Raw genomic sequence first — 49,631 nt, 5'->3', positions numbered from 1 at the left:
GGGGAGCGAGCGGCGAGGGAGCGGGGGAGGGCGGCGCGTAGACTGGGGCGGCCATGATCCAGACTCTCGACCTCCGCGGCCGTCGTCCCTCCTCCGCCGAGCTCCTCGCCCTCGTGCCCCGCAATCCGAGCACGTCCGCCTCCGTCGGGCCCGTCGTCGCCGAGCTGATCGCCGACGTCCGAGAACGCGGCGCGGAAGCGCTCCTCGACCACCCGGAGGACACCGGCGGCCGCAGGCTCGCACTCCGATCCGCCACCCTCTCGCCGCACCCTCCGAGGAAAACCGGCGATCCGCGTGTCAGCGGATCGTCGTAGCCGTACGCAGGACGCCCTTGAGAACCCGGCCACCCTCCCCAGCCGACCGCGCCGAGCCGGTCGGGGACCGGCTCGCCACAGACACCGCGAACCGGCGATCCGCGTGTCAGCGGATCGTCGTAGCCGGACGCACGACGCTCTCACCGACCCGGCCACCCTCCCCAGCCGACCGCGCCGAGCCGGTCGGGGACCGGCTCGGAATTCAATACAGACAGTTCGGCCCCAGCAGGCTCTTCAGCTCGCCGAAGAGGTCCGGGGTGATGCGCACGGGGAACGGGACCTCGAACACGCGGGCCGTGTCGCCCTTGATGAGCTTCAGCCGCACCTCGGTCTGGCCGGAGTGGCGGATGAGCACGTCGCTGAGCTGCGAGACCGTGTCGGTGGTCGCGCGCGACTCGGGCATCGAGACGGTGAGCGGTCCCGAGTCGCCGTCCTGGCTCATCTCGGGGGCGAACAGGCTGAACGCGTGCAGGTTCATCCCGTCGTCGCGCATGCTGACGCGGCCTCTGACGACGACGATGGAGTCGTTCGTGAGCGCCGGGGCGAACTCCTGGTACGCCTTCCCCATGAACATGCAGGTGATCTCGCCGCCGAAGTCCTCGACCTGGATCATCCCGTACTGGTTGCCGGAGGCCTTGGCCATGCGGTGCTGGACGCTCGTCACCAGGCCCGCGACGACCACGGTCTCGCCGTCGGCGATCGTCTCCGAGATCAGCAGGTCGGCGATCGTGGTGCTGTAGTGCTTGGCGAGCTCGGTCTCGAGTCCGGCGAGCGGATGGTCGGACACGTAGAGCCCGAGCATGTCGCGCTCGAAGGCGAGCTTGTCGCGCTTGGCCCATTCGGGCCGCTCGGGCACCTGGATCGCGGCCTGCGGCTCGTCCCAGAGGCTGTCGAAGTCGAAGCCGACCTGGCCGTTCGCCTCGTTGCGCTTCTCCCCTACCGCCGCCTCGACGGCGTCCTCGTGCACCTCGACCAGGGCGCGGCGGGTCGAGCCGAGCGAGTCGAAGGCGCCGGCCTTGATGAGCGACTCGATGGTGCGCTTGTTGGTCACCTGCAGCGGCACCTTGCGGAGGAAGTCGTGGAACGTCTCGAAGCGCCCCTTCTCCTCGCGGGCGGCCCGGATGCCCTCGACGACGTTCATGCCGACGTTGCGGACGGCGCCGAGGCCGAAGCGGATGTCGGTGCCGACGGCGGTGAAGAAGCCGATCGACTCGTTGACGTCCGGCGGGAGCACCTTGATCCCCATCCGCCGGCACTCGTTGAGGTAGGCGGCCATCTTGTCCTTGGAGTCGCCGACGCTGGTGAGCAGCGCGGCCATGTACTCCGCGGGGTAGTGCGCCTTGAGGTACGCCGTCCAGTAGGAGACGACGCCGTACGCCGCCGAGTGCGCCTTGTTGAAGGCGTAGTCGGAGAAGGGCAGCAGGATGTCCCAGAGGGTCTTGACGGCCTCCATCGAGTAGCCGTTGGCGATCATGCCGCCCGAGAAGCCCTCGAACTGCTTGTCCAGCTCGGACTTCTTCTTCTTGCCCATCGCGCGCCGCAGCAGGTCGGCCTGCGCGAGCGTGAAGCCCGCGAGCTTCTGCGCGATCGACATGACCTGCTCCTGGTACACGATCAGGCCGTAGGTCCCTCCGAGCACCTCCGAGAGCGGCTCCTCGAGCTCCGGATGGATCGGGGTGATCTCCTGCACGCCGTTCTTCCGCAGCGCGTAGTTGGTGTGGGAGTCGGCGCCCATCGGGCCCGGCCGGTAGAGCGCGAGGACTGCGGAGATGTCCTCGAAGTTGTCGGGCTTCATCAGCCGGAGAAGCCCGCGCATCGGGCCGCCGTCGAGCTGGAAGACGCCGAGCGTGTCGCCACGCGCGAGGAGGTCGTAGGCGGCCTGGTCGTCGAGCTCGAGGTCCTCGAGCACGAGGTCCTGTCCGCGGTTGGCGCGGATGTTGTCGAGGGCGTCGTCGATGATAGTGAGGTTCCGCAGCCCCAGGAAGTCCATCTTGATCAGCCCGAGCGACTCGCACGCGGGGTAGTCGAACTGCGTGACGATCTGGCCGTCCTGCTCCCGCTTCATGATCGGGATGATGTCGAGCAGCGGATCGCTGGACATGATGACGCCGGCCGCGTGCACGCCCCACTGGCGCTTGAGGTTCTCGAGTCCGAGCGCGGTGTCGAAGACCAGCTTGGCCTGCGGGTCCTCGGCGATGACGTTGCGCACGTCGAGCGCTTCCTTGTAGCGCGCGTGGGCGGGGTCGTTGATGCCGCTGAGCGGGATGTCCTTGCCCATGATCGCGGGCGGCATGGCCTTCGTCAGCTTCTCGCCCATCCCGAACGGGAAGCCGAGGACGCGCGAGGCGTCCTTGAGAGCCTGCTTCGCCTTGATGGTGCCGTAGGTGACGATCTGCGCGACGCGCTCGTCGCCGTACTTCTCGGTGACGTAGCGGATGACCTCGCCGCGGCGACGGTCGTCGAAGTCGACGTCGAAGTCGGGCATGGAGACGCGGTCGGGGTTGAGGAAGCGCTCGAAGATCAGGCCGTGCCGCAGCGGATCGAGGTCGGTGATCTTCATCGCGTAGGCCGCCATCGAGCCGGCACCGGAGCCGCGGCCGGGACCGACGCGGATCCCGTTGCGCTTGGACCAGTTGATGAAGTCGGCGACGACGAGGAAGTAGCCGGGGAAGCCCATCTGCAGGATGACGCGGGTCTCGTAGTCCGCCCGGTCGCGCACCTCCTGGGAGATGCCGTCCGGGTAGCGCTCGCGCAGTCCGGCCTCGACCTCCTTCACGAACCAGGTGTCCTCCGTCTCGCCCTCCGGCACCGGGAAGCGGGGCATGTAGTTCGCCGAGGTGTCGAACTGGACGTCGCAGCGCTCCGCGATGAGGAGCGTGTTGTCGCAGGCCTCGGGGTGGTCGCGGAAGACCTGGCGCATCTCGCGCGGCGACTTGAGGTAGAACTCGTCCGCGTCGAACTTGAAGCGCTTGGGGTCGTCGAGGGTGGTTCCGGACTGCACGCAGAGCAGCGCCGCGTGCGAGGTCGCGTCGTGCGCATGCGTGTAGTGCAGGTCGTTGGTGGCGACCAACGGGAGGTCGAGGTCCTTCGCGAGCCGGATGACGTCGCCGATCACCCGCCGCTCGATGTCGAGGCCGTGATCCATGATCTCGGCGAAGAAGTTCTCCTTGCCGAAGATGTCGCGGTAGTCGGCGGCCGCCTGGCGGGCCTCCTTGTACTGGCCGAGGCGCAGGCGCGTCTGGACCTCGCCGCTCGGGCAGCCCGTGGTGCCGATCAGGCCCTCGGAGTACTGCGAGAGGATCTCGCGGTCCATGCGCGGCTTGAAGTAGTAGCCCTCGATCGACGCGCGCGAGGAGAGGCGGAAGAGGTTGTGCATGCCCGTCGTGGTCGAGCTGAGCAGCGTCATGTGGGTGTACGCGCCGGAGCCGGACACGTCGTCCCCTCCGCCGTCGCCCCAGCGGATGCGGGTCTTGTCGGAGCGGTGCGTCCCCGGGGTGAGGTAGGCCTCGGTGCCGATGATCGGCTTGATCCCCGCCGCCGTCGCGGTGCGCCAGAAGTCGAAGGCGCCGAACACGTTCCCGTGGTCGGTCACGGCGATGGCCGGCATGCCCTCCTCGACCGCCGCGTCGATCAGCGGCTTCACCCGCGCTGCACCGTCGAGCATCGAGTACTCGCTGTGCACGTGGAGGTGGACGAAGGAATCGTTACTCGGCAAGGATGCGCCTCCGGCGGACTGCGGGCAGGGGAGGGATGGCCGGCGACCCGGGAGGGCCCGTGGACACGGCGGGAAGAAGTCTAACCGCGCCGGACGCGGGTCCGGCCGGGAGAGCGCGGATCACTCCCCGCGCAGCACCTCGAGGGCGTGCACCAGGTCGTCGGGGTACGACGCCTCGAACTGCACCCACTCCCCCGAGCCCGGGTGGGTGAAGCCGAGCCGGACCGCGTCGAGCCACTGGCGGGTGAGGCCGAGCCGCTTCGAGAGGGTCGGATCGGCGCCGTACATCGCGTCGCCGACGCACGGGTGGCGCTGGGCGGCCATGTGCACGCGGATCTGGTGGGTGCGGCCGGTCTCGAGGTGGATCTCGAGGAGGGAGGCGAACGGGAAGGCCTCGATCGTCTCGTAGTGGGTCACCGAGGGCTTGCCGTCGGCGCGGACCGCGAACTTCCAGTCCGAGGACGGGTGGCGGCCGAGCGGGGCGTCGATCGTCCCGGCGAGCGGGTCGGGGTGGCCCTGCACGACCGCGTGGTAGACCTTCTCGACCGTGCGGTCGTGGAACGCGCGCTTGAGGTGCGTGTAGGCGCGCTCGGACTTCGCGACGACCATGAGGCCGCTCGTGCCGGCGTCGAGCCGGTGCACGATGCCCGCGCGCTCGGCCGCACCGGAGGTCGACACGGTGAAGCCCGCGGCGGCGAGGGCGCCGAGCACCGTCGGTCCCTCCCAGCCCACGGCGGGGTGCGCGGCCACTCCGACGGGCTTGTCGATCACCACGATGTCGTCGTCGTCGTGCACGATGCCGAGGCCGGGGACCGCCATCGGCACGATCCGCGGCTCCTCGCGCGGACTCCACTCGACGCTCAGCCAGGTGCCTGCGTGCACGCGGTCGCTCTTGTCGAGGACCCGTCCGTCGGCGCTCACTCCGCCCGCCTCGGCGACCTCGGCCGCGAAGGTGCGCGAGAAGCCGAGCAGCTTCGCGACGGCCGCGTCCACGCGGAGGCCGTCGAGCCCGTCCGGGACCGGCAGCTCTCGGGACTGCGCCATCAGCGTCCGCCGGGGCGGTCGGCGTCGCGGGCCGCCTCCTCGACGGAGGAGGCCGCTGCGGGGGCGCCCGCTCCGGGGGCGGCGGGAGCGCCGTTCTCGGACACGACCTGGTCCTGCTCGTCGCGGCCCGCGCGCTCACGGGTGCCGTCGAGGCCTACGCCCCGCACGCTCAGGAGGACGAACAGCGCCATCGCCGTGCAGATCGCGATGTCGGCGACGTTGTAGATCGCCGGGAGCAGCCACGGCGTGAAGAGGAAGTCGACGACGTGTCCGAGCCCGAAGGAGGGCTCTCGGAACAGCCGGTCGAAGAGGTTGCCGAGGGTGCCGCCGAGCAGCAGGCCGAAGAAGACGCCCCACGCGGTGGAGCGGATCCGGCGCGAGAACCAGATCACGGCGACGACGACGCACGCCGCGATGATCGAGAAGATCCAGGTCGACCCGCTCGCGAGGGAGAAGGCGGCACCCGGGTTCTTCACGTAGTGCAGGATCAGGACGTCGCCGAGGACATGGACGTCCTCGCCCAGGGTCAGGTTCGTCGTGACCAGGAGCTTCGCGGTCTGATCGATCGCGAAGACCGCGAGCGCGACGAGGCCGAGGGTGACGAGCACCCTCGGCCTGACGTCCGCTGCGGCGGGACTACGCCCCAAAGCCCGACAGCGAGGACTCCGTCGACGCCGGCTGGGTGTCGAGGTCGCGGAGCTGGCCCTCGATGTAGCTCTTCAGCTTCTGGCGGTACTCGCGCTCGAAGGTGCGGAGCTCGTCGATGCGGTGCTCGACCGTCGCGCGCTCCTCCTCGAGCTTCGCGACCTGCTGGCGCTGCTTGGCCTCGGCCTCGGCGACGATGCGGGCGGCCGTGGCACGGCCCTCGGCGACGAGAGCGTCGCGCTTCTCGGCACCCTCGCGCACGTGCTCCTCGTGGAGGCGGCGGGCGAGCTGCAGGAGTCCGCTGGAGCTCTCGGCCTCGTCGACCGGAGCCGACTGCGAGGAGCTGACGGGAGCGACGACCGGTGCGGGAGCCGGGGTGGGCTCGGGCTCGGACTGCGGCTCCGGCTCGGGTGCCTCGTCGACCACCGGGGCGGGAGCAGGAGTGCTCTCGCGCGGGGCGTCGGGGACTCGGGCGTCCGACGGGCGGCTGTCGCCGGAGGAGAGGCGCTGACGAAGCTCCTCGTTCTCCTGGTTCAGGCGGCGGAGCTCCACGACGACCTCGTCGAGGAAGTCGTCGACCTCGTCCTGGTCGTATCCCTCACGGAACTTGGTCGGCTGGAACCGCTTGTTGACAACGTCTTCGGGAGTGAGCGCCATGGCTTTCCACCTTCGATTTCAAGTAGGTACACGTTTAACAACGCGCGACTAAAGCTAGCAACTTCAGGCGCACGGCGCAGTGCTGACACCGCGGGGAACGTCCGGACGTGCCAACGATACAGGGACGGTCAGGCGCGCTGGAGCCACGTGGCGATGTACATGCCCACGATGACGCAGAGCATGGTGAGGCTCCAGCCGAAATCGAGCGCGATCGGACCGATCGAGACCGGCTTGATCAGGCGTCGGAAGAAGCCGATCGGCGGGTCCGTGACGGTGTAGACGCCCTCCGCGGCGACGAGGCCGGCACCGCGGGGGCGCCAGTCGCGTCGGATCACGCGGACGAGGTCGAGCACGAACCGCGCCCACATCGCGAAGAAGTAGAGCAGCAGCACGAAGTACAGGACGCTCCCGAGGAGCGAGACGACGGAGGTCACCGGGGGCCAGGGCTCCCCGGGATCAGGACTTCGCGAAGAACGACGCGTCGGCGTCGCTCTCGGCGGAGGCGGAGTCGCCGGCGACGGTGATGTGCGACGGCGAGAGCAGGAAGACCTTGCTCGTCACGCGCTCGATGCGGCCGTAGAGGCCCTGCGAGAGTCCGCTCGCGAAGTCGATGAGGCGGCGGGCGTCCGCATCGCTCATCTGCGAGAGGTTGATGATCACGGGGATGCCGTCGCGGAAGTTCTCCGCGATGACCTGCGCGTCGCGGTACTGCTTCGGGTGGACGGTGAGGATCTCGTTCATCTCGGCGGGTGCCGTCGCCTTCGGGGTCTGGGGGGTGGGCTTGCGGAGCGGGGTGACCGTCGCGCGGGGCTGCTGCACCGGCTCGACGGGAGGGACGGGCTGCACCGGGGAGACCGGTGCGCGGTGGACCGTCGCCGGGGCCGCCTCGACGGGCTCTGCGCGCTCGTACTCGACCTCTTCGTCGGCGAGTCCGAGGTAGACCATCGTCTTCTTCAGCGGGTTGGCCATGGGGTGTCCTCCGTGTCGTGTGTGCTCCCACAGGTGGGTCACCACGAGGTTAGGTGCGGGCGGGGCGTTCTCCGGTGATTGCCGATCCGATTCGCAGGTGTGTCGCACCCTCCGCGATCGCCTCGGCGAAGTCGTTCGACATGCCCGCCGAGATCGCCGTGGCGGAGGGCTCGACGGCGCGCACGCGGTCGGAGATCGACCGGAGCCGGGCGAAAGCCGGACGGGGCTCCTCGTCCAGCGGAGCGACCGCCATCACGCCGCGCAGCGTGAGGCCGGGCGCCCCGGCGAGAGCCTCGGCGAGGGGCTCGACGTCGGCGGGCGACGCTCCCCCGCGGTCGGGATCCTCGGTGAGGTTGACCTGCAGGAACACGTCGAGCGGCTCCTCCCCCGCCTCCAGCAGCGGGACGAGCGCGAGCCGGTCGACGGAGTGGACCGCGTCGGCGTAGCGGCGCACCTGGCGCGCCTTCTTGCTCTGGAGCTGCCCGATGAAGTGCCAGCGCGCAGCGGTCCCCGCCAGCTCGGCCGACTTCTCCTGCGCCTCCTGGTGCCGGTTCTCGCCGAAGTCGACGACGCCCAGCTCAAGGAGGTCGCGGAGCAGCGACACGGGGTGGAACTTGGTCACCACGATGGTCGTGACCGAGGACGCCTCGCGACCGGCCGAGCGGGTCGCGTCGGCGACCCGCTCGGAGACCTCGGCCCAGCGCGCGGCCAGCTCCGGATCCGGCACGACTACTTGAGGAAGTCGGGGATGTCCAGGTCGCTGTCGTCGTCGTCGAAGGACGGGTCGGCGACAGGGGCCGGGGCGGCGACGGGGGTGCTCGACCAGATCGAGCCGGCCGCAGGCGCCGCGGCGGGAGCCGGGACGGGCTCAACGGCCGACTCGCTCGCCGAGCTCTGCTGCTGGCGCGGCTGGGCGATCGCGGCCTGAGCGGTCCCGCCCGGCTCTCCGCCGTCGAAGCCCGCGGCGATGACGGTGACGCGCACCTCGTCGCCGAGCGTGTCGTCGATCACGGCACCGAAGATGATGTTCGCCTCGGCGTGCACCGCCTCCTGGACGAGGCGCGCCGCGTCGTTGATCTCGAAGATGCCGAGGTTCGAGCCGCCCTGGATCGAGAGGAGCACGCCGTGCGCGCCGTCGATGCTGGCCTCGAGCAGCGGTGAGGCGACGGCCAGCTCGGCCGCCTTGATCGCGCGATCGGCGCCGCGCGACGAGCCGATGCCCATCAGCGCCGAGCCCGCGCCCTGCATGACCGACTTCACGTCGGCGAAGTCGAGGTTGATCAGGCCGGGCGTGGTGATCAGGTCGGTGATGCCCTGGACGCCGGCGAGGAGCACCTGGTCGGCGGTCGCGAAGGCCTCGAGCATCGAGATGCCGCGGTCGCTGATCTCGAGCAGGCGGTCGTTCGGAACGACGATGAGCGTGTCGACCTCGTTCTTCAGCGTCGCGACGCCGGCCTCGGCCTGCGTCTGCCGACGGCGTCCCTCGAACCCGAAGGGCTTGGTCACGACGCCGATGGTGAGGGCGCCGATCGACTTGGCGATCCGCGCCACGACGGGCGCGCCGCCGGTGCCGGTGCCGCCGCCCTCGCCCGCGGTGACGAAGACCATGTCGGCCCCCGCGAGGACCTCCTCGATCTCCTCGGCGTGGTCCTCGGCGGCGCGGCGGCCGACCTCGGGGTCGGCGCCGGCGCCGAGTCCGCGGGTCAGCTCGCGGCCCACGTCGAGCTTGACGTCGGCGTCGCTGAGCAGGAGCGCCTGGGCGTCCGTGTTGATCGCGATGAATTCGACACCGCGCAGGCCGAGCTCGATCATGCGGTTGACGGCGTTGACGCCGCCTCCGCCGATGCCGACGACCTTGATCACGGCGAGGTAGTTCTGGTTTGAAGTCACGTCTCCGGCCTCCGGGCTGAACCTTAAACCTGTAGTTGAGGCTTAAAGTTATGCTGAGTATGCATTTGGGGTTCGGCTCCGACGGTAGGCGGAGTCCGGTCGCGCTCCCAGCAGACACGCCCGCAACGCTCGAAAGAACGCGCGGATCCGCCGCCGGTCAAGGCCGGGGCGCCACGACGGCGGCCTGGGGCGAGGACACGTCGTAGGTGCCGACGACGGCGGGGTCGGTCGCGGCCATCAGCTTCTCGAGCACGACGGCCTTGAGCGCCGACTCGTCCGACCCGCCCCAGACGACTTCCGTGCCGTTCTGCAGGGTGAGCGAGACGTCGTCGCCGGTCGTGGCCGTGGCGGCCGTCACCTGCGGAGCGAGCGACGCGGGCAGGGAGCGCAGCACCCGCGCGGTCGCGCGGAAGCCGGCTCCCGAGGCGTCGCCGGACGCGGTGGTGAGGACCGGGTAGCCGGGCTGCGCCGAGTCCGCCGTCTCGATGACGACTCCGGCCGCGTCCACGAGCTCGAAGCGGCCCCCCGCCGCGATCACGCCGAGGGGCGTGCGCTCGACGATCGACACCACGAGGGTGCTCGGCGGCCGGGTCTGCACCGAGTAGCTCTGGATGAGCGGGGACGCGCCCAGCACGCGGCCGACCTCGTCCCGGTCCACCAGGGTGAGCGGGACGCCGAGCTGGTCGTCGAGCTCGCTCTGCAGGGCGGCGGCGTCGACGCGCTGGGTGCCCGAGATCTCGATCGTGCGCACGGCCATGAGCGGCGAGAAGGCCGCGACTCCGACGATCAGGGCGAGGGCGACGAGCGACCCGGCCACGACCAGGGCGATCAGGCGGCGCCGACGCGCGCGCTTCGTGAAGCGGCGGACCTCCCCCCGCTCGTAGCGCCTCCGCTCGCGGGCGGCCCGGGAGACGGCCCGGTTCTCGGCTCCGGGCAGGCGCAGGCCCGAGAGGGTGCGGCGGACCGCGCCCGCGCGCGACGGAGTGCGCTCGGCCGGCTCCGGGTCCACGCGGATCGCGGAGACGATCCGGATCGGCTCGGTGTCCGGCTCCGGCTCGCCGCCGCGCGTGGGGACGCTCCGACCGGGCGCCGGAGGGCGTCCGCCGTCGGGCCGCTTCACGGCCGCTCCCCCGCTTCGGGCGCGAGGACCGCGGTCATCGTGCGACCGGCGCGGCCTCGCTCGCGCCGAGCGACTCGAGCACCTGCGGGATGATCCGGTAGACGTCGCCGCAGCCGAGGGTGATGACGAAGTCGCCCTCGCGCGCGATGCCGGCCGTGAGGCGGGCCGCCTCCGCCCAGTCCGGGACGAACGAGACGTGCGACGGGTCGGCGAACTTCTCGCTGACCAGCGCTCCGGTCACTCCGGGCTCCGGATCCTCGCGCGCCCCGTAGACGTCGAGGACGATCGTCTCGTCGGCGTAGCGCTCGAGCGTCTCGGCGAACTCGCGGGCGAAGAGGCGGGTGCGGCTGTAGAGGTGCGGCTGGTGCACGGCGATGATGCGGCCCTCGCCGACCACGGTGCGCGCGGCGGAAAGGGCGGCGGCCACCTCGGTGGGGTGGTGGGCGTAGTCGTCGTAGACGCTGACTCCGCGGACCGCTCCGTGCAGCTCGAAACGGCGCTCCGTGCCTCCGAACGCCGACACGGCCTCGAGCGAGGCGGCCGGATCGAAGCCCAGGCCCACCAGCACTGCGAACGCGCCGGCCGCGTTGATCGCGTTGTGACGGCCGGGGATGCGGAGGCGGGCCGAGTAGCGCCTGCCCTCGTACTCGACCGAGAAGCCGACGGGGCCGACGAGGTCGAGGTCGACGACGCGGACGTCCGCCCCCTCGGCCTCGCCGAAGGTCAGCACCCGTCCGCCGACCAGCCACTCGGTGACGCGGACGGCGCCGGGGTCGTCGGAGGAGATGACGACGAGCTCGCTCGCGGAGGAGGCGAAGGTGACGAAGGCCTCCTCGAACGCCTCCAGCGATCCGTAGTGGTCGAGGTGGTCCGGGTCGACGTTCGTGATGAGGGCGACCGCGGTGTCGTAGAGGAGGAAGCTGCCGTCCGACTCGTCGGCCTCGACGACGAAGACCTCGCCGGAGCCGGCGGCGGAGGAGGTGCCGAGGCTCTCGATGATGCCGCCGTTGACGAAGCTGGGGTCGGCGTCGACGCCGAGCAGACCGGTGACGATCATGCCGGTCGACGTGGTCTTGCCGTGCGCTCCGGCCACCGCGACCAGGCGCTTGCCGCGCACCAGCCAGGCGAGGGCCTGCGAGCGGTGCAGCACGGGCAGGCCGCGCTCCTTCGCGAGCAGGTACTCCGGATTGTCGGGCCACAGGGCGGAGGTGACGACGACCGCCTCGGCGTCCCCGAGGTTCGCCGCGTCATGGCCGATGGCGACCGGGACGCCGAGCTCCCGCAGCTGCTCGATGGGGTGGGACTCGCGGACGTCCGACCCGGTGACCCGGTGCCCGGCGTGGTGGAACAGCCGGGCGATCCCGCTCATCCCGGAGCCGCCGATGCCGATGAAGTGGACCGAGCCGAGCTCGTCGGGGACGGTGATGCCGAGGTCGGGCTTGATCACGGGGCTCTCGCTTTCGGGTGGGTCGCGGCGGGCGGGAGGGGCCTCCCGCGGTGCGCCGGATCAGTGTAGACGGTGGGCGGGAGTGCTCTCCCGAGCCGCGCGGAGCGGGCTCAGCGCGGCTCGGAGAGGGTCGACTCGATCAGGTCGACGAGCCGCCCGGAGCCGTCGCGGACTCCCACGCGGGCGGCCCGGCGCGCCATCTCGTCGCGACGGGCGGTGTCGCCCAGGAGCGGTACGAGCTCCCGCTGGACCCAGCCGGGGAGGAAGGCGGCGTCCTCGACGAGGACCGCTCCCCCGGCGTCGACGACGCCGCGCGCGTTGTAGCGCTGCTCGCCGTTGCCGACCGGGTACGGGACGTAGACCGCGGGCAGGCCGAGGGCTGTCAGCTCGCTGACCGTCGCTGCCCCCGCGCGGGAGACGGCCACGTCCGCGGCGGACAGCGCGAGGTCCATCCGGTCGCAGTAGGCGAGGAGGTGGTAGCCGGCCACCCCCGGGTCCGTGATCTCGGCGCGGTCGCCCGTGATGTGGAGGACCTGGAAGCCGGTGGCGACGAGATCCCGGGCGGCGGCGTGCACCGTCGCGTTGATCCGTCGAGCGCCGAGGGAGCCGCCGGTCACCAGGAGGGTCTGCCGGGACGGGTCGAGGCCCAGCGCCGCCATCGCGTCGTCGCGGCGCGCGGCCCGGTCGAGCTCGGCGATCTCGCGGCGCAGCGGCATGCCGACGACCCGCGCGTGCGGCAGGGGCGTGCCCTCGAAGGCCACGCCGACCGAGCGGGTCGCGCGCGCGCCGAGGCGGTTGGCGAGCCCGGGGCGCGCGTTGGCCTCGTGGACGGTGAAGGGGACGCCGGCGCGGCGCGCCGCCAGGTAGGCGGGTGCTGCCGCGTACCCGCCGAAGCCGACCACCGCGTCGATCCGCCGGTCGCGGATCGTCCGGACGATGCCGGCGATGGTCGCACGGAAGGCTCCGGGGAACCGCAGCGCCGCCGCGTTCGGACGGCGCGGGAACGGCAGCCGCGGGATCACCGAGAGCTCGTAGCCGCGGAGGGGGACGAGGCGGGCCTCGAGCCCCTCGGCGGTGCCGAGCACGAGCACCTCGTCGTCCGGGTTCCGCCTGCGGATCTCATCGGCCGTCGCGAGCAGCGGAGTGACGTGGCCGGCGGTGCCGCCGCCGGCGAGGAGGTAGCGGGTCACTCCGCCGCCGCCTTCCTGCGGCGCAGCACGCCCGCGCCGGGCAGGGGCGCGGTCTGGGTGCGGGCGAAGGAGAGGACGACGCCGATGGCGAGGAGCGAGCTGAGCAGGGCGGTGCCTCCGGAGGAGATCAGCGGCAGCGGGACTCCCAGCACCGGGAGCACCCCCAGGACCACGCCGATGTTGACGAACGCCTGGCCGATCAGCCAGACCATGATCGCGCCGGTGCTGATCCGCACGAACGGATCGGAGGACGCGTGGATGACGCGGAAGAAGGCGACCGCGAGGACCACGAACAGCGCCAGGACGACGATCGCTCCGATCAGCCCGAGCTCCTCGCCGATGATGGCGAAGATGTAGTCGTTGTCCGCGGCGGGCAGCCAGGACCACTTGGCCTTGGAGTTGCCGAGGCCCACGCCGAAGATCCCGCCGGAGGCCATCGCCCAGGTGCCGTGCACCGGCTGCCAGCACGAGTTCTGGTACTCCTCGACGTTGGAGCAGTCGCCGAGGAAGGACATGATCCGGGTGAGGCGGTTGTCGCTGGAGACGGCGAACAGCACCGCTCCGATCGCACCGACCACCACGATCGGCACGAGGACCTTCATCTGGACGTTCGCGTAGAAGAGTGCGGCGAGGACGATGCCCGCCATGATCACGACCGTGCCCAGGTCGCCTCCGATGAGGACCAGTCCGATCGCCGCGCCGCCGACGATCAGGACGGGGATGAGCGCGTCCTTCCAGTCCTTCGGCGACCGGTAGCGGCGGGCGAGCAGGAGCCCCAGCCAGAGGGCGAGCGCGAGCTTGATGATCTCGGAGGGCTGCATGCTGAAGGCGCCGAGGCGGATCCAGTTGCGGTTCCCGCCGACGGAGTCGCCGAGCGGTGTGAAGAGCACGAGGCACTGGAGGACGCAGCCGGCGATGAGCAGGATCGGCGTCACGCGCTTCCACACGCCGAGGGGCAGCCGCGAGACCACCAGCATCATCGGGATCCCGAGGAGGGCGAACCCGCCCTGGCGCAGGAAGCCCCCGAAGGAGTCGTCGCTCGACACGTAGGAGGTGACCGACGAGGAGGAGAGCACCATCGTCAGTCCGAACAGCACCAGGAAGAGCGTGGTCCCGAAGAGGAGGTAGAAGTTCGGCGAGTGGGAGGCGAAGACCTTCGACAGGACGATCCGCGCGGAGCGGGCCCCGCTCCGGTCCTTCCCGCGCTGCTCAGTGCGCGAGCGGCCCGCGGGGCGGCTCGTCGTCGGAGCGGTCATCGGCTCCCCCTCCCAGGTGTGTCGCCACGGCGGCCGCGAAGGAGCGGCCCCGAGCCGCGTAGTCGAGGAACTGGTCCATCGAGGCCGCGGCGGGTGCGAGCAGGACGACGTCCCCCGAGCGGGCGAGCGTCGCGGCCGCCTCGACGGCCGCCTGCATCACCGCACCAGTGTCGTCCGGCACCGCCTCGCTCACGGGGAGGGCGGGCGCGTGTCGTCGGAATGCCGCGAGCAGCGCCGAGCGGTCGGCGCCGATCACCACGGCGCCCCGCAGGCGGCCGACGTGCGCGGCCACGAGGGCGTCCACGTCGACGCCCTTGAGCAGGCCGCCGACGACCCAGACGACCGACGGGTACGCGCGCAGCGAGGCGTCGGCGGCGTGCGGGTTCGTGGCCTTGGAGTCGTTCACCCAGGTCACCCCGTCGTGCTCGGCGACGACCTGGATGCGGTGGGCGTCGAGCTCGAAGGACGCCAGCGCGGTGCGGACGGCCGTGACCTCGATCCCGCACGCTCGGGAGAGCGCTGCCGCGGCGAGCACGTTCTGGACGATGTGCGGAGCGGCGAGGTTCCGAGCGGCGAGCTCGTCCACGGTGGTGATCTCGAGGGCACTGGTGCGGCGGTCCTCGAGGAAGGCGCGGTCGCAGAGGATGCCGTCGACGATCCCGAAGTCGCTCGGGCCGGGCACGCCGAGGCCGAACCCGATCGCCCGGGCGCCCTCCACCACCTCGGCGTCGAGCACCATCTGCTCGGTCGCCGCGTCGGCGCGGTTGTACACGCAGGCGACGCGGGTGCCGGCGTAGACCTTGCCCTTGGCCGCACGGTAGGCGTCGAACGAGCCGTGCCAGTCGAGGTGGTCGTCGGCGATGTTGAGGCATGCGCTCGCGATCGGCTCGATCGCGCCCAGGTAGTGCAGCTGGTAGCTCGAGAGCTCCACGACGAGGACGTCGAAGCCCTGCGGGTCGCGGACCGCGTCGAGCACGGGCACGCCGATGTTGCCGCAGGGGGCGGCGCGGAGGCCGCCGGCCACGAGCATCGTCGCCGTGAGCTGGACGGTCGTGGTCTTGCCGTTGGTGCCGGTGACGGCCACCCAGTCCGCCGGAGTGCCGTCGGCGCGCACGACCTTGTCGCGGACACGCCAGGCGAGCTCGACGTCGCCCCACACGGGGATCCCGGACTCCGCCGCCCACACGAGGATCGGGTGCGTCGGCCGGAAGCCGGGCGACACCACGACCAGCTCCGGTGCGAACGCGTGCAGCTCCTCCGGAGCGGAGTCGAGGCGGTCGGCCCGGTGCAGGCGGGCGCCGATCACCTCGAGCAGGCGCTCGCGCTCCTCATCGGCGCGGTCGGCGAGGACCAGCACCTCGGAGCCGAGCTCGGTCAGGGTGTCGGCCACCGAGAACCCGGTGACGCCCAGGCCCAGCACGGCGACGCGCAGGCCGCGCCAGTCCGAGTGCCAGCTGCGGAGGGAGTCGGGACGGGCGGGATCGGTCATGCCAGCGACAGCCATTCCAGGTAGAAGAGCCCGACTCCGGCGGCGACGAAGATGCCGGCGATGATCCAGAACCGGACCACGACGGTGATCTCGGCCCAGCCCTTGAGCTCGAAGTGGTGGTGGAGCGGGCTCATCAGGAAGATGCGCTTGCCCCGGGTCAGCTTGAAGTAGATCCGCTGGAGGATGACCGAGCCGGTCACGATGACGAACAGGCCGCCGATGAGGATGACCAGCAGCTCGGTGCGGGTGAGGATCGCCAGGGCCGCGAGCGCGCCGCCGAGGCCGAGCGAGCCGGTGTCGCCCATGAAGATCTGCGCCGGCGAGGTGTTCCACCAGAGGAAGCCCACCAGGGCACCGGAGACGGCCGCCGCGATGATGGCCAGGTCGAACGGGTCGCTCACCTGGTAGCACTTGTCGACGACCTCGGGGTTGAGGTGCTGGTCGAAGCACCACTGGTTCGACTGCCAGAACCCGATGATGACGTAGGAGCCGATCGCGAGGATCGAGGACCCGGTGGCGAGTCCGTCGAGCCCGTCGGCGACGTTCACGCCGTTCGACGTGCTGGTGACGATGATGCAGATCCACAGCACGAACAGGCCGATGCCGATCCAGCCGAGGGAGGCGAAGTCGAACGGCAGGTCGCGGATGAACGAGATCGAGGTGGACGCGGGGGTGAGCCCGTTGGAGTCGCGGACCATGATCGCGATCACCGCGAAGGCCGCGGCGACGATGACCTGGCCGGCGATCTTCGCCCAGCCGCCGAGGCCGAGGCTGCGCTGGTTGCGGGTCTTCAGGAAGTCGTCGACGAAGCCGACGAGTCCGAGCCCGACCATCATGAAGAGCACCAGCAGGGCCGACGGCGCGATCGCCCGGTTGCCGAACAGCATCCCGAGGAAGTAGCCGACCACGGTGCCGATGATGATGACGATGCCGCCCATCGTCGCCGTGCCGTGCTTGACGTGGTGCGACTTCGGTCCGTCCTCGCGGATGAACTGGCCCCACTGCAGGCGGTGGAAGAGGCGGATGAACAGGGGCGTCATCAGGAGCGTGAAGGCTCCGGAGAACGCGCCGGACAGGAGGAGTGCCCTCATCGGTGACGCTCCCCGAGACGGTCGGCGAGGAAGCGCAGCCCCGCGGAGTTGGACGACTTGACCAGCACGGTGTCGCCGGGTCGCAGGTAGTCCTCGAGGAGGTCGAACGCCTCGTCGGAGGTCTCCGCGAAGACGGACTCGCCGCTCCACGATCCCTCGCGCTCGGCCGCGACGTGGATCCGGCGGGCGCCTCGGCCCACCACCACGATCTGGGAGATGTTGAGGCGGACGGCCAGCAGGCCCACGCGCTCGTGCTCCTCGTCGGCCCACTCGCCGAGCTCGCTCATCTCTCCCAGGACGGCGACGGTGCGCCCCCCGGGCTTCGCGATCTGGGCGAGGGTGCGCAGGGCGGCCGCGGTGGAGTCGGGACTCGCGTTGTACGCGTCGTTGATGACGCGGACGTCCTCGCCGCCCAGGACCTCCATGCGGCCGCGCTCGGCGAGGGTGACGGTCGCGAGAGCCTCGACGATCGCGGGCAGCGCCACTCCGACAGAGAGCGCGGCGGCGGTCGCCGCGAGGGCGTTCATCACGTGGTGCTCGCCGAGGACGCGCAGCAGGAGCTCGGCGCGAGCGGCCTCGCGGCCCTCCCCCGCCGAGACCTCGATGGCGAAGCGGGTGCCGTCGGCGGTCGCGTCGATGTCGACGGCGCGGACGTCCGCGCTCTCGCCGCGGCCGAACCAGAGGACCCGGGCGGCGGTGCGGCCCGCCATCGAGGCGACCCGGCCGTCGTCGGCGTTCAGCACGGCGACGTCGTCGGCGGTGAGGTCGGCGACCATCTCGGTCTTGGCCTCGAGCGTGCGCTCGATCCCGCCGAACTCGCCGGCGTGCGCGAGGCCCACGGCGAGGACGACGCCGACGTCGGGCCTGGCCATCCGGACGAGGCGGCGGATCTCGCCGACCGCGCTCGCGCCCATCTCGGCGACGAGGAAGCGCGTCGACTCGGACACCTGGAGCATCGTGATCGGCGCGCCGACCTCGTTGTTGAAGGATCCGCGCGGAGCGACCGTCTCGCCGACCCGCTCGAGGACGGTGCGGAGGAGGTTCTTGGTCGTCGTCTTGCCGTTCGAGCCGGTGACGCCGATGACGGTGAGCCCGCCCTTCGCGCGGACGCGCCGGACGACCTCGGTCGCCAGCGCTCCGAGCGCCTCGACGGAGTCGTCGACGAGGACCTGCGGCACGTCGAGGTCGAGCGGGCGCTCCACGATGAGGAGCGCGGCACCGCGCTCGAGAGCGGCGGGAGCGAAGAGGTGGCCGTCGGTGTGCTCGCCGCGCTTGGCGACGAAGATCCCGCCGGGCGCGATCTCGCGGGAGTCGGTCTCGGTCGCTCCGTCGATCACGGTGGCGGCCGTGGCGGACGAGCCGGCCAGGTGGAGGCGTCCGGAGACGGCCTCGGCGATCTCGGTGAGGGTGAGGGCGATCATCTACAGCCAGCCCGCCTCGCGCAGCGCGTGACGGACGTCGTCTCTGGCCGAATACGGCATGTGCACTCCTGCGATCTCCTGGTGGTCTTCGTGGCCGGGCCCGGCGTAGAGGATCGAGTCCCCTTCGCGCGCGAGGGCGACGGCGGCGCGCACGGCGGCGCGCGGGTCGGCGATCTCGTGGATCTCCCGGTCGGGCACGGCGGCCCGGGCGCCCTGGAGGAGCGCGGCGCGGATGGCGGCCGGATCCTCCCAGCGCGGGTGGAAGTCGGTGACGACCACGACGTCGGCGAGGCGGGCGGCGATGGCGCCCATGTCGCTCCGCTTGGTCGTGTCGCGGTCCCCGTCCGCCCCGAACACCATGAACAGGCGGCCGGGCGTGATGGTCCGCAGCGCCTCGAGCGCGTTCTGGAACGCGTCGGGGGTGTGGCCGTAGTCGACGTAGACGCGCGGTCCGCGCTCCCCCGAGACGAGCTCGGCGCGGCCCGGGATGTAGACGTCGAGACGGCTGTCCTCGAGCGCGTGCGCGACGGCGTCCAGGTCGAAGCCCGACTCCACCAGCATCACGATCGCCAGCGCGGCGTTGGAGGCCATGTACCAGCCGATCAGCGAGACGGTGACGACGACGGAGCGGTTCTCGGGCCCCTCCAGGCGGAAGGTGGTGCTGTCGGGCGTCGCGTCCAGCACCGTCATCGACCAGTCGGCGGGCGTCGTCGGGGCGACTCCGACGACCGGCGAGCCGGCGAGCGTCGCGACGGGGATGCGGCTGCGCTCGGCGAGCTCGCGCCCCCAGGCGCTGTCGACCGTGACGACGCCGCGGCGTGCGCGCTCCGGCTCGAAGAGGTCGGCCTTGGCCTCGAAGTACTCGCGCAGATCGGAGTAGTCGTCGAGGTGGTCGTGGCTGAGGTTCGTGAAGCCGACGACGTCGAAGACGAGGCCGTCGATCCGGTGCCGCGTGAGCGCCTGCGCCGACACCTCGATGGAGACCGCGCGGACGGCGGACTCGCGCATCCGCGCGAGCAGGCCGTGCAGCTCGCTCGCCTCGGGAGTGGTCAGCGAGCTCACCACGGCGACGTCGCCGATCCGGCGCTCGGCGGTGGAGCTGAGGCCGGAGACGACTCCGAGCCGGCGCAGCAGCGCGTCGAGGATGTAGACGACGCTCGTCTTGCCGTTGGTCCCCGTCACGCCGAAGAGCGTCGGGACGTCCTCGCGGGTGCGGTGGATCCACGCGGCGACGTCGCCGAGGGCGGCCCGCGGGTCGGGGGTCACCAGCACGGGCAGGCCGCTGTCGGCGGCGAGCTCCGCTCCGGCCGGGTCGGTCAGCACGGCGACGGCTCCGGACGCCGCGGCGGCCGACGCGAAGGCCGCGCCATGGGCACGGCGTCCTGCGACACCGACGTAGAGGTCTCCGGACTCGACCTGGTTCGAGTCCAGCGTGACTCCGCTCACCTCGACGCCCTCGAGGCCGCGGACCGGGCCGAGGGAGAACTCGGCCACGAGCTGCGAGAGGCTCCGCGGCACGGGGTGCTCGGGGCGGAGGGAGGACTGCGGGCGAGGGTCGTGCACTGCCCGCTCTTTCTCTCGTTCTGGTGCTTGGATCGTGGTCCCGGCGGGGCTCACCACGTCGTCGGGTACTCGACGGGCGGCACCGTGGACGGCTCCACCCGGTTGGTCTTGAGCACCTGGGTCATGACCTGCTGGAAGACGGGAGCCGTCGCCTGGGACGTGTTCATCTTAACCGGATCGGCGATGGTGACCGTCACGACGTACTCCGGGTCCTCCGCCGGCGCGAGCCCGGCGAGCGAGACGGTGTAGCTCTTCGAGTAGCCGCCCTTCCCGTCGGGCTGCTGCGCGGTACCGGTCTTGGTGGCGATGTTGTAGCCGTCGACATGGATGTCGTTCGCCAGCCAGCCCTCGTTGTAGTGGGTCTGCAGCATGTCGACGACCTGCTTCGCGGCCGAGCTCGACACCACCTGGGTGCCCGTCGCATCGGGGACGTCCACGACGGAGCCGTCGGCCGTGGTGCAGCCGTCGATCAGCTGCGACGGGAGCCGCACTCCGCCGTTGCCGAGCGTCTGGTAGATGCTCGCGACCTGCACCGCGGTCGCCGAGACGCCCTGGCCGAACATCGTCGTGTAGTTCGTCTGGTTGTCCCAGTCCTGGTAGTCGGCGAGCAGGCCGCCCTCCTCGCCGGGGAAGCCGCTCGTGGTGGGCGTGCCGAGACCGAACTTCTGCAGGTAGTCGTATCGGGACTGGGCCGACAGGCGGGAGCCGAGCATCGAGATGCCGACGTTCGACGAGTCCTTGAGGATGCCGGTCAGCGTGTAGTTCGTCGGGGTGTGCGCGAAGTCGTCGCTGAACGAGGCGCCGTCCTTCTCGAAGGAGTCCGGGACGACGACCTGGGTCGTCGGGCCCGCCTGGCCCTGGTCGATCAGCATCGCGGCGGTCATCGGCTTGAAGGTCGAGCCCGGCTCGAACGGCGCGCGGAAGGCGCGCGAGCTGCGGTCTGCGGAGGCGCTCGCCTCGACGTTGTTGGGGTCGACGGTCGGCGTCTCGGCCACGGCGAGCAGCTTGCCGGTCTTGACCTCCTGCACCACGACGATCCCGTAGCTGCCGCCGACCTCGGCGACGCGCTGCGAGAGGACCTGCTGGGAGTAGTACTGGAGGTCGGAGTCGATGGTGAGCTTCAGCGTCCCGCCGTCGACGGCCGGGGTCTCCGAGACGGTGCTGCCCGGGATCCGGACGTAGTCGGCGCTGCGCTCGTAGCTCTCGGACCCGTTCTGCCCCGCGAGGCAAGTGTTCTCCGCGTACTCCATGCCCTCCTGGGCCGCTCCGTCCGCCCCGACGTAGCCGACGAGGTTGCCGGCCACCGCGCCGTTGGGGTAGCTGCGTCCCTGCTGGGTCTCGAAGTAGGTCCACGGGATGTCGAGCGCGACGAGCTTCTGGTAGGCCTCGAGGTCGAGCCCCTCCGAGAGGATCAGGTAGTTGGCCTTCGCGTCCTTCGCGAGCGCGGCGTCCACCGCTCCGGTGATCTGCTCGACCGACTGCCCGGTGATCGCGCCGATCTCGGAGGCGGCCTGCTGCACGCTGACCATGACCTTCTGGTCCTCGCCCAGCTCGCGCGGGAACTCGGCCACGTTCTTCGGCGAGGTCGTCAGCCGGTAGCGCGTGGTGGTGTCCGCGAGCACCGTCCCGGAGCGGTCCACGATGGGGCCGCGCTGGCCGTAGGTGACGACGCTGTTCGACTGGTTCTGGGCGGCCGCATCGGTGAGCTCGTTCGCCCGCACGATCTGGATGTCCACCAGCTTGCCGATGAAGAGTCCGACGACGGCGACGATGATGACGAACGTGACGGCCGTGCGGCGTCTGCTCGAGCGGTGGTGTCTCACTGCGGCGGTGTCCTTCTTGCTCCGGGCGGGCGGGCCGCCGTTCGTCGGGTCCGGATGGTCGTCGTGCGCCCCGCGGGGCGGGTGCCCGCACGGAGGCGGACCGCGACGCCGTGCGTCAGTGCGTGATGGGCGCGGGCAGCTCGCCCTGCAACGGTACGGCCGCGCCGTCGACAGCCGGGGAGGACGCGCTCGCGCCGGGCTGGAGAGCCGGGACGAGGGCGTTGGGTACGAGCGGCGCGGAGGCGGTGCCCGCGACTTCGCTCGACGCGGCGGAGGAGGGGTCGCCCAGCACGGCGCCGTCCGAGAGGCGGAGGTAGACCGGCGCGGTATTGGCGACCATTCCCAGGCCCTGCGCGGCGGTGGCGAGGTTCTGCGGCGAGCTCAGCGTGTCGACGGCGTCCTGCTTCTCCGCGTTGCTGCGGGTGAGCGACTTCTGCTCGGTCTGCAGCGCCGAGATCTGGTAGGCCCCCTGCGAGAGGCCGACGCTCACCAGGAGCTGGACGACGATGATCGCGAAGAGGCCGGCGACGGCGACGATCCCGTAGACGAGCTTCGGGCGCGACTGCGCCTGACCGGCCGGGACGGCCTCGATGCGGGGGCGGGGCGCCTCCTCCTCGGGGCGTGCTCGGCGGGCGGTGTCGATGACGGCGGGGTCGATGACGGCGGGGTCGATGACGGCGGTGGCGCTCATGCGGTGCTCCTGATCCTCTCGGCCGCGCGCAGACGCACGGGTGTCGCTCGGGGGTTGCGGGCCTTCTCGTCGTCGGAGGCGAGCTCGGCTCCGCGGATGACGAGTCGGAACTCGGGTCGGTGCTCCGGCAGCTCCATCGGGAGGCCGGCCGGGGCGGTGGAGGAGGACGCGGCCTGGAGCGCGCGCTTGACGATCCGGTCCTCGAGCGACTGGTACGCCTCGACGACGATCCGCCCGCCCTCGTTGATCCGGCCCAGCGCGGCGGGGATCGCCCGCTCGAGGACGGACAGCTCCTGGTTGACCTCGATCCGCAGCGCCTGGAAGACGCGCTTGGCGGGGTGGCCGTTCCGCTGGATCGCGACCGGGGTCGCCGCCTGGATGATCTCGACGAGACGGCCGGAGCGCTCCAGCGGAGCGTCGCGGCGGGCCTCCACGATCTTCTTGGCGTAGCGCGCGGCGAGGCGCTCCTCGCCGTACTCGTGGAAGATGCGGCGCAGGGCGGTCTCGTCGTAGTCGGCGAGGATGCTCGCCGCCGTGAGCGGGGCGGTCGAGTCCATCCGCATGTCGAGTGGCGCGTCCTTGGAGTAGGAGAACCCGCGCTCGGTCTCGTCGAGCTGGAGCGAGGAGACGCCGAGGTCGAAGAGCGCACCGTCGATCGTGTCGATGCCCAGCTCGTCGAGCACGTCGGGCAGCTCGTCGTAGACGGCGTGCACGAGGTCGATCCTGGAGGCGTGGGCGGAGAGCCGCTCCCCCGCGAGCTGCAGCGCCTCGGGGTCGCGGTCCAGGCCCACGAGGTGCAGGCCGGGGAAGCGCTCGAGCAGCGCGAGCGAGTGCCCGCCCATGCCGAGCGTCGCGTCGACGACGACCGCCCCGTCGCGCTCCAGCGCCGGAGCCAGGAGCTCGACGCAGCGCTCGAGCAGCACCGGGAGGTGCCGCTCCTCGGTCGGGCGCGGAGCGCCCTTCGGAGTGTTCTCTGCCATGGCGGTCCCGCCGTTCCCGTTCCTGTCGTCCGATCCCCATCCACCTCGCGTCCGGACACCGGGGAAGGTGCGTCCGGGCGCCGAGTGGCTGGGAGTCGCGCGACAGGACCTAGAACAGGCCGGGGATCACCTCCTCCTGGGTGTCGGAGAACACGGACTCCTGCTCCTCCAGGTAGGTCTCCCAGGCGCCCTGCGCCCAGATCTCGGCGCGGTTGCCCGCTCCGATGACGGTGAGGTCGCGGTCGAGGCCCGCGTACGCACGCAGCGGAGCCGGGAGAGTCACGCGGTTCTGCTTGTCCGGCGTCTCGGCGCTCGCGCCCGAGAGGAACACCCGGAGGAAGTCCCGTGCCTGCTTGCTGGTCACCGGCGCCTGCCGGATCTTCTCGTGCATCACCTCGAACTCGGCCTGGCTGAACACGTACAGGCACCGCTCCTGGCCGCGCGTGACGACGACTCCGGAGGAGAGCTCGTCGCGGAACTTGGCGGGGAGGATCACGCGGCCCTTCTCGTCGAGTTTGGGGGAATAGGTGCCGAGGAACACGGACTGCCCCCCACTTCTTCCGGCCAAGGATGGTGTGTCCTCCACAGTACTCCACTTCCCCCCACTCACAACCCCGGCGCGGCGCGGGGCGCGCCGGAGAGGCCCCGGTCATCCGCGTGTTTCCGCGGAATCGCGACAGTGGGGCGAAGTGGAGGGGGAAGGTCGCTGGAGGGAGGCCGCGGGCACGAAAAAAGGGCCGATCCGTGAGGATCGACCCTGTGGTGGAGCGGAGGGGGGCTAGCCGCGCCCGTCTCCGCGGTTGTCCCATCTGTCGTTCAGTCGGTCCATGAAGCCGGACCCCTGGCGGTTGCCCGAGCGGGGCTTCGACGGACGGCCGACGTCGGGCAGGCCGGGCTCGGCGGCGCCGCCGGCGGCCGGGCGCATGGCCACGATCACGCCGCCGAGCATGAAGGCGAACCCGAGGATGCCGACGAGGGGCTGGCGCACGACCACGCCCGCGACGAGCACGGCGAGACCGAGGATGCCGAGCAGGATGCCGAGCACGAGGGCCCGGTAGTTGGTGCCGCCGCGCCCCTTGCCGACCGCCGCCACGAAATCGGCGTCGTTCTGGTAGAGGTTCCGCTCCATCTCATCGAGGAGCCGTTGCTCGTGTTCCGAAAGCGGCATCGTGACCCCTTCAGGGTGGGGCGTCGACCCTTTCGGGGATCGGCACCGGAATAGGCGGCGTCTGGGCTCGACCGGTCGGGCGGCGCTTCAGTGTAGACCGAGCCCGACGCAGGCACCAGGCACCTTCGGTGCATAGGCTGGTCGGGTGAACCACAGCTCTCGACTGGTCGATCGCGTCCAGCTCCGAATCGATGAATTCCTCACCGGGCGCACGCCAATTCTGCGCTCCATAGGAGAGGACGTCTCCGCCCTCGGCGACCTTTCGCGGGACTTTCTCAGCGGGGGCAAGCGGTTCCGCGCGCGCTTCTGCGAGGCGGGCTGGAACGCGGTGTCGAGCACCTCGAGCGAGGCCCATCCGAGCGGCTCCGATCCGATCGCGAGGGTGGGCGCCGGGCTGGAGCTGTTCCACGCCGCCGCCCTCGTCCACGACGACGTGATCGACAACTCCGACACCCGCCGCGGCGCTCCCGCGGCCCACCGGCGCTTCTCCTCCTTCCACGCCGACGGCGGCTGGACCGGCGACCGCGACGAGTTCGGCCGCTCCTCCGCGATCCTCCTCGGCGACCTCCTCCTGGTCTGGTCGGACGAGATCTTCGCCGCGGCGGAGTGGTCGCTCGGGGATCGAGTCGCAGCCGAGCGCGCGCGCGCGGAGTTCAACCTGATGCGCACCGAGGTCACGCTGGGCCAGTACCTCGACATCCTCGAGGAGAGCGCATGGGTGCAGCACCCCGAGCACGAGCACCTGCAGCGGGCGGAGCGGGTGGTGGTGTACAAGAGCGCGAAGTACAGCATCGAGGCGCCGCTGGTGATCGGCGGCTCCCTCGCCGGCGGCGACGACGCGCAGCTGGACGCCCTGCGCCGCTTCGGGCTCCCGGTCGGGATCGCCTTCCAGCTGCGCGACGACGTCCTCGGAGTCTTCGGCGACCCGGCGGTGACGGGCAAGCCGGCCGGCGACGATCTGCGGGAGGGCAAGCGCACCGTGCTGCTCGGCCTCGCCCGAAGCGCGTGCTCGCCGGACGAGCGGGCCGAGCTCGACGCGGTCGTGGGCCGGAGCGACGCCGACGCGGCGTCCATCGCGCGGGCGCAGGAGATCATCGCGGGCAGCGGCGCCCTCGAGCGGCTCGAGGAGCGCATCGACCAGGAGGTGGCCGCGGCGATCGCGGTCCTCCCCGACGCGCCGCTCCGCACGGAGGGCGTGAGGGAGCTGCGCGAGCTGGCCGCCCAGGTCACGGTCCGCACCTCCTAGGAGCGGACCGGCGGGATCAGGCCAGGGCCTGGGCGACCCGCCGGACCTCGGCCTTGCGCCCGGCGCGGAGGGCGACGATCGGGCTCGTGCCCAGGCTCTCCTCGACCGTCAGCATCCAGTCGACCGCCTCGTCGTCGGTGAAGCCGGAGTCGGCGAGCAGGATCGCGGTGCCGCGGATCTCGCTCATCGGCTCCCCGTCGCGGAGGAAGAGGGCGGGGACCTTCAGCACGCCGTCGCGGCGGGTGCCGAGCAGGTGGCGCTCCTCGAGGAGGCGGCGGACCCGGCCGGCGCCGAGCCCGGTCAGCTCCACGAGGTCGGGGACGGTCAGCCACTCGAGCTCGGAATCGGTCGAGGTGGCGGGGGAAGCGGACGAGTCGGTCACGCGTCAAGACTGCCACGAGCCCGGAGGGCCGCCAACTGCGGGCGTCCGGAGAAGGAGTCGGGCCCGTCCTGCGCCGCCCGGGCGTCGCTCACCGGTTCCCCCGGGGGTCTTGCCTAGACTCGTCGCGTGACCACCAGCCAGCTCGACCCTCTCCTCGGCCGTCTCGTCGACGGCCGGTACGAGGTGCGCTCGAGGATCGCCCGCGGCGGCATGGCGACGGTCTACCTCGCGCACGATCAGCGCCTCGAGCGCCGCGTGGCGATGAAGGTCATGCACGGCCACCTCTCCGACGACGCGACGTTCAAGAACCGCTTCGTCCAGGAGGCGCGCTCCGCCGCCCGTCTCGCCCACCCGAACGTGGTCAGCGTCTTCGACCAGGGCCAGGACTCGGACATGGCCTACCTGGTGATGGAGTACCTCCCCGGGATCACCCTGCGCGACCTGCTGAAGGAGCGCGGCCGGCTGACCGCCCAGCAGGTCGTCGACATCATGCACTCCGTGCTCTCGGGTCTCGCCGCCGCGCACCGCGCCGGGATCCTCCACCGTGACCTCAAGCCCGAGAACGTGCTCCTCGCCGACGACGGCCGGATCAAGATCGGCGACTTCGGCCTCGCGCGCGCCGCCTCCGCCAACACCGCCTCCGGCCAGGCCCTCCTCGGCACGATCGCCTACCTCTCCCCCGAGCTGGTCACGCGGGGCACCGCCGACACCCGCAGCGACATCTACGCCATCGGGATCATGATCTACGAGATGCTCACCGGAGAGCAGCCCTTCACGGGCGAGCAGCCGATGCAGATCGCGTACCAGCACGCGAACGACTCCGTCCCGTACCCCAGCGCGACGGTCGCCTCCGTCCCCACCTCGCTCGACGAGCTCGTCCTCTGGGCGACCGAGCGCGACCCGGACATGCGGCCCCGCGACGCCGGCGTCATGCTCGCGCAGCTGCTCGAGGCCGAGCGACTCATGGGCATCACACCGAGCGACCGCCGCGGCGACACGCAGGCGGTCACCCCGCTCCCGGCGCCCGTCGCCGATCCGGCGCCCGCGACGGCCGTCTTCGATCCGGCGGAGCCCGGGCAGACCTCGGTCTTCGACCCGGCGCCGGCGCCCGGAGCGGTGCTCGTGGTCGACGAGGACGACGACACCGTCGCCCGGCTCGCGAGCAGGCGCCGCGTCCGACGGCGTCGCGGCGTCCTGCTCACGGTGGTCGTGCTCCTCCTGGCGCTCATCGGCGGCGGGACGGCCTGGTGGTTCGGCGAGGGACCCGGCGCGATCGTGTCGATCCCGGACGTCGTCAGCCAGTCGCAGCAGGACGCGACGGCCCAGCTGCAGGCGCAGGGCTTCGAGGTGCAGCCGCAGGAGACGCCCGACCTCACCGTGCCCGCGGGGACGGTGGTGAGCTCCGATCCGCCCGGCGGGCAGGGGGTGCACAAGGGCTCCGTCATCACGCTGACCGTCTCGAGCGGGCCGCGCCAGCTGCCGGTCCCGTCTCTCGCCGGCCTCTCGGAGGCCGACGCTGCCGCCGCGGTGACAGGCGGCTCCTTCACCGTCGGCGACGTCTCGAAGATCTTCGACGCCGACGTCGACGCCGGTGTGGTCGTCTCCGCCTCGCTGCCGGACGGATCGGCGCTGCCCGAGACGATGTCCGAGACCAGCACCATCGCGATGGTGGTGAGCCTCGGACCGATCCCGAACGTCGTCGGCCTCTCGATCGACGACGCGACGGCGAAGGCGGAGGCGGCCGGTCTCGCCCTCGACCGCAGCGGCGAGGACTGGAGCGACACCGTGGCCGCGGGCGTCGTCCTCACGCAGGCGAACCCGGAGGCGCCCGCCGTGACCGGCGACACCGTCTCGGTCGTCGTGTCGAAGGGGCCCGAGCCCGTCGCCGTGCCGAACGTCGTGGGGATGAACCGCGACGAGGCGAAGGCGGCCCTCGAGGCGGCGGACCTGTCGTGGAGCTACTCCCTGACGACGCTCGGCCCGCTGATCGACGCGGCGCCGAACGAGCTGACCAAGGTCACGAACCAGTCCAACAAGGCCGGCGATCTCGTGCAGCGCGGCACGACGATCCAGCTGTCGATCACCATCACGACCTGACGCCGCCGGTCGAGCCCCTCGGCGGGGACTCGACCGGCGGTCGGGGTCGGATCAGATCGCGCGGCCCCGGAGCTCCTCCGCCACGAGGAACGCGAGCTCGAGCGACTGCATGTGGTTGAGGCGCGGGTCGCAGACCGACTCGTACCGGGTGGCGAGCGTCGCCTCGTCGATGTGCTCCGAGCCGCCGAGGCACTCGGTGACGTCGTCGCCTGTGAGCTCGACGTGGATGCCGCCCGGGTGCGTCCCCGCGGCGCGGTGCGCCTCGAAGAAGCCCTTGACCTCGTCGACCACGTCGTCGAAGCGACGGGTCTTGTAGCCGGTCGGCGTCGTCAGCCCGTTGCCGTGCATCGGATCGGTCACCCACAGCGGCAGGGCGTCGCTCCGCTTGACGGCCTCGAGCAGCGGCGGGAGGGCGTCGCGAATCCTCCCGGCACCCATGCGGGTGATGAAGGTGAGGCGACCGGGCTCCCGCTCGGGGTCGAGCTTGTCGATCAGCTCGAGCATCGTCTCGGGCGTGGTCGACGGGCCGAGCTTCACGCCGATCGGGTTGCGCACCCGCGACAGGAAGTCGACGTGAGCGCCGTCGAGCTCGCGGGTGCGCTCGCCGATCCAGATGAAGTGGCTGGAGGTGTTGTACGGCGTGCCGGTCCGCGAGTCGATGCGCGTCATGGGGCGCTCGTAGTCCATCAGCAGGCCCTCGTGGCCGGTGTAGAACTCGGTGCGCTTCATGCCCTCGAAGTCGGCCCCGCACGCCACCATGAACTTGACCGCGCGGTCGATCTCGCGGGCCAGCTGCTCATAGCGCTGGTTCTGCGGGTTCTCGGTGAAGCCCTTGTTCCAGTAGTGGACGAGGCGCAGGTCGGCGAATCCGCCCTGCGTGAAGGCGCGGATGAGGTTCAGCGTCGAGGCGGCGGTGTGGTAGCCCTGCACGATGCGGCGCGGGTCCGCGGCGCGCGACTCCGGGGTGAAGTCGTAGCCGTTGACGATGTCGCCGCGGTAGGCGGGCAGGGTCACGTCGCCGCGGGTCTCGAGGTCGCTCGAGCGCGGCTTCGCGAACTGGCCGGCCATCCGGCCCATCTTGATGACGGGCATGCTCGCGCCGTAGGTCAGGACGACGGCCATCTGCAGCACGGTCTTGACGCGGTTCCGGATCTGCTCGGCGGTCGCTCCGGCGAAGGTCTCGGCGCAGTCGCCGCCCTGCAGGAGGAACGCCTCGCCGCGGGCCGCGGCTCCAAGACGCTCGCGCAGCTGGTCCACCTCGCCGGCGAACACCAGCGGAGGGAGCGCGGCCACCTCGGCGGACGCCGCTCGCACGGCCTCCGAATCGGGCCACTGCGGCTGCTGCTTGATCTCGAGCTCGCGCCAATAGTCCAGGCCGGCGACCACGGAGGGGGCGGCGAGGACGTACGGTTCGTTCGGATCGATGACCACGAGGGTGTTCCCGGTTCTGACGGGCGCCAGCGGCGCGCGGAGGGCCGCCGTCCGGACGGACGGCAGCGGTTGACGAGCTTATCGCCTGGCAGAGCGCTCGGCCGGGAGGGGGCCCCGGCGTCGAGCGCGCGCTCAGCGGGTGAGGGCCGCGCGCTTCTCCTTGACCGAGGTCGCGTAGACGTCGAGGTACTCCTGGCCGCTCAGGGCGAGGAGCTCGTACATGATCTCGTCGGTGATCGAGCGGAGGATGAACCGGTCGCCCTCCATGCCCTCGAAGCGGCTGAAGTCGAGCGGCTCCCCGAAGACGATGCCGATGCGGCCCAGCTTCGGCAGGCGCTTCCCGATGGGCATGATGCGCGCGGTGTCGATCATGGCGACCGGGATGACGGGCACGCGGGCCTCGAGGACCATGCGCGCGACACCGGTGCGGCCGCGGTACATGCGGCCGTCGGGGCTGCGCGTGCCCTCGGGATAGATGCCCAGGGCGTGGCCGCCCGCGAGGACGCGAAGGCCCGTGTTGAGCGAGGCCTCCGACGCCTTGCCACCGGAGCGGTCGATGGGCAGCATCCCCGTGGCGGTGAAGAACGTCCGCGTCGCCCAGCCCTTGAGGCCCTTGCCGGTGAAGTAGTCGCTCTTGGCGAGGAAGACCATGTTCCGCTCGATCACCAGCGGGAGGATCACGGAGTCGATGAAGGAGAGGTGGTTGCTCGCGAGGATCACGCCGCCGTTCTGCGGCACCTTGTCGGCGCCGACCACCCACGGCCGGAAGATCGTCTTCAGGAGCGGGCCCGCGACGATGTGCTTCATGAACCAGTAGAACATCGGGCTCCTCGGCGGTGCGGCGGATCGGGTGCGGCGGGTGCCGCTAGAGGGAGCTCGCGTGCAGGCGCGCCAGGTCGGCGGCCCCCACGACTCCGGCGTCGTTGACGAGCTCCGCGATGCGGAACTCGGGCTCGGGGTGGTAGCCCCGGGCGGGGAGGTTGTCGAGGTAGGCCTGGCGGATGGGGTCCAGCAGGAGGTCGCCCGCCTGCGCCACTCCGCCGCCGATGACGAACATCTGCGGGTCGAGGACGGCGCTCAGGCTGGCCGCCGCCTCGCCCAGCCAGTGGCCGAGCTGGCGCAGCGCCGCGAGGGCGCCGAGGTCTCCGGCGGTGATCAGCTCGGAGATGAGGTGGCCGTTCAGCTCGCCGCCGTTGCGGGCGCGGGCGTCGGCGATGCCCTGGCCGATCCCGCCCGCGTCGGCCAGCTCGCCGGCGAAGCGCTGGAGCGCGCGGCCCGAGCCGTACTGCTCGATGCAGCCGCGGGCGCCGCAGCCGCAGGGCAGGCCTCCGGGGACGACGCGCATGTGCCCGATCTCGGCCGCGGCGCCGAAGCCGCCGCGCAGGAGCCGGTCGTTGATGACGATCGCGCCACCCACTCCGGTGCCGATGGTGAGCATCAGCATGTCGCTGACGAGGCGGCCCGAGCCGTAGCGGAACTCGGCCCAGCCGGCGGCGTTCGCATCGTTCTCGATGATGATCGGCAGGTCGATGCGGGCCGAGAGCTTCTCGCGGAAGGGCTCGTTGCGCCAGTTGATGTTCGGGGCGTAGTAGACGATCGACTGCGAGGCGTCGATGAAGCCGGCGGCCGCGACTCCGACCGCGGAGACGTCTCCCGGGAGCAGGCCGGAGCGCAGATGCTCGACCATCTCGACCACGACGTCGACGATCAGCTCGGGGTGCCCGGCGGGCGTGGGCCGACGGTCCTCGCGGAGGATCCCCCCGAACTCGTCGACCAGGGCTCCGGCGATCTTCGTGCCGCCGATGTCGATCCCGATCGCGTGCACGCGAACCGCCTTCCCGTCGCCACCGGCGCGGCAGCGTCGGCGGGCCGCCCTGAGCGGCGGCCAGGACGAGTGTAGTGACCGCGAGCGCTCCGATGCGGCTCAGCGGCGAGACCCGGCGACGCGTGTCGGCCCTCCTCGCGGAGCCACCCCTGGATCGTTACCCTGAACGGATCCACAGCTTGCGCCGCGCCGGTAGGGTGGAGACGACGTTCATTCAGGTACCGAAGGAGTTGCCGTGGACCAGTTCGATTCCCCCCTGGTGGTTCCGGCCGATCCCCAGGCCAACACGACCGCCCTCCTGCTGGACCGCGTCCGCGAGACGCCCGATCGCCCGCTCTTCGCGCTGCCCGACGGCGACGGCTGGCGCGATGTGACGGCGCAGGAGTTCCTCGACCAGGTCACGGCCCTCGCGAAGGGCTTCGTCGCCGCCGGCCTCGAGCCGGGCGAGAAGGTCGGGCTGATATGCAAGACGCGCTACGAGTGGACGCTGATCGACTTCGCCGTCTGGTTCGCCGGCGGGATCCTCGTCCCGGTGTACGAGACCTCCTCCCCCGCGCAGGTGCAGTGGAACCTCGCCGACTCCGGCGCGCACGCCGTGATCGTCGAGACCCCCGAGCACTTCGCCCGCTTCGACGAGATCCGCGCCGACCTTCCCGAGGTCCGACTCGCCTGGCAGATCGGGCTGGGCGATCTGGACAAGCTCGTCGCGCGCGGCGTCGACGTGCCGGACGCCGAGATCGAGCGCCGCCGCTCGCTGGCGACCGGCACCGACATCGCGACGATCATCTACACCTCCGGCTCCACCGGCCGCCCCAAGGGCTGCATCATCCGGCACTCGAACTTCGTCGAGCTCAGCCGCAACTCGGCGGTCGCCCTGACGGAGCTGATCCACCAGCCCGGCGCGTCGACGCTGCTGTTCATCACCACGGCGCACGTGTTCGCCCGCTTCATCGCGATCCTCTGCGTGCACGGCGGGGTGAAGGTGGGGCACCAGGCCGACACCAGGCAGCTGCTCCCCTCACTCGCGTCCTTCAAGCCGACGTTCCTCCTGGCCGTGCCGCGCGTGTTCGAGAAGGTCTACAACTCCGCCGAGCAGAAGGCCGAGGCCGGGGGGAAGGGGAAGATCTTCCGCCGCGCGGCCGACGTCGCCGTCGCCCACTCGATGGCGCTCGAGGCGGGCTCGGTGCCGCTCGCGCTGAAGCTGCAGTTCCTCCTCTTCGACCGGCTCGTCTACTCGAAGCTGCGCACCGCCATGGGCGGGAACGTCCGCTTCGCCGTGTCCGGCTCGGCGCCGCTGGGAGACCGGCTCGGGCACTTCTTCCACAGCCTCGGCATCAAGATCCTCGAGGGCTACGGCCTCACGGAGACGACGGCGCCCGCCACCGTCAACCGCACCGAGCGGTTCAAGATCGGCTCGGTGGGCCCGGCGATGCCCGGGGTCTCGATCCGGATCGCGGGCGACGGCGAGATCCAGGTGCGCGGCATCGACGTCTTCGGCGGCTACTGGAACAACGAGGCGGCGACGGCCGAGTCTTTCGACGGCGAGTGGTTCCGCACGGGCGACCTCGGGACCCTGGACGAGGACGGGTACCTGCGCGTCACCGGGCGGAAGAAGGAGATCATCGTCACCGCCGGCGGCAAGAACGTCGCTCCGGCGGCGCTGGAGGATCCGATCCGCGCGAACCCGCTGGTCGGCCAGGTCGTCGTCGTCGGCGATCAGCGCCCGTTCATCGCCGCTCTTGTCACGCTCGACTCCGAGATGCTGCCGACGTGGCTCGCGAACAACGGGCAGGACAAGGGCCTCTCACTCGAGGACGCGGCCGTGAACCCGGTCGTTCTGGCCGAGGTGCAGCGGGCCGTCGATGCGGCGAACGAGCGCGTGTCCCGCGCCGAGTCGATCCGGAAGTTCGTGATCCTCCCGACCGAGTTCACGGAGGCGAGCGGTCACCTGACTCCGAAGATGAGCATCAAGCGCAACGTCATCCTCGCCGACTTCGCCGACACCATCGCCGCCGTCTACTCCGCCGCCCCCGCCACCGAGGGCATCTCCCTCCGCTGACCCCGCGCTCTCCCCGCGTCGTGAGCACCCCTTCCCGATCGCTGCCGCCTCCGAGAAAGCGCGCCCAGCGCTATCCCGTCGGCAGAACGCCCGACGCTCTCCTCGACGCGCCCCTGTCGCGGTGCCGACCGCGCCGAGCCGGGCAGGGACCGGCTCCCCCTCAACACAGCCGTATCCGGGAAAGCGCGTACAAGTGCTTTCCCGTCGGCGGAACGCACGACGCTCCACGGAACGCGCCCACCTCGAAAGGCCGACCGCGCGGAGCCGGGCAAGGACCGGCTCCCCAAAACACAGCCGTATCCGGTGAAGCGCGTGCCAGCGCTTCACCGTCGGCGGAACGCACGGCGCTCCACGGAACGCGCCCACCTCGAAAGGCCGACCGCGCGGAGCCGGGCAAGGACCGGCTCCCCACCAACACAGCCGGATCCGGAAAAGCGCGTCCCAGCGCTTTCCCGTCGGCGGAACGCCCGACGCTCCACGGAACGCACCCACCTCGAGCGGCCGACTGCGTGGAGCCGGGCAAGGACCGGCTCCCCCTCAACACAGCCGTATTCGGTGAAGCGCGTGCCAGCGCTTCACCGTCGGCGGAACGCACGACGCTCCACGGAACGCACCCACCTCGAGCGGCCGACTGCGTGGAGCCGGGCAAGGACCGGCTCCCCACCAACACAGCCGTATCCGGTGAAGCGCGTGCCAGCGCTTCACCGTCGGCGGAACGCACGACGCTCCACGGAACGCCCCCACCTCGCTGAGCCGACCGCGCCGGGCCGGGCAGGGACCGGCCCGGCAATCGAACTCAGAACCAGTCGGATTCCCGGACGGCCTTCATGGCGGCGCGGCGGTCGTCCTTGGAGAGGCGGTCGAGGTAGAGGCGTCCGTCGAGGTGGTCGCATTCGTGCTGGAGGGCCTGGGCCATGAGGCCGTCGCCTTCGAGGACGATCTCGTTGCCGTCGAGGTCGGTACCGCGGACCTTCGCGTGCGGGTAGCGGATCGCGGGGTACCAGAGGTTCGGGACGGAGAGGCAGCCCTCGTCGACCGGTTGCGGGTCTCCGCTGAGCTCGATGATCTCGGGGTTGAGGATGTAGCCGATGACGCCGTCGACGTTGTAGCTGAAGGCGCGGAGGTTGACGCCGATCTGGGGGGCTGCGACGCCGGCGCGTCCGGGCGGGCGGACGCTGTCGACGAGGTCCTCGACGAGGCCGCGGACGCCGGCGTCGACCGTCGCGATGGTCGTGGACGGGGTCTTCAGCACCGGGTCCCCGAAGATGCGGATCTGGCGTTCGGTCATGTGGTGCGCTCCCTCAGGGCCTCCTCCGCGCTCAGGAGGGCGTTCTCGACGACTTCGCTCGCTGCGGGGTGCGGCCAGTACTGGCTGCGGGCGAGTCCGCGGATGCCGGTGCCGGCGCTGGCGGCCTGGACGAGCGGCTGAATGAGGATACTGGCCTGCGGCCCGATGATGTGCGCGCCGAGGAGGGTGCCGTCGAGTCCGACGACCAGGAGGCAGGCGCTGGAGTCGTCCTCGAGCGCCCAGCCGAAGGCGGTGGAGCCGTACTCCTGGGTGACGGTGACGACGTCCAGGCCCTGGTCCCGCGCTTCGGCCGCGGTGAGCCCGAAGTGGGCGATCTGCGGGTGGGCGAAGATCGCGCCGGGCACCGGCGAGAGGGTGTCGGAGAGCAGCTCTCCCGGGTGCAGGAGGTTGTGCGCCACGAGGCGCGCCTCGTGGTTGGCGACGTGCTTGAGCTGCCAGCGGGACGACACGTCGCCGAGGGCGAAGAGGCCGGGCACGGGGTGTCCGCCGGAGAGGACGCGCTGCTCGGTGTCGACGCTGATCCGGCCGTCCTCGTGCAGATCGATCCCGACGGAGGCGGCGGCGACCGTGTCGCTGTTGGGGTCGCGGCCGAGCGCGACGAGCAGCAGGTCGGTCTCGACCGTCGTGCCGTCGCTGAGGGCGACGCGGAGCCCGTCAGGGCGGGCGTCGACGCTCTCGGCGCTCACTCCGGTGAGCACCGTGTACCGCTGGGCGGCGATCCCGGTGAACCGGCGCGAGACGTCCTCGTCGAGGGCGCGGAGGAGGCGGTCGCCGCGGACGGCGACGGTCACGGCCGTGCCGAAGGAGGAGAAGACGTGGGCGAACTCGACGGCCACCGCGCCGCCGCCGAGGATCAGCATCCGCTCGGGGAGCTCGTCGAGCCGCATGACGGAGGAGGAGTCCTGGATGCGGGGGTCCGGCTCGTACGCGGCGAGGAGCGGCCTGGGCCGCGAGCCGGCGGCCACGACCACCTGCGGCGCACTGATGCGGGCACCGCTGGCGCTGACGAGGACGTGCGGGCGGTCGCCGTCTCCGAGCGACTCGAAGCCGAAGCTCTCGCGGAGGACGGTCACGTTCGGGGAGCGCTGATCGCGGTACTCGAAACCGCCCTCGCTGATCGCGTCGATCCGGCCGAAGACCCGGTCGCGCACCTCGGCCCACTCGGGGCGGCGCAGGCGGGAGTGGACGCCGATCGGGCCGCCCTGGTCGACGTCGGTGACCACGTCGGCGACATGGACGAACATCTTGGTCGGGATGCAGCCGGCGTTGAGGCAGGTGCCGCCGAACCACTCCCCGTCGTCGAGGATCGCGACCCGCAGGCCGTCGAACTCCGGACCGACGATCGAGTTGCCGGAGCCGGCCCCGATGACGATCAGGTCGAAGGCGTCGGTGGACGCGTCGGGTCCGTCGGTGCGGTCCTGGTGCGCGGCGGACGCCGCCCCGGAAGCCCGGGGCTCAGACACGTCGGACCGGCATGCCCTCGACCACGAGCGCGGCGAGCAGGCGTGCGGCGTCCTTCGTGCCCTCGCGCAGCTGCTCCCACTTCACCACGGATCCGGCGGCGAGCACCGGGTCGTAGGGGATCCGGACGATGTCGCGGACGCGGGAGCGGAAGTGCGACTCGATCTCCTCCAGCTTCACCAGGCTCGTGCCCTGCGTCGCCGTGTTGAGCGCGACGACCGCGTTGCGCACCAGGGCGCCGTAGCCGTTCGCGTCCAGCCAGGTGAGGGTCTCGGAGGCCAGGCGGGCCTCGTCGACGCTGCCGCCCGAGACGATCACCACCGTGTCGGCGCGCTGCAGCGTGGGCCGCATCACCGAGTGCACGATGCCCGTGCCGCAGTCGGTGAGCATGATCGAGTAGAAGCGCTCGACCAGGTCGGCGACCACGTTGTAGTCGTCCTCGTCGAAGGCCTCGGAGAGCTGCGGGTCGGTGTCGGAGGCGAGGACGTCGAGGCGGGTCTCGTCGCGGGAGACCATCGTCGAGAACTCGGTGAACCCGGTCACGCCGGCCGCGCGGTTCACGACGTCGCGGACGGTCGCCCGCGTCTGCTTGGGGACGCGCTCGGCCAGGGTGCCGCGGTCGGGGTTCGCGTCGACCGCGATGATGCGGTCCTCGCGCGCGTCGGCGAGGGCCATGCCCAGGAGCGTCGTGACCGTGGTCTTGCCGACGCCGCCCTTGCGGGTCATGACCGGGACGAAGCGGGTGCCGCCCTCGAACTGCCGGCCGATCCGCTCGTCCATCGCCTTCCACGCCTTCACCTTCGCGGAGTCGCCGAGGTTGACCGTGTGGAAGGTCAGGCCGTAGAGGAAGCGGTGCCAGCCGCCCGTGGGAGCGGGACGGGTCTTGCGGTTGACCTCTAGCAGCCTGTCCGGGGTGAGCATCGACGCCGACTCGGGGACGGCGGCGCTCGGCGCGGACGGGGCGGGAGCGACGCTCGAGGACTCGGCGCGGAGGCGGTCGCGGCGCGTGGGGACGGCGGCGGGCTCCCCCGCGGACTCGGACGCCGCGGGCTTCTCGGCGGACTCCGCTCGGGCGGGGATCCCCGCCGAGACCGGTCCGTTCGCGCCGGACGGGTGAGCGGGAGCCGGTGAGGGGGTCGGAGCAGGACTCGGCTCCGGGGGCACGAGAGCGTGCGAGCGCGAGGGCGGCAGGCCGAGGCGGCCGACGTCGATCGCGTCCTCGTCCTCGACCGGAGCAGGGGCGGTGGAGCGGCGCCGCGGGCCGGGCGGGGTGATCCGCACGCCGTCGGGCAGGAGGGTCGGAGCGGTGTCGCTCGCTCGCGGGGAGTACTGACCCGATTCCCGAGCCGCGTCCATGGCGGTCCGCGGCGTGGGACCGGTGCCGGTGTCGGGCTGTTCGTCGTTGCGCTCATCCATGCGAACGAGCCTCCTTCCGCTCAGGACGAGTGTACCGGCGGGCCCGGATCGCGCCGGGCGGCTTGGTCGGAGCGCGCTCCGACTGCTAGTGCGGCCCGCTTCCGGAGACGGCGCGGACGGCGCGTGCAGCGAACGGTTAGGTTCTGCCGCCCGGAGGAACGTAAAGTAGTCAGCCATGCATGTACTCAGCGTGAGCTCCCTCAAGGGCGGCGTCGGCAAGACCACGGTGACGCTCGGCCTTGCATCCGCGGCGTTCTCGAAGGGCCTGCGAACGCTGGTCGTCGACCTCGATCCCCAGTCCGACGTGTCGACCGGAATGGACATCAACGTCGCCGGCCACCTCAACATCGCCGACGTCCTGACGTCGCCGAAGGAGAAGATCGTCCGCTCGGCGATCGCCCCCTCCGGCTGGACCAAGGAGCACCACGGCACGATCGACGTGCTGATCGGCAGCCCCTCCGCGATCAACTTCGACGGGCCGCACCCCAGCATCCGCGACATCTGGAAGCTCGAGGAGGCCCTCGCGAGCGTCGAGGCCGACTACGACCTCGTGCTGATCGACTGCGCCCCTTCGCTCAACGCCCTGACCCGCACGGCCTGGGCCGCGAGCGACCGCGTCGCCGTCGTCACGGAGCCGGGCCTGTTCTCGGTGGCCGCCGCCGACCGGGCGCTCCGGGCGATCGAGGAGATCCGCCGCGGACTCAGCCCGCGCCTCCAGCCGCTGGGCATAATCGTCAACCGCGCCCGCGTCCAGTCGTTGGAGCACCAGTTCCGGATCAAGGAGCTGCGCGACATGTTCGGGCCGCTCGTCCTCAGCCCGCAGCTCCCGGAGCGCACCTCCCTCCAGCAGGCGCAGGGCGCGGCGAAGCCCGTCCACGTCTGGCCCGGGGAGAGCGCCCAGGAGATGGCGCACAACTTCGACCTGCTGCTCGACCGCGTCATCCGCACCGGACGCATCGGCGAGCAGGTCCCCGCCGCGACCTAGGGCCGGCGGGTCCGCCGGACTTCTCCGGCTCGAGGTCTCGGGACGCGGGCGATGCTCGGTGCCCGAGGAGTGCCAGGGACGGCGCCGGCGGACGCTCGGCGTCGGAGTTCAGCGCGGACTCTCGATGCGCGGGCGGAGCCCATCGTCGGATCCGCAGGGCGGGACACGGACGGAGCCCGTCATCGGACCCGCATGCTAGCGGGCGTGATCGGCGGGGAGCTCGCGTCCGGCGGACGGTTCACGCGGGCGGGGCCCGCCATTCGACCAGCACGGTGAGACTCGGGTGGCGCCCGTTGCTCGCACAGCACGGCTGCAGGCGGGTCCGCTCCTGACCAGTTGAGCGCGCGGAGGAGACCCGGGAGTCCCCGGAGCAGCGGCCGACCCGCGAGGGGTGGGCGGTCAGCCGACGCGGCGGGAGGCGCGGCGCTGGGCGAGCTCGTCGCCCGGGTCGACCGACTGGTGGTCGAGCTCGACGAGGCTCGACTCGACCTCGCGGAGGACCTTGCCGACGGCGATGCCGAAGACGCCCTGGCCGCGGCTGAGCAGGTCGATGACCTCGTCGTTCGAGGTGCAGAGGTAGACGCTCGCGCCGTCGCTCATCAGGGTCGTCTGCGCGAGGTCGTCGACCCCGGACTCGCGGAGCTGGTTGACCGCCGTGCGGATCTGCTGGAGCGAGATCCCGGTGTCGAGCAGGCGCTTGACCAGCTTCAGCACGAGGATGTCGCGGAAGCCGTAGAGGCGCTGCGTTCCGGAGCCGGACGCGCCGCGCACGGTGGGCTCGACGAGCTCGGTCCGCGCCCAGTAGTCGAGCTGCCGGTAGGTGATCCCCGCGGCGCGCGCCGCGACGGCCCCGCGGTAGCCCGCGTCGGCGTCGAGCTCGGGCAGTCCGTCGGTGAACAGGACGAGGTCGCGCTGGCCGCTGACGTCGCGGCTGACTTCTCTCATCCCTGTGCCTCTCGGATCCGGACGCCGGATCCTCCGAACGCGCTCCCTACCGTACCGACCGGCGCAGGCCGAGTAAACGACATCGGCCTCGGCGCCGCGGCGTGTCGCACGGGCCGCCCGACGGCCGGCGGCGCGGCCCTCACGAGCGGGCGATCCGCGAGAGGGCGCTGCGCACCATCGCCCCGCGGATCGTGCCCAGCTGGGTCGCGAGCCCCACCGCGTTCTCGGCAGCGCCGGCGGAGCCGGACGCCTCTCCGCGGCGGGCGCTGGAGGCGACGACGCTCTCGATGAGCGACATCTCGCGCTCGACGGCGACGCGGAGCGGTCGGAGATGGCGGGGCTCGATACCGGATCGGCCGAGGTCGACGAGCGCCTTGAGCGTCGTCACGGCCTCGTCCCCGAACACGTCCCCGCCCCGCACGAGCCCGGCGGCGATGGCCTCCTGGACGAGAGCGGGCGTGGCACCGGACTCGGCCGCGAGGCCCTCGCGGGTCAACCGCGTGGCGGGGCCGAGGAGCGAGGCGCTCGGACCCCCGACACCGGCCGGCAGGGCGGGCTCGCGTCCGGCGTCGATGTCGTCGAGGTATCCGCGGATGACCTTGAGGGGGAGGTAGTGGTCGCGCTGCAGAGCGAGGATCATCCGGAGCCGCTCGACGTCGGAGCCCGAGAACTTGCGGTAGCCGGAGTCGGTGCGGGCCGGCGAGACGAGCCCCTGCTCCTCGAGGAAGCGCAGCTTGGACGGGGTGACGTCCGGGAACTCACTGGTCAGCCTGGCCAGCACCTGCCCGATGCTCAGCAGAGCGGCGGAGCCGGTGGGGAGGGCGCGCGCGGAGGAGCGGCCCACGGCTCACGCGTCCGGAGCGGCGACGAGGTCGGCGCGGGACGCGTAGAAGGTGAGTCGGAACTTGCCGACCTGCACCTCGGAGCCGTCGGTGAGGATCGCGGACTCGATCCGGACCCCGTCGAAGTAGGTGCCGTTCAGGGAGCCGAGGTCGTGGACCTCGAACGCCGTGCCGCGGCGGACGAACTCGGCGTGCCGGCGCGAGACCGTGACGTCGTCGAGGAAGATGCCCGCGTCGGGGTGACGGCCGACCGTCGTGGAGTCGGTGTCGAGGAGGAAGCGGGCGCCGGTGTTCGGTCCGCGGCGCACGACCAGCAGCGCGGATCCCGAGGGCAGAGCCCCGACGGCCTCGGCCTCCTCGCGGGACGCGCGGTTGTCGAGAGCGGCGAGCTGGGCACCGATGTCGTCGGTGAACGTCAGAGTCGTCTCCGTCGACGGCTCACCGGGAACGGAATTGTGCTGGGCGGATGATGCTCCACCGACGGGCTCGACCAAGACGTACCTCCTATCAGGTCAGCGTATCCGAATCGTGACCCTCGTCGGACCCCTGAGCACCTGTGCGGACCCCCAGGACGAGGTCCCGCGTCTGGACGGCGTAGACGATCCCGGCCCACCAGTAGAGGAACGCGCCCCACAGCGCGAAGGCCCAGGCGATGGGGAGCGAGGCGGGCGCGAGGGCCGGGAACGCCTGCCCCAGCATGATCAGCGGGAGCGCGTAGAAGAGGCAGAAGGTCGCGAATTTCCCCAGGTGGTGCACGGGAAGCGGTCCGTAGCCGTTGTTCGCCAGGACGACCGCCAGGACCACGAGCATCAGGTCGCGGGCGAGCAGCACGGCGACCAGCCACCAGGGCACCAGTCCGCGGGCCGCGAGGCCCAGGACGGTGGCGAAGATGTAGAGGCGGTCGGCGGCCGGATCGAGGACGCGGCCGAGGCGCGTCATCTGGTCGAAGCGGCGCGCGATCCAGCCGTCGAGGTAGTCGGTGAGGCTCGAGACCACGAGGGTCAGGAGCGCGAGCGCGTCCTCGCCGAGGACCACGAGCACGAGGAACACCGGCACCAGGGCGAGGCGCACCAAGCTGAGGACGTTCGGGACCGTCCAGATCCGGTCCTCACCGGTGCGCGCCATGCGCCCAGCCTAGGCGGGGCGCACGGCGGCGTGGTCAGCGCTTGTCGCGCCAGACCCGCTCGAACGGCAGGCGCCAGGCGTGCGGCGCGATCAGCTGGTGGATGGCGTTCGGCCCCCAGGAGCCGGGCGCGTAGAGACGGACGGGCGGCGGATCCTGCAGGAGCGGCGCGGAGACCTCCCAGAGCCGCTCGATGCCCTCCGCGGTGGTGAACAGCGTGTGGTCTCCGCGCATCGCGTCGAGGATCAGGCGCTCGTAGGCCTCGAGCGCGTCGCCCGCGCGGTCGGTCTCCTGGAGCGCGAACTGCATGCTCAGCTTGTCGAGCCGCATGCCGGGACCGGGGCGCTTCCCGTAGAACGAGAGCGAGACCTTCGAGGCGTCCGCCAGGTCGAAGGTGAGGTGGTCCGGGCCGTGGGCACCGACTCCGGAGCCCTGCGGGAACATGCTCTTCGGGGGCTCGCGGAACGCGATCGAGATGATGCGCTGGCCCTCGGCCATCCGCTTGCCGGTGCGGAGGTAGAACGGCACTCCCGCCCAGCGCCAGTTGTCGATCTCGCACTTCAGCGCGACGAAGGTGTCGGTCTCGGAGTCGGCGGCGACGCCCGGCTCGTCGCGGTAGCCGATGTACTGGCCGCGCACCACGTTCTCGGGGTTCAGCGGACGCATCGAGCGGAAGACCTTGTTCTTCTCCTCGCTGATGGCCTGGGGCTCCAGCGCGGTCGGCGGCTCCATCGCCATGAACGCCAGCACCTGGAAGAGGTGGGTGACGACCATGTCCTTGTAGGCGCCGGTGGACTCGTAGAACTCGGCGCGGCGGTCGAGAGTCAGGCGCTCGGGGATGTCGATCTGGACGTGATCGATGAAGTTGCGGTTCCAGATCGGCTCGAAGAGGCCGTTGGCGAAGCGGAAGGCCAGGATGTTCTGCGCCGGCTCCTTGCCGAGGAAGTGGTCGATCCGGAAGATCTGCTCCTCGCTGAAGGTCTCGTGGAGCTCCGCGTTGAGGACGACCGCGCTCTCGAGGTCGACGCCGAACGGCTTCTCCATGATGATCCGCGAGCGCTCGACCAGCCCGGCCTCGGCGAGCATCCGCACGACGGAGAGCGCGGCCCTGGGCGGGACGCTGAGGTAGTGCAGCCGGCTCACGTCCGGGCCGAGGACCGCCTCGGCGTCGGTCACGGCGGCGGCCAGCGCGGCCGGGCCCGCGGACTGCGGGACGTAGCGGAGCTTGGACGCGAACTCGTCCCACTGCGCCGGCGTCAGGGAGCGGCTCCCGAACTCGTCGTAGGCCAGCTTCGCGAAGGCACGGAACGAGGCGTCGTCGTGCTCCTCGAGCGAGGTGCCGACGATCTGCAGGTCCGGTGCGAGGGAGGAGAGCGCGAGGTGGGCCATCCCCGGGATGAGCTTGCGCCGGGCCAGGTCGCCGACGGCGCCGAACAGCACGACGACATGGGGTGCCGCCTGCTCGGTCTGGACGGCTGGAGCGGGGGGTGCGGTTGTCACGGTCACCCCTCGATCATTCCAGTTCGGATCGTGACGCAGGCGTCATGTGCTCGATACGCACCGCCGCTAAGGTCTCTCCCGTGCATCCGTTCTCCGACGCGTCCGCCGCGACCGCAGCACCCGCCTCCGCCACCGCCCCCTCCTCCGCCGACGGGACGACCGCGCCTCCGCTCGACGAGAGGATCCGCGCCGACGTCCACCTGCTGGGCGAGCTGCTCGGCCAGGTGCTCCGCGAGTCGGGCGAGCCCTCCCTCTACGAGGACGTGGAGCGCCTGCGCGCGCTCACGATCAGCGCCTACGACAGCGGCGACGCCGCCGGGACCGCGGAGGCGGAGGAGTTCGTCGCCTCGCTCACGCTCGAGCGCGCCGAGGAGGTCGCCCGGGCGTTCACCTGCTACTTCCACCTCGTCAACGTGGCGGAGGAGTTCCACCGCGTCCGCGTGCTGCGCCGGCGCGAGGCCGACGCCGGCGCGCAGTCGCCCGAGGACTCGATCCTCGCCTCGATGCGCCGGCTGACCGGGGAGCTCGGGGAGGACGAGGCGTTCGCGCGCCTGTCCCGACTGGAGTTCCGCCCGGTCCTCACGGCGCACCCGACCGAGGCGCGCCGCCGCGCAGTGGCCTCGACCATCCGCCGCATCAGCGACCTGCTCGAGCAGCGCGACGACCCGCGCATGGGCGGCGTCGTGCTGGTGGAGATCCGCCGCAAGCTGCTGGCCGAGGTCGACACGCTGTGGCGCACCGCTCCGCTGCGCGAGTCCAAGCCCACTCCTCTCGACGAGGTGCGCACCGCGATGAGCGTCTTCGACGAGTCGCTGTTCTCGGTGCTCCCCCGCGTCTACCGCCGCCTCGACGACGCTCTGCTCGGCGAGGGCTCGGGCACCCGGGCTCCGGTCGCACCGGCCTTCGTCCGCCTGGGCACCTGGATCGGCGGCGACCGCGACGGCAATCCCTTCGTCACCGCCGAGACGACCCTCGCTGCGGTGGACATCGCCTCCGAGCACGTCCTCATGGGCCTCGAGCGGGTCGCCCGCCGCGTGGGCCGCGCGCTGACCCTCGACGCGTCGACCACTCCCCCGTCGGCCGCCGTCGAGGCGCTCTGGGCCTCCTGCGTCGAGCGGGCTCCCGAGCTCGCCGCCGACATCGCCGAGCGCTCGCCCAACGAGGCGCACCGCCGCGTCCTGCTCTTCGCGGCCGAGCGCCTGGCCGCGACCCGGTCCGAGGGGCCGCTGGCCTACTCCGCCGCCGCCGAGCTGCTGGCCGAGCTGCGCACCCTCCAGGAGTCCCTGGTCGAGGCCGAGGACGTCCGCGCCGCGTACGGCGACCTCCAGGACTTCGTCTGGCAGCTCGAGACCTTCGGCTTCCACCTCGCCGAGATCGAGGTGCGCCAGCACTCGAAGGTGCACCGCGAGACGATCGCCGCGATCCGCGCCGGCGAGGAGCTCGACGAGCGCGGCCTCGAGGTCCTGTCGGTGTTCCGGGCGATCGCGAAGGTCCAGGAGCGCTTCGGCACCGACGCGGCGAGGCGGTACATCGTCTCCTTCACACAGTCGGCCGACGACCTGCGGACGGTCTTCGAACTGGCCGAGGCGGCGACCGACGGCAAGCCGCCGATCATCGACGCGGTCCCGCTCTTCGAGACCTTCGCCGACCTCGACGCCTCGACCGACATCCTCGCCGAGATGATCCGCCTCCCCCAGGTGCAGGCGCGCCTCGCGGCCACCGGCAACCGGCTCGAGGTGATGCTCGGCTACTCCGACTCGTCGAAGGACGTCGGACCGGTCTCGGCGACGCTCGCGCTCTACGACGCGCAGGCGCGCATCGCGCAGTGGGCGGCCGACGAGGGCATCGTGCTCACGCTGTTCCACGGGCGCGGCGGAGCGCTCGGCCGCGGCGGCGGGCCGGCCAACCGGGCCGTCCTCGCGCAGCCGCCCGGATCGGTGGACGGCCGCTTCAAGCTGACGGAGCAGGGCGAGGTCATCTTCGCCCGCTACGGCAACCCGGACATCGCCACCCGGCACATCGAGCAGGTGGCGGGAGCGACGCTGCTCGCCTCCTCCCCCGCGGTCGGCGAGCGCAACGCGGGCGCCGCGGAGCGCTTCGCCGAGGTGGCGGCGACGATGGACCGCGAGTCGCGCCGCCGCTTCTTCGAGCTCGTGAAGGCCGACGGCTTCGCGCCGTGGTTCGCCCGGGTCACCCCGCAGGAGGAGGTGGGCCTGCTCGCCCTCGGCTCGCGTCCGGCCCGCCGCGGCCTCTCCGTCGAGTCGCTCGAGGACCTGCGAGCGATCCCGTGGGTCTTCGCCTGGACCCAGGCCCGCGTCAACCTGACCGGCTGGTTCGGGCTGGGCAGCGCGCTCGAGGCCGTCGGCGACCTCGACCTGCTCCGCGAGGCCTACGCCTCCTGGCCGCTGTTCACGACGATGGTCGACAACGTCGAGATGTCGCTCGCGAAGACCGACGAGGGCATCGCCCGCCGCTACCTCGCCCTCGACTCCCGCGACGACCTCGCCGGACTCGTGCTCGACGAGATGGCGCTCACCCGCCGGTGGGTGCTCTCGATCACCGGCGAGGAGAGCCTGCTCACGGGCCACCGCGTGCTCGGCCGTGCCGTGCGCCTGCGCACCCCGTACGTCAACGCGCTCTCGCTCCTGCAGCTGCGCGCACTGAAGGCGCTCCGCACCGACCCGGGCGGATCCGGGACGGAGCAGAACCAGCGGCTGCTCCTGCTCGCGGTCAACGGAGTCGCGGCGGGGCTGCAGAACACCGGCTGATCCCGGCTCGGAACGACGGAACCCCCGGCGGCCTCACGGCTGCCGGGGGTTCTCGTGCGTCTGCGGGCGCCTCCCGCCTGCGGAGCGGGTCGAGGCGCCGGGCGGATCAGGCCTGCGGGGCGGCGCCGGCCTCCTGAGCGGCCTTCGCCTCCTCGTACTGGCGGCGCACCTCGACCATGTCGAGGCCGCGGACCTGCTCGATCAGGTTGTCGAGCGCGGGGGCGGGCAGGGCGCCGGGCTGAGCCATCAGCGGGATGCCGTCGCGGTACACCACGAGGGTGGGGATGGAGGAGATGCCGTAGCTCGCGGCGAGCTGCTGCTGGTCCTCCGTGTCGACCTTCGCGAAGGTGATGTCGGCGTTCTTCTCGCTCGTGGCCTCGAAGACCGGAGCGAACTGCTTGCACGGGCCGCACCAGTCGGCCCAGAAGTCGATGAGGACGATGCCGTCGGCGATCGTCTGGTCGTGGGAGTCGAGGGTCATCGCAGTCGTAGCCATGGGGGATGCAACCGGGTGCCCCCGCGGCCTATTCCCGGGCGGGATCGAGGAGGTCGAGCAGCGACCTCGGACCGACCACGGCGGCCCCGAGCGCCTCGACGCGGGCGGCCAGTCCACGGTCGGCTGTCACGACGACCGCGGTCTCGAGCGCGCCGACCAGCTCGACGATCGCGTCGTCGCCCGAGCCGTCGGCCGCGTGGACCGTCAGCCGCTCCGTGAGAGCGCCCGCCTCCGGACGGGCGGCGCGCGCCACTCCCTCGAGCACCACGGCGATGCGCGGCCAGACCGTGTCGGCGTCGATCCCCAGGAGACGGCCGGGGACGCCGGCCTCCGCGAGGCGGGCCAGGGAGGCGAGGAGGCGCTCCGCGGCGCCGGCGCGGTCGCGCCACCAGCCGTCGGGGCGTGAGCCGACCACGTTGGCGGCGTCCACGACGAGCACTGGGATCGAGGAGCCGAGCGCGCGCAGGCCCGGCCAGGCCGCCCCGAAGCCCGGGTGCAGCGGCAGGGAGGCGACGTCCTCGGGGGCGACCCAGCGCAGCTCGGTGCTCTCGGCGTCGCTGATGCGGGGAGCGAAGTGCTCGCGGGACTCGGCCAGGACGGTGGAGTAGCTCCACGGTCCGATCACGACGACGCTGGAGAGCACGGGCAGGATCAGGTCGGCGGGGACGCCCGCCTCCTCCTCCGACTCCCGGAGGGCCGCCTCGAAGGCCGTCTCCTCGGGGTGACGGGCGCCGCCGGGCAGCCCCCAGGTGTCCCCGAAGTGGCTCCAGCTGACGCGGTGCTGGAGCAGGACGCGTCCCGACGGATCGCGCAGGAGGAGGCCGGCGGCGCCGAAGCGTCCCCAGAAGCGGCGTCCGTCGCCGATCTCGACCCAGCCGTCGCCGAGCGACGCGTCGAAGGGGTGGCGCGGGAGCACGGCGTCCGCGCCGGGGTCCTCGCTGGTCATGCCCTCCAGCCTCCCACACCGCGCCCGCCGCACCCGACCCCGACGGGCTGGCAGAATCGGACGATGCGCCGCTCGAGACCCCTCCGCCTCGCGACGCTCGCCTGGCTCGCGCTGATCGCCCTGATCACGCTGACGCCCGCGCCCTACCCGGCCGGGGAGCCCAACGCGCTGATCCGCGGGATCATCGCCTTCCTCGCCTCCACGCCGCTCACCGGCTGGTTCGACTTCGACGTGGCGGAGTTCACCGCGAACGTGCTGCTCTTCGTGCCGCTCGGTGCGCTGATCGCCGCGCAGCTGCCGGCGGGGCGCCGCCTGTGGGCCGCCGCCATCGGGCTCGGGGTGTCGGCGGCCGTCGAGACCGCGCAGCTGCTGTGGCTGCCGACCCGCGTCTCCGACGTGCAGGACCTGGTCTCGAACGGCAGCGGCTCTCTGATCGGCGCCCTGCTGACGATCGCGCTGCTCCGCTTCTCCCCCCGCCGCCGCTTTCGGAAGGACCGCACCGCCCATGCCCGCTGAGACCCTCGTCGTCCTCGACCGACCCTCCCTCGACGCCGAGGCGCACTCGCCGGGAGGACCCGCGCACCGCATCGATCCGAGCGGGCGCGGCGATCTGGACGTCACCGACCTCGGCTTCACCCGCGGCGACGGCGTGTTCGAGACGATCAACCTCGTCGACGGACGGCTGCAGGCGCTCGACGCGCACCTGGACCGCTTCGAGCGCTCGGCCCGGATGCTCGACCTGCCCCGGCCGGACCGGGCCGCCTGGCTCGAGGCGATCGGAGCGGCGGTGGCCGCGCACCCGCCCGTAGACGAGGCGATGGTGAAGACGATCCTGACCCGCGGCGTCGAGGGCGGCGGGCGGCCCACCGGCGTCGTCTTCGTGCAGACCAGCCCGGACTTCGGCCCGGCCCGCCGCGACGGCGTGCGCGTGGTGCTCCTGGACCGCGGGCTGCGCTCCGACGTGCAGTCGACGTCCCCCTGGCTGCTCGCCGGCGCGAAGACGCTCTCGTACGCGGTGAACCGTGCGGCCGCGCGGGAGGCCGCCCGGCGCGGTGCCGACGACGCCCTGTTCGTGTCGAGCGACGGCTACCTGCTCGAGGGGCCGACCTCGAACCTCGTGCTGCTGGCGGGCGGGGAGCTCGTGACTCCTCCGCCGAGCCTCGGGCTGCTGCCCGGCACCACGCAGGCCGACCTGTTCGCGCTCGCGCCGGGCCTCGGCCTCGGGACGGCGGTGCGTCCGCTGCGCGCGGGCGATCTGGAGGCGGCGGACGCGGCGTGGCTGGTCTCGAGCGCGCGCAACGCCGCTCCCGTCCGCGCCGTCGACGGGACCGACCGCCGCGTCGACGCCGACCTCTCGGCCCGGATCAACGCCGCGCTGCTCGCCCGCTGAGCGTCCGACCCTCCTCCGTGGGACGCCCCGCGCCGAGCGCGAACGGCGTCCCGGAGGAGAGAGGGCTCAGGAGAGGCCGTCGACGTCCGCGGGGCCGCGGCTGATCAGTCCGCCGCGGACGTGCTCGACGGTGGGGTCGAGCTGGACCGGATCGCGCTCGTCCGCCGCCTCGTCGTTGATCACGGCCGAGACGATGCCGCGCCAGTCGGTGCCCTCGGCCACGGCGTCCTCGGAGCCGACGCGGCGCGTGACGAACACGGCCTCCGACTCCTCGCCCGCGTGCGAGATGACGGCGAGGACGCCGACGGTGCGACCGCCCGGGTGCTCGATCCGCCACTCCTCGTGCCCGGACGGGACGAGCGAGAACTCCAGGCCCGCGTGCGGGAAGCCGGTGGGGCGCAGCTCGGACGGGGATCCGCTCTGCGGAGGCGCGCCGCGGGTGGGGACCCCGGTGCCCTCGCCGCTCGTCGTGCTCATGCCGACGTCGCCACGGGTTCGCCGGCTCCGGAGCTGTCGTTCGCCGCGACCATGCGGTCGTCGCCGCTCCGCAGCGCGGCGTCCGCTCCGGTGTAGATGCTGTCGTCTCGGTTCATGGGAACCTCCTTGTCGGCGGCCAGTGTAGGACCGCGGGGTGGGTGGCGAGCGGGCGCCGTTCGTAGACTGGGGGGATGCAGATCCCGGTGACCGGTGCCGTGCGGGTGGACGCGTGGCTCTGGGCGGTGCGCATCTACAAGACGCGCTCCGCCGCGACGACCGCTGCCCGGGCCGGCCACATCCGCGTCAACGGCGAGCGGGCCAAGGCGGCGCAGACTGTGCGGGTCGGCGACGAGGTCCGCGCCCGGATCGGCGGCTTCGACCGGGAGCTGATCGTCCGCGGACTCGTGGTCAAGCGGGTCGGTGCGCCGGTGGCCGCCGAGTGCATGGAGGACCGGACGCC

Annotated in this window: 45 protein-coding genes (1 of these 45 only partly in view); 9 read left to right on the top strand and 36 right to left on the bottom strand. The window is 71.8% G+C overall.

Translation table 11 applies throughout. The annotated features are described in order from the left end of the window. Positions 1 to 53 precede the first annotated feature (53 nt). Positions 54 to 314, top strand: a complete 261-nt coding sequence (locus tag C5C82_RS01940; protein ID WP_104354521.1) for a hypothetical protein — start codon at positions 54 to 56, stop codon at positions 312 to 314. 202 nt (positions 315 to 516) lie between these two features. Here C5C82_RS01940 and dnaE read toward each other — a convergent pair whose 3' ends face one another. The 21 genes from dnaE to C5C82_RS01835 form a co-directional block, all read right to left on the bottom strand. Next, a complete protein-coding gene (dnaE, locus tag C5C82_RS01935) occupies positions 517 to 3,978 on the bottom strand; it encodes a DNA polymerase III subunit alpha (RefSeq protein WP_244229655.1) in 3,462 nt (1,153 codons plus the stop codon). A 171-nt stretch (positions 3,979 to 4,149) separates the two neighbouring features. Next, on the bottom strand, positions 4,150 to 5,073 hold the full coding sequence (locus tag C5C82_RS01930; protein ID WP_104233341.1) for an RluA family pseudouridine synthase: 924 nt from the start codon (positions 5,071 to 5,073) through the stop codon (positions 4,150 to 4,152). Next, positions 5,073 to 5,681: a signal peptidase II gene (lspA, locus tag C5C82_RS01925; protein ID WP_104267390.1), complete on the bottom strand. Its 609-nt coding sequence runs from the start codon at positions 5,679 to 5,681 to the stop codon at positions 5,073 to 5,075. Before lspA ends, C5C82_RS01930 begins: the two co-directional genes overlap by 1 nt. A 28-nt stretch (positions 5,682 to 5,709) precedes the next feature. Continuing rightward, positions 5,710 to 6,375 (bottom strand): DivIVA domain-containing protein, encoded by a 666-nt coding sequence (locus C5C82_RS01920; protein ID WP_104354520.1) that lies wholly within the window; start codon positions 6,373 to 6,375, stop codon positions 5,710 to 5,712. A gap of 128 nt (positions 6,376 to 6,503) precedes the next feature. After that, complete coding sequence (locus tag C5C82_RS01915) at positions 6,504 to 6,809, bottom strand: YggT family protein (RefSeq protein WP_258059242.1); 306 nt, start codon at positions 6,807 to 6,809, stop codon at positions 6,504 to 6,506. Between the two features lie 22 nt (positions 6,810 to 6,831). Then, a complete protein-coding gene (locus C5C82_RS01910) occupies positions 6,832 to 7,344 on the bottom strand; it encodes a cell division protein SepF (RefSeq protein WP_104292475.1) in 513 nt (170 codons plus the stop codon). Positions 7,345 to 7,393: 49 nt separating this feature from the next. Beyond that, positions 7,394 to 8,071: a YggS family pyridoxal phosphate-dependent enzyme gene (locus C5C82_RS01905; RefSeq protein ID WP_104222598.1), complete on the bottom strand. Its 678-nt coding sequence runs from the start codon at positions 8,069 to 8,071 to the stop codon at positions 7,394 to 7,396. A gap of 2 nt (positions 8,072 to 8,073) precedes the next feature. Further along, positions 8,074 to 9,234: a cell division protein FtsZ gene (ftsZ, locus tag C5C82_RS01900; protein WP_104292474.1), complete on the bottom strand. Its 1,161-nt coding sequence runs from the start codon at positions 9,232 to 9,234 to the stop codon at positions 8,074 to 8,076. 157 nt (positions 9,235 to 9,391) lie between these two features. Beyond that, the gene (locus C5C82_RS01895) at positions 9,392 to 10,354 is read right to left on the bottom strand and encodes a cell division protein FtsQ/DivIB (RefSeq protein ID WP_104292473.1); all 963 of its coding nucleotides are present in this window, start codon (positions 10,352 to 10,354) and stop codon (positions 9,392 to 9,394) included. A gap of 34 nt (positions 10,355 to 10,388) precedes the next feature. Beyond that, positions 10,389 to 11,801 (bottom strand): UDP-N-acetylmuramate--L-alanine ligase, encoded by a 1,413-nt coding sequence (gene murC / locus C5C82_RS01890; RefSeq protein ID WP_104295647.1) that lies wholly within the window; start codon positions 11,799 to 11,801, stop codon positions 10,389 to 10,391. 110 nt (positions 11,802 to 11,911) lie between these two features. Then, complete coding sequence (gene murG, locus C5C82_RS01885) at positions 11,912 to 12,991, bottom strand: undecaprenyldiphospho-muramoylpentapeptide beta-N-acetylglucosaminyltransferase (RefSeq protein WP_104295646.1); 1,080 nt, start codon at positions 12,989 to 12,991, stop codon at positions 11,912 to 11,914. Further along, positions 12,988 to 14,247: a putative lipid II flippase FtsW gene (gene ftsW, locus C5C82_RS01880; protein ID WP_104295645.1), complete on the bottom strand. Its 1,260-nt coding sequence runs from the start codon at positions 14,245 to 14,247 to the stop codon at positions 12,988 to 12,990. Before ftsW ends, murG begins: the two co-directional genes overlap by 4 nt. Beyond that, a complete protein-coding gene (murD, locus tag C5C82_RS01875) occupies positions 14,201 to 15,736 on the bottom strand; it encodes a UDP-N-acetylmuramoyl-L-alanine--D-glutamate ligase (RefSeq protein WP_104225371.1) in 1,536 nt (511 codons plus the stop codon). Before murD ends, ftsW begins: the two co-directional genes overlap by 47 nt. Further along, on the bottom strand, positions 15,733 to 16,827 hold the full coding sequence (mraY, locus tag C5C82_RS01870; protein WP_104222591.1) for a phospho-N-acetylmuramoyl-pentapeptide-transferase: 1,095 nt from the start codon (positions 16,825 to 16,827) through the stop codon (positions 15,733 to 15,735). Before mraY ends, murD begins: the two co-directional genes overlap by 4 nt. Beyond that, on the bottom strand, positions 16,824 to 18,248 hold the full coding sequence (gene murF, locus C5C82_RS01865) for a UDP-N-acetylmuramoyl-tripeptide--D-alanyl-D-alanine ligase (protein ID WP_104222590.1): 1,425 nt from the start codon (positions 18,246 to 18,248) through the stop codon (positions 16,824 to 16,826). Before murF ends, mraY begins: the two co-directional genes overlap by 4 nt. Then, on the bottom strand, positions 18,249 to 19,811 hold the full coding sequence (locus tag C5C82_RS01860; RefSeq protein WP_104238697.1) for a Mur ligase family protein: 1,563 nt from the start codon (positions 19,809 to 19,811) through the stop codon (positions 18,249 to 18,251). Between the two features lie 50 nt (positions 19,812 to 19,861). Beyond that, positions 19,862 to 21,634 carry a penicillin-binding protein 2 gene (locus C5C82_RS01855; RefSeq protein WP_258062899.1) on the bottom strand — a complete coding sequence of 591 codons (1,773 nt, stop codon included), beginning with the start codon at positions 21,632 to 21,634 and terminating at the stop codon, positions 19,862 to 19,864. A 115-nt stretch (positions 21,635 to 21,749) separates the two neighbouring features. Beyond that, complete coding sequence (locus C5C82_RS01850; protein ID WP_104295644.1) at positions 21,750 to 22,325, bottom strand: hypothetical protein; 576 nt, start codon at positions 22,323 to 22,325, stop codon at positions 21,750 to 21,752. Further along, positions 22,322 to 23,305, bottom strand: coding sequence for a 16S rRNA (cytosine(1402)-N(4))-methyltransferase RsmH (gene rsmH, locus C5C82_RS01845; protein ID WP_104354519.1), 984 nt, complete (start codon positions 23,303 to 23,305; stop codon positions 22,322 to 22,324). Before rsmH ends, C5C82_RS01850 begins: the two co-directional genes overlap by 4 nt. Positions 23,306 to 23,414: 109 nt before the next feature. Next, positions 23,415 to 23,846, bottom strand: coding sequence for a division/cell wall cluster transcriptional repressor MraZ (gene mraZ, locus C5C82_RS01840; protein WP_104295642.1), 432 nt, complete (start codon positions 23,844 to 23,846; stop codon positions 23,415 to 23,417). 237 nt (positions 23,847 to 24,083) lie between these two features. Beyond that, on the bottom strand, positions 24,084 to 24,473 hold the full coding sequence (locus C5C82_RS01835) for a DUF3040 domain-containing protein (protein ID WP_104295641.1): 390 nt from the start codon (positions 24,471 to 24,473) through the stop codon (positions 24,084 to 24,086). A gap of 145 nt (positions 24,474 to 24,618) precedes the next feature. Between C5C82_RS01835 and C5C82_RS01830 the strand changes: the two genes are divergently transcribed. Next, positions 24,619 to 25,719: a polyprenyl synthetase family protein gene (locus C5C82_RS01830; protein ID WP_104295640.1), complete on the top strand. Its 1,101-nt coding sequence runs from the start codon at positions 24,619 to 24,621 to the stop codon at positions 25,717 to 25,719. A gap of 16 nt (positions 25,720 to 25,735) precedes the next feature. Here the strand turns inward: C5C82_RS01830 and C5C82_RS01825 are convergent, their stop codons facing one another. Then, a complete protein-coding gene (locus C5C82_RS01825) occupies positions 25,736 to 26,101 on the bottom strand; it encodes an Rv2175c family DNA-binding protein (RefSeq protein ID WP_104222583.1) in 366 nt (121 codons plus the stop codon). A gap of 126 nt (positions 26,102 to 26,227) precedes the next feature. Here C5C82_RS01825 and pknB point away from each other — a divergent pair, with 126 nt between their 5' ends. Further along, positions 26,228 to 28,198, top strand: coding sequence for a Stk1 family PASTA domain-containing Ser/Thr kinase (pknB, locus tag C5C82_RS01820; protein WP_104250750.1), 1,971 nt, complete (start codon positions 26,228 to 26,230; stop codon positions 28,196 to 28,198). Between the two features lie 51 nt (positions 28,199 to 28,249). Here the strand turns inward: pknB and C5C82_RS01815 are convergent, their stop codons facing one another. The 3 genes from C5C82_RS01815 to C5C82_RS01805 form a co-directional block, all read right to left on the bottom strand. Then, the gene (locus C5C82_RS01815) at positions 28,250 to 29,584 is read right to left on the bottom strand and encodes a class II 3-deoxy-7-phosphoheptulonate synthase (RefSeq protein WP_104295653.1); all 1,335 of its coding nucleotides are present in this window, start codon (positions 29,582 to 29,584) and stop codon (positions 28,250 to 28,252) included. Positions 29,585 to 29,761: 177 nt separating this feature from the next. Beyond that, positions 29,762 to 30,451: a 1-acyl-sn-glycerol-3-phosphate acyltransferase gene (locus C5C82_RS01810; protein WP_104222581.1), complete on the bottom strand. Its 690-nt coding sequence runs from the start codon at positions 30,449 to 30,451 to the stop codon at positions 29,762 to 29,764. A gap of 43 nt (positions 30,452 to 30,494) precedes the next feature. After that, positions 30,495 to 31,454 (bottom strand): ROK family glucokinase, encoded by a 960-nt coding sequence (locus C5C82_RS01805; protein ID WP_104222580.1) that lies wholly within the window; start codon positions 31,452 to 31,454, stop codon positions 30,495 to 30,497. A 235-nt stretch (positions 31,455 to 31,689) separates the two neighbouring features. On the opposite strand from C5C82_RS01805, the gene C5C82_RS01800 reads away from it, so the two are divergent. Further along, the gene (locus C5C82_RS01800) at positions 31,690 to 33,513 is read left to right on the top strand and encodes a long-chain fatty acid--CoA ligase (protein WP_104247148.1); all 1,824 of its coding nucleotides are present in this window, start codon (positions 31,690 to 31,692) and stop codon (positions 33,511 to 33,513) included. Positions 33,514 to 34,309: 796 nt separating this feature from the next. On the opposite strand, the gene def is transcribed toward C5C82_RS01800, so the two are convergent. The 3 genes from def to C5C82_RS01785 are packed head-to-tail and all read right to left on the bottom strand — an operon-like array spanning position 34,310 to position 37,699. After that, positions 34,310 to 34,801 carry a peptide deformylase gene (def, locus tag C5C82_RS01795; RefSeq protein WP_104295639.1) on the bottom strand — a complete coding sequence of 164 codons (492 nt, stop codon included), beginning with the start codon at positions 34,799 to 34,801 and terminating at the stop codon, positions 34,310 to 34,312. After that, positions 34,798 to 36,285, bottom strand: a complete 1,488-nt coding sequence (locus C5C82_RS01790; protein WP_104325456.1) for a mycothione reductase — start codon at positions 36,283 to 36,285, stop codon at positions 34,798 to 34,800. The genes def and C5C82_RS01790 overlap by 4 nt, the downstream gene beginning before the upstream one ends. After that, the gene (locus C5C82_RS01785; protein ID WP_258062898.1) at positions 36,278 to 37,699 is read right to left on the bottom strand and encodes a MinD/ParA family protein; all 1,422 of its coding nucleotides are present in this window, start codon (positions 37,697 to 37,699) and stop codon (positions 36,278 to 36,280) included. Before C5C82_RS01785 ends, C5C82_RS01790 begins: the two co-directional genes overlap by 8 nt. 175 nt (positions 37,700 to 37,874) lie before the next feature. On the opposite strand from C5C82_RS01785, the gene C5C82_RS01780 reads away from it, so the two are divergent. After that, positions 37,875 to 38,684, top strand: a complete 810-nt coding sequence (locus C5C82_RS01780) for a ParA family protein (RefSeq protein ID WP_104222576.1) — start codon at positions 37,875 to 37,877, stop codon at positions 38,682 to 38,684. Between the two features lie 399 nt (positions 38,685 to 39,083). Here the strand turns inward: C5C82_RS01780 and C5C82_RS01775 are convergent, their stop codons facing one another. From C5C82_RS01775 to zwf, 5 genes are all read right to left on the bottom strand, one after another. After that, on the bottom strand, positions 39,084 to 39,629 hold the full coding sequence (locus tag C5C82_RS01775; protein ID WP_104222575.1) for a MerR family transcriptional regulator: 546 nt from the start codon (positions 39,627 to 39,629) through the stop codon (positions 39,084 to 39,086). A gap of 139 nt (positions 39,630 to 39,768) precedes the next feature. After that, the gene (locus C5C82_RS01770) at positions 39,769 to 40,473 is read right to left on the bottom strand and encodes a MerR family transcriptional regulator (RefSeq protein ID WP_104222574.1); all 705 of its coding nucleotides are present in this window, start codon (positions 40,471 to 40,473) and stop codon (positions 39,769 to 39,771) included. 3 nt (positions 40,474 to 40,476) lie between these two features. Further along, the gene (locus C5C82_RS01765; protein ID WP_104222573.1) at positions 40,477 to 40,965 is read right to left on the bottom strand and encodes an FHA domain-containing protein; all 489 of its coding nucleotides are present in this window, start codon (positions 40,963 to 40,965) and stop codon (positions 40,477 to 40,479) included. 13 nt (positions 40,966 to 40,978) lie between these two features. Further along, positions 40,979 to 41,596, bottom strand: a complete 618-nt coding sequence (locus C5C82_RS01760; protein WP_104295637.1) for a CDP-alcohol phosphatidyltransferase family protein — start codon at positions 41,594 to 41,596, stop codon at positions 40,979 to 40,981. 34 nt (positions 41,597 to 41,630) lie between these two features. Further along, positions 41,631 to 43,094 (bottom strand): glucose-6-phosphate dehydrogenase, encoded by a 1,464-nt coding sequence (gene zwf / locus C5C82_RS01755; RefSeq protein ID WP_104225448.1) that lies wholly within the window; start codon positions 43,092 to 43,094, stop codon positions 41,631 to 41,633. Positions 43,095 to 43,138: 44 nt separating this feature from the next. Between zwf and C5C82_RS01750 the strand changes: the two genes are divergently transcribed. Continuing rightward, positions 43,139 to 45,862 (top strand): phosphoenolpyruvate carboxylase, encoded by a 2,724-nt coding sequence (locus C5C82_RS01750; protein ID WP_104222571.1) that lies wholly within the window; start codon positions 43,139 to 43,141, stop codon positions 45,860 to 45,862. A 106-nt stretch (positions 45,863 to 45,968) separates the two neighbouring features. Here the strand turns inward: C5C82_RS01750 and trxA are convergent, their stop codons facing one another. Both trxA and C5C82_RS01740 read right to left on the bottom strand, forming a co-directional pair. Then, positions 45,969 to 46,358, bottom strand: a complete 390-nt coding sequence (gene trxA / locus C5C82_RS01745) for a thioredoxin (RefSeq protein WP_104225382.1) — start codon at positions 46,356 to 46,358, stop codon at positions 45,969 to 45,971. Positions 46,359 to 46,386: 28 nt separating this feature from the next. Further along, positions 46,387 to 47,304: an NUDIX domain-containing protein gene (locus tag C5C82_RS01740; RefSeq protein ID WP_104295636.1), complete on the bottom strand. Its 918-nt coding sequence runs from the start codon at positions 47,302 to 47,304 to the stop codon at positions 46,387 to 46,389. 63 nt (positions 47,305 to 47,367) lie between these two features. On the opposite strand from C5C82_RS01740, the gene C5C82_RS01735 reads away from it, so the two are divergent. Both C5C82_RS01735 and C5C82_RS01730 read left to right on the top strand, forming a co-directional pair. Further along, positions 47,368 to 47,820 carry a VanZ family protein gene (locus C5C82_RS01735; RefSeq protein ID WP_104295635.1) on the top strand — a complete coding sequence of 151 codons (453 nt, stop codon included), beginning with the start codon at positions 47,368 to 47,370 and terminating at the stop codon, positions 47,818 to 47,820. After that, positions 47,810 to 48,694, top strand: a complete 885-nt coding sequence (locus C5C82_RS01730) for an aminotransferase class IV (protein ID WP_104295634.1) — start codon at positions 47,810 to 47,812, stop codon at positions 48,692 to 48,694. Before C5C82_RS01735 ends, C5C82_RS01730 begins: the two co-directional genes overlap by 11 nt. 66 nt (positions 48,695 to 48,760) lie before the next feature. Here the strand turns inward: C5C82_RS01730 and C5C82_RS01725 are convergent, their stop codons facing one another. After that, the gene (locus tag C5C82_RS01725) at positions 48,761 to 49,171 is read right to left on the bottom strand and encodes a hypothetical protein (RefSeq protein WP_104354518.1); all 411 of its coding nucleotides are present in this window, start codon (positions 49,169 to 49,171) and stop codon (positions 48,761 to 48,763) included. 191 nt (positions 49,172 to 49,362) lie between these two features. On the opposite strand from C5C82_RS01725, the gene C5C82_RS01720 reads away from it, so the two are divergent. Continuing rightward, on the top strand, positions 49,363 to 49,631 hold the 5' portion of the coding sequence (locus tag C5C82_RS01720; protein WP_181072827.1) for an RNA-binding S4 domain-containing protein. Its footprint extends 109 nt past the window's final position; 269 of the gene's 378 nt are visible here — the first part of the coding sequence; it begins with the start codon at positions 49,363 to 49,365; its stop codon lies off the right edge, out of view.

The organism is Rathayibacter sp. AY1D5, assembly GCF_002932515.1.
GTDB lineage: Bacteria > Actinomycetota > Actinomycetes > Actinomycetales > Microbacteriaceae > Rathayibacter.
Note: the sequence above shows the minus strand (reverse complement) of the source record. Positions and strands in the feature narration are given on the sequence as shown.

Bases quoted from the DNA above. Each gene is read 5' to 3' on its own strand.
- def (WP_104295639.1), bottom strand. From the start codon at position 34,801: ATGACCGAACGCCAGATCCGCATCTTCGGGGACCCGGTGCTGAAGACC.
- C5C82_RS01780 (WP_104222576.1), top strand. From the start codon at position 37,875: ATGCATGTACTCAGCGTGAGCTCCCTCAAGGGCGGCGTCGGCAAGACC.
- C5C82_RS01760 (WP_104295637.1), bottom strand. From the start codon at position 41,596: ATGGCGCGCACCGGTGAGGACCGGATCTGGACGGTCCCGAACGTCCTC.
- murD (WP_104225371.1), bottom strand. From the start codon at position 15,736: ATGACCGATCCCGCCCGTCCCGACTCCCTCCGCAGCTGGCACTCGGAC.
- C5C82_RS01850 (WP_104295644.1), bottom strand. From the start codon at position 22,325: ATGAGCGCCACCGCCGTCATCGACCCCGCCGTCATCGACCCCGCCGTC.
- trxA (WP_104225382.1), bottom strand. From the start codon at position 46,358: ATGGCTACGACTGCGATGACCCTCGACTCCCACGACCAGACGATCGCC.
- C5C82_RS01785 (WP_258062898.1), bottom strand. From the start codon at position 37,699: ATGGATGAGCGCAACGACGAACAGCCCGACACCGGCACCGGTCCCACG.
- C5C82_RS01920 (WP_104354520.1), bottom strand. From the start codon at position 6,375: ATGGCGCTCACTCCCGAAGACGTTGTCAACAAGCGGTTCCAGCCGACC.
- C5C82_RS01810 (WP_104222581.1), bottom strand. From the start codon at position 30,451: ATGTTCTACTGGTTCATGAAGCACATCGTCGCGGGCCCGCTCCTGAAG.
- C5C82_RS01775 (WP_104222575.1), bottom strand. From the start codon at position 39,629: ATGAGAGAAGTCAGCCGCGACGTCAGCGGCCAGCGCGACCTCGTCCTG.
- C5C82_RS01740 (WP_104295636.1), bottom strand. From the start codon at position 47,304: ATGACCAGCGAGGACCCCGGCGCGGACGCCGTGCTCCCGCGCCACCCC.
- mraY (WP_104222591.1), bottom strand. From the start codon at position 16,827: ATGAGGGCACTCCTCCTGTCCGGCGCGTTCTCCGGAGCCTTCACGCTC.
- C5C82_RS01750 (WP_104222571.1), top strand. From the start codon at position 43,139: ATGTGCTCGATACGCACCGCCGCTAAGGTCTCTCCCGTGCATCCGTTC.
- dnaE (WP_244229655.1), bottom strand. From the start codon at position 3,978: ATGCTCGACGGTGCAGCGCGGGTGAAGCCGCTGATCGACGCGGCGGTC.
- C5C82_RS01910 (WP_104292475.1), bottom strand. From the start codon at position 7,344: ATGGCCAACCCGCTGAAGAAGACGATGGTCTACCTCGGACTCGCCGAC.
- C5C82_RS01835 (WP_104295641.1), bottom strand. From the start codon at position 24,473: ATGCCGCTTTCGGAACACGAGCAACGGCTCCTCGATGAGATGGAGCGG.
- rsmH (WP_104354519.1), bottom strand. From the start codon at position 23,305: ATGGCAGAGAACACTCCGAAGGGCGCTCCGCGCCCGACCGAGGAGCGG.
- C5C82_RS01930 (WP_104233341.1), bottom strand. From the start codon at position 5,073: ATGGCGCAGTCCCGAGAGCTGCCGGTCCCGGACGGGCTCGACGGCCTC.
- ftsW (WP_104295645.1), bottom strand. From the start codon at position 14,247: ATGACCGCTCCGACGACGAGCCGCCCCGCGGGCCGCTCGCGCACTGAG.
- murF (WP_104222590.1), bottom strand. From the start codon at position 18,248: ATGATCGCCCTCACCCTCACCGAGATCGCCGAGGCCGTCTCCGGACGC.
- C5C82_RS01725 (WP_104354518.1), bottom strand. From the start codon at position 49,171: ATGAGCACGACGAGCGGCGAGGGCACCGGGGTCCCCACCCGCGGCGCG.
- C5C82_RS01735 (WP_104295635.1), top strand. From the start codon at position 47,368: ATGCGCCGCTCGAGACCCCTCCGCCTCGCGACGCTCGCCTGGCTCGCG.
- C5C82_RS01940 (WP_104354521.1), top strand. From the start codon at position 54: ATGATCCAGACTCTCGACCTCCGCGGCCGTCGTCCCTCCTCCGCCGAG.
- C5C82_RS01730 (WP_104295634.1), top strand. From the start codon at position 47,810: ATGCCCGCTGAGACCCTCGTCGTCCTCGACCGACCCTCCCTCGACGCC.